Origin of the sequence: Arthrobacter humicola (assembly GCF_022803015.1) — a bacterium.
In the GTDB taxonomy this organism is placed as follows: Bacteria; Actinomycetota; Actinomycetes; order Actinomycetales; family Micrococcaceae; genus Arthrobacter; species Arthrobacter humicola_A.
The window spans coordinates 1-57,033 of the sequence record NZ_JAFKON010000015.1; the positions used below are offsets into that span (position 1 = coordinate 1).

The window sequence follows — 57,033 nt, forward strand, 5'->3', positions numbered from 1 at the left end:
GGTGCAAGCACCGGATCATCGTTCGACTTGCATGTGTTAAGCACGCCGCCAGCGTTCATCCTGAGCCAGGATCAAACTCTCCGTTGAAGTAAAACAGACACAACATGCGCCCCCGGGAAAACGGGATACACACGCTGCACAAAATTTGAAACCAGCCAAAAACACCAGACCACACCACGGGGTGGCGGGCCCGGCAAATTCAACCAATTCAATACAATAAATTGGTATCAACAAACTTGGCACACTATTGAGTTCTCAAACAACAGACACACCCGGCACCACCACAACCAACCAAACAGTCAAGGATCGCTCCGGAGCAACTTTTCAAACTTACCCGATCTTGGAAGTCTTTGCAAATTCGCATTTCTGCGATTTACATTCATCCAAGAAGGTCCCCGCCGTTATTTAGCACGCAAATTCGCGAACCATTTTCAGGCTGTTTAGAAGGGGGTCGGTCGCTTTCTTTCCGCATCAGCGGCGGCGACTCGAATTACTTTACACGCCCGGAGGACCCTGCACAAATCGGCCCCCTGAGGTGTCCCCTGGCGTCACATTCCCCGGATCCGCGCGGATTTCGGCAGCTCCCGCCGTCCCCAAGGGCCAGCCGGCCGCCGTCGGGCTTCTATGGAGTGGGTCACACGCCGCAGGTTCCGCCTGACAGAGAGGAGCCGTGCAACCTCCCAGCGAGCAGCCGCCTCCAGGCGACTGCCCGCCCTACCTAGCCGCCAGGTCCGTTGCGCCGGAACCGCCGCACTGGCTAGGGTTGATTGTAAGCATGCTTAGCATGTGCGTGGAGTGCACATTGTCCGCGCTGAGACCCCAACATCCGGAGGAGCATCATGACTGATCAGTACACCTTCAAAAACCCGGTAACAGCGTACGAACACATCTCACCCCCGAAGCAGAGCCAGCCAGAACCCGGCCTGGATGCCAAGCTGACCCCGAAGGCGGACCTGGGCGAGGACACGTACCGCGGCACCGGCCGGCTCGAGGGCCGCAAGGCGCTCGTGACCGGAGGGGACTCCGGCATCGGCGCCGCCACGGCCATCGCGTTCGCACGCGAGGGCGCCGACGTCGTCCTCTCCTACCTGCCCGAAGAGGAGGAGGACGCCACCCGCATCGCGAACCTGATCGAGAAAGCCGGGCGCAAAGCGATCAAGGTTCCCGGTGACCTCAAGGACTCGGCGACGTGCCGCGAGCTGGTGGACACTGCGGTGCGCGAACTGGGCGGTTTGGACATCCTCGTGAATAACGCCGGCAAGCAAGTGGCGCAGGAGGACATCGGTGAGATCACCGACGAGCAGTTCGACCACACGCTGAAGACCAACGTCTACGCCATGTTCTGGCTGACCAAGGCCGCCGTGCCGCACCTGCCGCCCGGGTCCGCCATTATCAACACCACCTCCATCCAGGCCTACAACCCCTCGCCGACGCTGGTTGATTACGCCACGACCAAGGCCAGCATCAACAACTTCACCAAGGGTCTGGCCCAGCAGCTCGCCCCGAAGGGCATCCGGGTCAATGCGGTCGCGCCCGGGCCCATCTGGACGCCGCTCCAGCCCAGCAGCGGGCAACCGACGGAGGCCCTGCCTGAGTTCGGCAAGGACACTCCCCTGGGCCGTGCCGGCCAACCGGCAGAGCTGGCCCCGGCCTACGTGTTCCTGGCATCCGCGGAGTCCAGCTATGTCGTGGGCGAGACGCTCAACGTCAACGGCGGCAGCCCCACGCCGTAGTCCATCGCCGTATTCCGGCGCGAACGCCGGCGTAAACCGGGCGGTCCTTCCCCACAGCGTCAGGCTGCTCGGGGAAGGGCCGCTGTTCATGGAGGTGACCCTAGGCGGTATGCGGGGCAGGGGTCTGGATGAAGCTTCGCCCCGGGCCCATATTTTGCTTAACGGCAATAGCGCGGTCGCACCAAACGGGCGCGGCGTGTTCAGGAGGAGACCATGACCCCGACACCTAAACAGCCTTTGACTGACGACAGCATCAAAGTCCGTCAGGTCAGCCATTACCAGTTCAGCTGGGTGGCGGGCGAGTCCGGAAAGCCCGGCACCTGGACGCTTCAGCTGGTCCTTGATCAAGGGGCATGGGAAGAGCTCCTGACATTGGACGGGCAGGATGCCGAGAACCTGCAGGCGCTCCTTTCCGCGTCGGCGACCGTCTTTTACGATGTGCCGCGACGGACCCTGATGTTCGGGACCACAGCCTCGGGGCAGCACTAGTCGCTTCCGCCGCGCTATTCACTCCCTGCTATGGCACTGCCACCCTGACAGGATGGAACGATCTCTGGGCAGGCCGACACTCACCGCGCCGACCTTTGGACCGTGCCACACTAAGAGCGTGACGACGTCGTACACGTTCCGAGCCGAGCTGTGGCACTACCCCGAGCAGGCCGGCTGGCACTTCATCACCTTGCCGCCGGACCTGGCGGAGCAGCTCAAGGACCAGGCCGCTCCGTTCCGGAAGGGCTTCGGTTCGGTGAAGGTGAAGGCCTGCATCGCCGGGCAGCGGTGGCGGACGTCGCTCTTCCCGGACAGCAGGACCAACTCGTATCTCCTCCCCGTCAAGAATGCGATTAGAACCGCGGCCGGCATCCGCGCCGGCGACGAGGTGGAGGTGGAAGTCGATCTGATTCTTGACGGCTGACAACAGGGACTGGATTGCAGGGGTTGCCGCAGGGCGACCCGAGCGCTTCTGCTCTCTGCTGCGCCGCTGCTTGAAGGAACAGTTCACCCCGCCGGAGACGCCTCCACGAACGCCACCTGGGTGGCGTATTGCTGATACAGCTTGACGGCCTCGTCGATCTCGATGTGACCGAAGTTCAGTGCGACCTGCAGCCCCTCCAGCTGGGCGCTGGCGGTCTCGGCTGCGCTCACACGGTCCGCCACGGAACGGGACGTGGCAAAGTTCGTGGCCAGCGCCGCGGCAACGGAGCAGATCACCGCCAGCAGGCACAGCCCGCGCCACACAATCGAGTCGTCGGCCAGGTTGAAGATGTTCGCCACCGCTTCAGTGAACCCCGTGCCACCGGCGGCGGGGCCGACCGTGAACGCGGCGGCCAGCGCACTGCCCACGATGCTGATGCTGGCCAGCCGGGAGCGCCGTGGTCGTTCCCTGCCGAGGTAGGACTGAAGGTCCCGTTGCTTCTCGTCGATGCGGTTGGACAGCCTTTGCCGCGTATCGGATGTTTCGTCCATGATCTGGTCCCCGGTTCCCTCGCCGATCGTGTCCGCACGCCTGGAAGGTGGGACTGCCAACGGTCCACCGGTTCCCCAGCCAGGGCGGGATCTCCCTTCCCCGTGGCCGCTCTCCTCCCGAAACGCGCACACGTTTAGGATGCTCCCGCGCCACTGCGGGTGTCTAGACACTTGACCGACGACGCCGGTGTTCCGCGCCTGTCCGGGGCGGGGAACGGTGCCCCGAGGTTCTCCCGCCGCCGCTATTCGTTCGTCGGCGCCTTCACGTCAGCTCCCGCGTGCATGGCGGTCTCGGTGGGAGGCCGCCATATGCGGTGGTCTTCGAGAAAGAGGTCAGCCGGTGGAGCAGTCACATGGGCCGTGATCCCCTGGGCGCGGAGCTCAGTCTCAAGTATGAGCAGCATCCTCTCCGCCATGCCTCTAGAGAGTTCGCCTTTGGTGTCGGTCACAATCATGGGGCCCCGTTCGGTCAGATAGACGTCGGAGACGTAGTTTGGCGTGTACTGGGGGTAGTCGCCAGTCATTTCGGCGGGGCTCAGTTCCTTGCCGTTCTGGTCCACCGACATAAAGCGCCCTGCCGCGGCATACAATGCCGCGGCCGCCTTGTCCTGGTCGTCGGTCTCGACAAGGAACGCGGGTGACGTTTCCCATCCGTCACCCAGTCCTTCCTCGTACCTCTCGCCCTGCTGGTCGAAGATGTCAGGTGCCACGGTTACGCTCACCGCGCTGTTTCCCTTCACGTTGCCGTCGTGGGCGATGGACGGGCTCGGCTGAGGACTCGGGGTTGAGGGTGCCGCACGCATGGTGGGCGAAGTGAAGGCTTGACCGGGTTGTGTGGATCCAGAGCATCCGGCCAAGGCCAGCCCGAGAGCCACCACTACTGCCCCACAAGGATGTCGTCTTGACATGTGCCCTCCCCCGGCGCCCACCAGCCGAGGTCAGTGTAAGCCACCCCCGGCGCGCAGTATAGCTAGCTGGCGGGGTCGTACTGGAAAGCGCGGACCTCCTGCGCGCAACGGCAGGCGACCGCGATCTTCGCGGCCCACTCCAAGGCAGCTTCGTACGAGGGCAGCTCCAGCACCGAGTAGCCGCCTTCGAGCTGCGTCGTCTGCGGGTAAGTGCCCTCGCTCACGGTCCCATCGCCGTCGACCATGACGGGCGGGATGCCCTCATCGATGCCGCCGCCAAACACCCAGACGCCGGCATCCTTCGCCTCCTGGACGACCGCGTGCGACGCATCCGAAACAGCCTGCAGCTCTTCCTCAGGGAAGACCATGGCGGCACTGGGAAACGAGATCAGATACTTGGTCATTCGCGTCGACTCCTTCTTCGCAGCACGGTGAATCGCGTTCATCCTCGCCGATGCCATCGTGCCGCGCAAGGATCTAGGCGGTCCCGGGGCCGTGACGGCGAACCTGGGACGTCACGCAGCACCCGATCCGTACGGACGCGTGATCGCCTCAAGGAAATGCCCGTCGGGATCCGCGAAGTAGACGCCGCGTCCGCCGTCGTTGTGGTTGATCTGCTGTGGGCGGGACCGTCCCGGGTCCGCCCAGTAGGGGATGCCCTCGGCCTGGATCCTTGCAAAGATTCCGTCGAAGTCCTCCTCGCTGACCAGGAAGGCGTAGTGCTGCGGGGCGATGGGCCGGTCCGCCGTGGCGAAATCGAGGGCCACCCCGTGGTCAAGGGGAACGGTCATGAAGGACCACATGGCTTGGGGTTCCGGCAGTCCGAGCACGTTGGCCAGGAACTTCGCCGACCGCCGCTTATCCGTTGCGTAGACGATGGTGTGGTTGAAAGCGACCGTCATGGCGACCTCCTCCGGTGTGGTTGTCTGAGACCATCTGACATCCGGCACTCTTCAGATTTCAAGAGCGCCGGCTACGTCCCTGGAACGTTCATGGCGCCAGTCTCAGCAGGGAAACATAGGCTGAGATCACGACGGCGGCCCGTGGCCCAGTCTTCGAGTGGGAGCCCTTGACGGGCACTGTCATACTGACGCCATGGCAATCCGAATGACACGGCGTGGAACGGTACTGCTGCGGTACGGTGCCGCGGCTGTCCTGCTTGTCGCTGCCCAGCTGGCGGGTTTTTGGTTCCACTCAGCCGGCATTTACCAAGGCACCGCGAACGTTCCGCTCGCCGAATTTCCGGAGGACGTGGACGTTTTCTACGTTCTGACCTTCGCACCCTCCATCATCGGACTCAAATACCTGGCCTACGACTTCGCGGTTAGGGCATTTACGAAGACCTACACGACTCCTGCGCTGCTCGTCTGCTTCTTCGTCGGCTACGCGGCCGCGTTGGCCATCGACGCTGCATGCCTATTTTCGGCGTCGAAGCCAATAGCCGATGCAGGGTTCGCCATCATTGGCGCGGTTTTCCAAACACCGCTGGTCCTCTTCGCAATTGGGACCGCAATCGCCGCGACGGTCCTTTTGAAAGACCGGCCTCCTCAGACCGGGGCTACGCAGGCCCCGTGAACGTATGCGGCGGTCGAAGCGCTGAACTCCGCAAAAGCACCGCACGACGTCGGGCCTGATCCCCGCCTCCCATGCTGGAAGCCGGGGTCAGGCCCGAGCGGTTACCTGCGTGTGGTTACCGGATTCAGTCAGCCCTGCAGCGACCGCAGGGATGCGTAAGGTTCGCTGGGCAGGTTGCCTGCCATCCAGGGCCGGGTGGACCGGATGGGAGGGGTGTGGCCCCGGCCGTCGCGGACGACCGCGACGATGGTGGCGACGGCTGCGAAGACCAGGAGTCCGGTGAGCAGGATGGCGGCAAATTCCATGTGAAGAGCACCTCGGGCGAGTGATGGAGCTGGTTGTTGGGGCTGATGATGGATCAGGTTGTTGGGCCGGAATCCCGGGCGATCGGTGCGGGTTTAGCTTGCGGCTGGGGTTCAGGTTTCCGGTCCTTTTGTGGGGACATGTCCAGTTTCCGCACCCACCGTGTGAGCCACCGTGTGAGCATTTTCCGCTGTGCTTTTCCGCCCGCTTCCGGCTCCCTTCGGCTCCGATCATGCGCCGGTCAGGCGCAGTCGCTCTCCCGCCGCACGCTCGCCGTCTGCCCCTCCCGCTCCCCCATCAGCGGCGTAGCATGACTGATATGGCCGAGACTTGGATTCGGCTCCTCGGTCCGCCCCGGATCGAGTCCGCTGGCACCGCACCCCGGCAGCCCCGGGGCCGCAAGGCGTGGGCTGTGCTGGCCTACCTCGCGCTGCAACCGGGCGGCACCGGCCGGGCCCGGACGGCGGCTCTCCTGTTCCCCGACGCCGAGGACCCCCTCGGTGCCCTGCGCTGGAACCTTTCCGAGTTGCGGCGGACCATCGGCGCTGAATCGGTCGGTGGTGACCCCCTGCGGCTGGTGTTGCCGGCCGGGTGGAACTGCGACGTGATGGCGGCCCTGGCCCCCAGCAAAGACGCCGACCCCCGCACCTTCGACGGCGAACTCCTGGAGGGCCTCGCCTTCGCGGACTGCCCAGTGTTCGAATCCTGGTTGGAGGACCAGCGCCACCGGCTCGAAAACGCCGTCCTGACGCTGCTGTATGAGGCGTCGCTCGCGGCGCTGGCGGCCGGAAGGGCGGACGACGCCGTCGACCTCGCCACCCGCGCGCTGCACCTGGACCCCTTCAACGCCGACTGCCACGCCGTGCTGATCAAGGCCCTGGTGTCCCTGGGCGAGTACCGGCGGGCGCGGGAGCAGGCCGATAAATGCCGCGAGCTGTACCGCCGGGAGCTCGGACTCGGCGTGCCCGCGGAGGTGCGCCGGGCACTGTCCGACGCGGCGCCCCCGGCCGAGCCCGGGCTGCCCGCCAGCTCGGCCGCCGTGCGGTCCTACCTCGACGCCGCCGAGGCGTCGCTCTCGGCAGGTTCGGTGGACCGCGGGCTGGAGCAGTTACGCCTCGCGGCCGAGCTCGCGCAGCGGACCGGCGACCACCACCTGCTCGCCGAATCCCTGGTCACGCTGTCCGGGGCGCTGATCCATCAGGCCGGCGGCCGCGGCGCCGAGGTGGCCGATCTCCTGCACCGGGCATTGAAGTCCGAGGGATTGGACCCGGAGTCGCTGCGGGAGGCGCACAACCCCGGGCGGCCGGCCTCGCGGGTGGCGGCGGCCGCCTACCGGGAACTGGGGTACCTGTCCGTGCAGCGCGGCATTCCGGACCGTGCGGCCGGCTGGCTGGAGCAGGCCGCCCGGGCAGCGGACGGGTTCGACGACGAACGGTCCAGGATCCTGGCCATCCAGGGCATGGCGGCCTCGGATACCGCGCATTACGGCGAGGCGCTAGCGGCCCTGGCCGAATCCAGCCGGCTCGCCACCGCCGCGGGCGGCCGCCGTCTGCTGGCGTTCAGCCAGGCCCTGACCGGCCGGGTGCATCTGCTGCGCGGGGATTTGGAGCCGGCGGCCGAATGCCTGGACCGGGCCCAGGAACTGATCGCGGCCGAGCACTGGACGGCGTTCGAACCCTTTGTCGCCGGGCTCCGCGGCGAGACGTTTCTCGCCGCCGGCCGGCTGGAGGACGCCGCTCCCCTGATCGACCGCTCGTGGGTGATGGCCGACGTCGCCGGCGACCACTGCTACCTGACCCTGGCCGCCGGGGCCAAGGCGAGGCTCAGCATGGCGCTGAATGATCAGGCCGCGGCCGAATCCTGGCTGAAGCGCGGGCTCGACACCACCCCCTGGTACCTCTGGTACCGGGCGCGGCTGCTGGACACGGCTACCGAGGTCGCGATCGACGCCGGCTCCCCCGCCGCCGGGGACTACGCCGACCGGCTGGGCACCATGGCCAGCCGCGGCGCACTGCGCGAACTCGTGGTCCGGGCCCACTCGCACCGGGCGGTCCTGGGCGACACCGCTGCCGCGGAGACCATCCCGTGGCTGGCCAAGGACATCGACAACCCGGCGCTGAATGAGTACCTGGCGCGGCGCGGCCAGCTGTGACGCCGGGCTGCGGCGTGCTGTGGCACTGGGCGGCAGGGGCGAAAGACACTGCTGACTGGACGGGCGCCTGGTGCTACGGTAGCGAAATGTCAGCAATCTTGGTTCGACCCAGACGCGGCAAAATCTTCGCAGGCGTGTGCGCTGCCTTGGCCGACCGTTTCGAAGTCCCCCGGGCATTTGTCCGGCTCGGGTTTATGTTCTTCGGCCTGTTCGGCGTGGGCGAGTTCGTCTACGTCGCGTTGTGGATCCTCATCCCCCGGGACGACTAGCCCCAGGGCAGGACCGCCGCACCGAGCGCAGCTTTCATCGCTGGAATTGAGTAACCCCCTCCGTCGCGCTGCCCCGTGCCCTAGGATCGCGGTATGGGGCCAACCGATGACTTGTTCGAAGGGCAACCGTCCGGGATGCCGGAGCCAATGCCTCGGGGCAGGGCCCTCTATCAACCTGCGGAGGGCGAACCGGCCAAGGTCAGGCACGTGGGCGGCTATGCCCCGTTCATCGAATTTTGCATCGGCCGCGGAGTCCGGTCCGAAGAACTGGCCTCCGATCCTGAGCGGCTCATTTCGTTCCTGCGCACGTTCGGCTCTCACTTTGAAAACGACAACACGCTCAGTGCCGCGGCGGCCGTCTTCGCCGGGAACGCCATCGCCCGCCTGAGACCGGACGCGCACTGGGCCGCCTACGAAGGTGCACCTTCCATGGTGGGAAACCGCCAGCGGCAGTTTGACGTCGACCGTCTGCTGGTGGCTGTGCGCAGCGCGGACGAAGAATCAGTGCGCGGGTTCGTTTCCGCGCTTTTGGACTGGGCCAGGGAGGAAGTGGATGAGTCTCCGGCAATGCGGCCCGTTCCGGTACCACCGGCGGCAGGACAGTCCCGCTATGTCCGGCCGGACGTGCCGACGACCACCTACTACGCCCCCGATGGAGGACCCATTGCCTACGGCCGGCAGTGGGGCGTTGAGGGGCCCGATCCTGATTCCTACAGCGTGGACAGCCACCCCGAGCGTTTCGCCGGACTCCACAACGTGGCGCGTGCCCTGATCGGCTATCTGGCTACAGCGTATGACGTCGAGGTCCATGAGGATCCGGTCCATGCCAGGGACCTGCTGATCGAGGTCCGGGACGTGCTGAATGCAGTTCTGGTCACCCCGCGGCGTTCCGGAGCGGCGCCATTGACGTTTGTGCTGACCGGCTACCCGGGCGTCGTGGTCCACGCCGGCGTGCTGCACGACTTCCCTTTTCCCGTGTGCGGCTGCGACGCGTGCGACGAGACGGCTGAGACAACAGCGGACCGGATGGAGCGGGCGGTGCTCTCGGTCGTGGCTGGCGGATACGCCGAACGCTACCCGGTTGGCAGCCGGCGGTGGAGCGAATACGCACTCAGCGCGTTCGACGGCTCGGGCTCGGAAAGCGGCAGTGGCGAACCCGGCCCCGTCGCCCCCGCCCGACTCCACGAGGCAGAGATCCGGCTGCGGGAGGTAGACGGCCCGTGGCGTCCGTGGCCGGTGCGCGGGAGCTGAACTCCGACGGCGGTGCCGCGCCGCCGTCGTCGTCCGTTCTTTGGAGGCACAAGTGGGTTAAACAAAAGCAGGGCCCGTCCGAAGACGGGCCCTGCTCGAAACCTAACGGTCCCGGGTATCTAAAAGGAAATTAGATAGCCTGGATGTTGGTGGCCTGGGGACCCTTGGGGCCCTGCTCGGTTTCGAAGGAGACCTTCTGGTTCTCTTCGAGGGAGCGGAAGCCGGAGGAGTTGATCGCAGAGTAGTGTGCGAAAACGTCCTGTGAGGAGTCATCGGGGGAAATGAAGCCGAAGCCCTTTTCAGCGTTAAACCATTTGACGGTACCAGTAGCCATTATTTTTGTCCTTCGTGAAGGTGGAGGAACTGTCCCGACTTTCGGGTCCTCCTGTTTGGGGTGCTCAAAACCGCTGCTTCAGAAGAACATGGACTTTCGACCATGCGTACTGCCTGAACTACGAACTGCATAAACACAACAACAGGATCAACCATACAGGAGATTTGTGCGGTGAATTACCACAGCCCCATCGAGCCGCCGTCCGCGGCAGCCCACCCCGCATCGCGCCGGCTGTCTGCGGCGCCTTGCCTGTGCCGTGCCCGGCCGCGGGCATATCCTGCAGGAAGACCAGCCCGCGACCGTCCTTACCGGAGGAAGACCCATGGAAATGCCGAAAGCGTCCGACGCCGACAAGGAACACTTCCGCTCGGTGCTCCCGGACCACCCCGAGGTGGTCATCAAGCCGATGATCGGAAACCTCGGGGCGTTCGTGCACGGCAACATGTTCGCCGGCCTGTTCGGCCCCACCATCGGCGTGAAGCTGGCCGAGGCGGACAAGGAGCTTCTGGAAGGCACCGAGCGGACCGTTCCGTTCGGGCCGGCCGAGCGTCCGATGGGCGGCTACACCGGGTTGCCGGAGATCTGGAACGCCGAGGGCGACGGCGATGAGGCGCGGGCGAAGGCCTGGGTGGAGAAAGCATTCGAGCACGTGTCCGGACTGCCGCCCAAGGAGCCGAAGGCTTCTAAGCCCCGGCCCAAAAAGTAGAAGGACTAGGGCAGGACAACATTCACGAGTTCGGACCGGCTGCCGGTTTCCAAGTCCTCGGTCAGGGCCAGCGCACCGATCTGGGGGCAGTGATACTTATACTCCCGGGAGTTCTTTTCAAGCGGCGTCCAGTCGTAGACCTTGACGCAGTCGGTGTACGTGCCTGCTTTGGTGGAGACGGTCTCGCCGGTAGCTACGGTGTCCCGAATGTCTTCCGCGTGACCAACGTAAGATTCCTGCCTGTAGGAGTCGCCAGGGCGCTGCTCGGCTTTCATCCAGATGCCGGCTTTTGCGCCGTCTTTTCCATGCAGAAAGCTGCCGGAGTGGTTCACCGAGATTCCATTCGAGTAGTTGTCCACGTCCTCGCCGAAGTACCAGACGTCGCCGTTTTTGTGTTGCGCGAGATAATCCCGGGTTTCCTCTACCAGCTGCCCGTTCTTGTACTCCTTATCCAGATAGACCACCGTCTCCACGCCCTCTATGGTCTTCGTTTCCGGCAGGATTTCGATCTCGATCCTCTCGGTGACTCTTCCTTGCTCGGTGGTCTCGTAAGTCACTTTCTTGCCGACAGGGAGGGCGAAGTATTTATTTGTGATTTCAGTGGTGAAATCGGCGGGGTTGACCTGCGGGTTGTACTCCGCGGCCATACTCCTTTTTGTGCTGTCGAGGACAAATAATGTCGCCCCACCAACAACCAGCAACAGGACGATCACACCAAAGACGATTTTGGTTCGTCGATTCATGACCTTTCCCACTCCTTCTGAGTAGAAATTCCTGTAGGTGGTCAGAGCACCGTTGCTTGCCCATGGCCATAGGAAAAAGACTTGCCCAAGGCCATAGGAAAAGATAGGGCAGTCGGCCCTGAACCAGAACACCCTCGGCAATACACCACACTTGGGGTCCCAAGCCGGCGCCGGGCACCTGTACGGAGTGACGCTGCGGGCATATCCTGCCAACAAAGCCAGCCCTGCACCTTGGCCCCGGGAGAAGAACCATGGAGACCCCGACGGCGACCGACATGCCGTCCCCCGAAACTGCCGCCGGGCATGCGGCTCCGCAAAGCGTCAACACCCTTATCATCGGGGCCGGGCAGGCCGGCCTGGCCACGAGCTACTGGCTAAGCCGGGCCGGCGTCGAACATCAGTTGCTGGAACGGCGCGAAACGCTTGGCGGGGCGTGGCAGGACCGGTGGGACGCGTTTTGCCTGAACACACCGAACTTTTCGCTCGCGCTGCCCGGCATGCCGTATGACGGCCCCGCCCCGGAAGCATTCATGCTGCGAGATGACCTCATCGGCTATTTCCGGCACTATGCGGAGCGCATCGCCGCTCCCGTCCGGACGGGTGCGGATGTCACCCGTATCGCGCCCGCGGACGGCGGCGGCTTCAACGTGGCCACAACCCAGTGCAGATGGCGGGCCCGGCACGTGGTGCTCGCCACCGGCGGCTACCAGAAGCCGAAAATCCCCGCAGTGTCGGCGCAACTGCCCAGCCACATCCTGCAACTTCACACCGACAGCTACCGCAACCCGGGCCAGCTGCCCGACGGTGCCGTGCTCATCGTTGGCACCGGCCAGTCCGGCGGCCAGATCGCCGAGGAACTGCTCGCCGTCGGCCGTGAAATCCACCTGGCGGTGTCCACGTGCCCGGAAGCACCGCGCCGGTACCGCGGCCAGGACCTCCTCTATTGGATGATGCAGCTTGCACAGTTCGGCCCCGACTACGGACTGAACGGCCTCACCGTCGGGCAGCTGCCCTCCCCCGCAGCCAGGTTCGCCTGCAACCCGCTCGTGTCCGGCGCCGACGGCGGCCACGACATCCACCTGCGGGACCTCGGCCGGCGCGGCGTCCGGCTGCACGGCCATTTGGAAGCGGCCGACGACGGCGACCTCGTCTTCAGTGATGACCTTCCGGACCGCCTGGCCTTGGTGGAGTCGGCGTTCTACCAGCGGATGAAGCCGATGTTCGACAGCTATATTGCCGCCACCGGCATGTCGGCACCGGAGCCGGAGCCGCCGCGCAAGGACGATTGGCTTCCGTCGGAGCCGACGCGGCTGAACCTCGCAGCCGCCAACGTCACGTCGGTCCTGTGGGCCACGGGCTACCGGCTGGACTTCAGCATCCTGGACATCCCGGTGCTGGACGAATGGAACTACCCCCGGCACCACCGCGGCGTCACCGAGCACCCGGGCCTGTACGCCGTCGGGTTGCCGTGGCTGACCGGGCACGGCTCGTCGATCGTGGCGGGCGTGGGTCGCGATGCCGAGTATATTGCGCAGCACATCGCCGGGAACATCGCCGCCCGGTGAGGGCGACGGTCCAGAGGGGTGACTACCCCGCGCAAGGCCCGTCGAAGTCCACGGGTGCGGCGAGGCCAGCCGAGCTGAACCATTCCCTGGCCCATGCCTGGACCGAGGGCATCGCGAGTTGCTCGGCAACAAGCTCCGGCGGCCCGCCGAACACGGACTTCCCCTCCTCCAGGAGGTCCCCGGTGCCGCTGGCGGCGAGGAGCCCGAAGAGGGCAGGCTGGTCGAGGAAGGGAAGCTTCCCGCCGTCGCCGTCGGTCAGCACGCCCCAGCGCGAGGTGAACAGCGAAAACTCCTCCGGACGTTCCCCGTGGTCCACCACGAGCGGGCAGGCTTCGCCGTCGAGCCGGATCCGCCGGTAGTTGGGCTCCGTTTCGTCGAGGGCCATCAGTTGGACATCGTCCAGCCACGAAAGCCAGACCGCTGTGCGCTCTCCCAGCAGCGGATACGGGGCGGCGGCGATGTAGCCGGCCTTGCTCACGTGGGCGGAGTGGCCCACGGCGATGTTGTGGAGCTGCCCCCGGACCAGCGGCAGGACCGCACTGACAGGCTGGCGGTAGCTGGCGAATTTCCGCCGCATCACGTCGGCGCTTGAATTCGAGCCTATGGAGACCACCAGGGAACAGGCCTCCAGCGGTGCCGCGCCGGCCTGGGCGAGGGCTTCATCCAGGCCGGCTGAAAGCTCAAGGGGCCGGAAGTCATTGCCGTCCATGACACCCGAGGCCACGGGCGCGTCCCACGGATACAGCAGCGGATCGAGATGGCCGGCCCCGCCGGCGCCGCTCATTCCCATGGAGTCAGCCGGGCGAAGCCGTCGGCATCTTGCTGGAGACTAATCAAGGTGGCCCGCTTTCGTGGTCGGGACTTCCAGTGTCCCGCACTTTTGGGGGAAGCGGACCTTCGGCGCATAAGGAGCCCCGGAACCCGCTTCCGGAGATCGACGACGGCTCCATGGCCGGGTGCGACGGCTACGCTGCGTCGCGCCGCCGCATCACGCAGGGTTGGGTGGACGCGAACGTACGCAACGCCGGCGTGCTCACCGGGGACCCGCACCGCACCTGGGCCAACGACGTCAAGGGCGGACTACAAGGACCGAGCCTCCCCTGTGGTCGGCTCGGAACTGGTCTGCACTCCAACACCTCCACCGGGAATGGCTCAGACTCAGCTGTGGTCCGGTCAGGCCCTAAACCCGCATCTGAAGTTCTACAAAAGCTGTCAATTTCGCCGAGAGCGCCGTTGCGAACAAGTTGTTCGAAGTCCGGAGAAACCCAGGCATCCTGTCAGCGCTTAGTTCATTTGAGGAAGCTTCTATGAGATTACGCAGGGAGCGGATCCGGGCCTGAAGTTGGAAGGCTGCGCACAGTGAGCCAGAGCTTCGTGGGTCCGCTGGCAGAGGCATCCTTGGAACGGATGAGCTTTGACCGCCGCGCCTCTCTGGGCGCCGATACCGTGACGGCCAAGGACGGGATCTGCGAGGCAGACCATGCCCAGACGCGGCTCAAGGAACACATGGCCCGCCACTGGGATGTTGAGACGTGGGGCCCGCAACGTATAGGTCGCCCCCCCGTGTACGGACGATACATTAAACCCATGACGGACGAAGACCCGTGGTATGCGCAGTTGCGCAGTCAGTGGAAACCCAGCCGCGTGAAGTTGCTTATGATCGCGGAGAGTGCGCCGGCCGACGGCGGGGATGTCTCGGCCCGCAGGTTCTTCTATGCAGACCGGCTTGGTCCCGACAAACCTGTTCCGTGGCGTGGTTGAAGCGATGTACGGCGCCTCTAAAATGGACCTACAACGAACCGGGAAGCGTCCCTGGTTGGAACGCCTCCGCGATGACGGTTTCTTCCTCATCGATCTCGCCCCATACCCAGTCAATGCCCTCAGCGCTGCCGAGCGTCGGCGAGTCCTGCACGAAGCCGTTCCGAGTTGTGTGGCGCGCGCATCGGCTCTTGATCCCGTGGGCGTCGTCGTGGTGAAAGCGGATCTCTACGGGATACTTAATCAGCCCCTCGCCTCCGCCGGCCTTCCGCTCCTACATGACCGTCCGATCGCGTTTCCCCTCGGCAATACGCGAGCCAATTTCGTCGTTGGGTTCAACCAAGCCCGGCAGCGGCTCCCCTCGTAGTGCAGTCCGATCGCTGAACGGTCACTGCGGTGGCGGCAGGCACGGGATTGCCGCTACCGAGACAGCGAGAGACGTCCCCAGGCTCGTCCTCCTCGTAGCCGGCAAATCTGGGCAGATTCATACTCGCGAATGTGATGAGGAGCGAAAATTACAGGGCCCCACTGCCGCCACTCGAGCCGTCTGGAGCACTCGTTCATTCGGCATCAATACCACCGCGTGCCGTTCGGCCTGTCCCCGACGTCCTACATGAGGCTGACGTTCTTGTGGTAGTCGAAGTGGCTCTTAACACTGGTTGACACGTCGATGTTCTTGAGTCCGCTTGTGCTCGGCGTGAACCCTTTGAGGCCGGCCGCTGCCTGTCCTCCCTGGGCGAGGTTGAAGGCGATTTTCAGGACGCCGTCGTTGGTCGAGTGGTAGTTGTAGACCGCGTCGTCGACCCGTCGAGTCAGGGTGTGCCAGTCGCTCTTGGCACCGATGGCGGCGCCAAGTAGGTGGACTGCTTGGATCCGCGGACCGTCGGGCTTGGTTCCCAAGGTCTGGGCTGCGACTGCCATCGCCCGCGCGCCGAGGCTGTGGCCCACCAGAATGTAAGACTCCGTGTTGGTCCGGGCTAGCAGGTCGGCCAGAATGACACCGGTCTTTTCGGCGCGGTTCTTAGCGACGTGCCAAGGGTTCTTCGCCAGGTCTGCTGCGAACAGAGCCGGGGCGAGCGGGCCAAGCTTCTTCGCCGCCATCTTCGCGGCTTTTGCCGAGGCCTCCTTCAGAGCAGCAACGGCCACGAGCCTTGCCGTCCCGCCGCCACCGAGGACTCCAAGGTCCTTGAGCTCCTTGGCGCCCCAGTGGACCCGGTAGACAGGTGAGTCCGGGTACCGAGTGGTGATGATGTCATGCCACTCGCCCCAACCTTTGCCGTTCTCGCTGAGGAAGCCGTTGCAGACAACCACCGGTACGCCTGGCCCTCCTTGAAGCATCTCGATATGAAATGACTTGTCTTCGCGGACATAGGCATTCATGACCGAGGCGCCCAGCGCGCAACCCAGGGAAGCACCAAGAGCTGTTATCACGAGGGTGCCGCCGGCCATGCCGAGCCCTCCGACCGCCAGCGCGCCGCCACCCAGGAGCGCCAGCCCATAACTTGTGGCCGCGGCGCCGGTGTAGCCTCCAACGAGCGCGCCGACAGCTCCTCCGATCGCAGGTGCTGCGAGGTAGGCAAAAGGGGTCGCGGCAGCGATGCCCGCACCTGCGAAGCCTGCGACTCTGATATCGCGGGCGAGGTTGCGCTTGTCGTATTTGAGGAACTCCTCATAGTTGTTGAGTTCGCCCATCTTGCGGTCGGCCTTGGCGAAGCCGGGGATCTCGTGGCGGTGCTCGGCGCAGTACCGCTGAACGCCGATGGTTCCTTGCCCGCGCACGGCCATATTTTTGCAGACGGGGCCTGCGGCGCAGGGCAAAGTCGGCGCTCCGCAGTCACTACACAGGTAGGCGGGCACGTGCCCCATCGGCAGGTTGGCCTTCCGGTGTGAGTGCTCTCCGAAGCAGGCAGAACACCACCCGCGCTTCTCGTCGCTTGCGAGGTCGTGAGCCAGATCAGCGATCCACTCGGCGACCTTCTGGTGCCCTTCAGCTCGCTTCACAGCGTTCTTCTGCTGTTCCGGATCTGGCATGGTGACGGCTTCGTACCTGGCTAATGCGAAGGCCCACGCGTTTGTCACGAGGGCGCGGTTGTCACCGAGCCCACCATTCTCGAACTCGGGTACTTCGTCCGTGCTGCTGCCGGATAGTGTGAGCCTCTGACCCTCAGGCGGGACGACCTGACACTGAATGCGATTCCCGTCAAGGACGCGGAAGACAACCTGTGATTTCGACATACCAAAGATCCTCTCAGATTCGGATTGCCGCGGCCCTCAACAGTGAGGACGTGTTCAGCTCGCGCATAGAGACAGTCTCAGTCCTGCCTTGCAGGCCCATGACTGTGGCTTATCTCGGCCGCGCCCCCTGTGCCGCACCCAGCGGCGGGCTTGTCCTGCAGAAAGACCCATTCGATGGCACCAATTCCCGGAGGTACACCATGGAAGTGCCCGAAGCGTCCGACGCCGACAAGGCCCGCTTGCGGGCTGTGGTACCGGAGACTCCCGAGGTGGCCATCAAGCCGGTGTTCGGGAACCTCGGGGCGTTCGTAAACGGCAACGTGTTCGCCGGCCCGTTCGGCCCCACCATCGGCGTGAAGCTCTCCGCCGCGGACAAGGAGACGCTCGAGTGTTCCGAGCGCACCGTACCTTTCGGACCGGTCGAGCGCCCCATGGGCGGCTACACCGGACCACCGGATATCTGGAACGGCGAGGCGAAGGCGATGAGGTGCGCGCCAAGGCATGGGTTGCACGTGGCCAGCCTCCCGCCCAAGGCTCCCAAGAAGTAGCCATGCCCTCCCCCGGCGCAGGACCAGTCCGCGAGGTCGACACCCTGGTGATCGGTGCGGGGCAGGCCAGCCTGGCGACCAGCTACTGGCTGAGCCGGCACGGCGTCGGACATTAACTGCTGGAACGGCGGCCGGAACTGGGCGGCGCCTGGCAGGACCGCTGGGATTCGTTTTACCTGAACACCCCGAACTTTGCGTTCCTGCTGCCGGAGCTGAGCTACGACGGTCCCGAGCCAGACGCCTTCCTCCCCTGGGACGAGGTGATCGGGCTCTTCCGTGACTAAGCGGGACGGATCAATGCGCCGGTCCAGCTCGGCACGGAAGAGTCCCGGGCCGGAGTCAGCAATGGCCGCTTCACGGTCGAGACCAACCAGGGCCGCTGGCACGCGCGGAACGTGGACCTCGCGAACGGCGCATTCCAGCGTCCGCGGATTCCGGCGTCGGCCGCCAACCTCCCACTGCACATCCGCCAGTTGCACAGCCACGACTACCGCAACGCGCAGCAGCTTCCCGCCGGCGCTGTGCTGGTGGTGGGCACCGGCGGGCAGATCACCGAGGAGCTGCTCGACGCCAGCCGGGAGGTCCACCTTTCCGTCTCGACGTGCCCCGAGGCTCCGCGCCGGTACCGCGGCCAGGACGTTTTCTACTGGATCCTGGAGGTCAACCTCCACGGCCCCGAGTTCGGCATCAACGGCCTCCAGGCGGACCGGCTGCCCTCACCGGCCGCGCGTTTTATGTGCAACCCGCTGATCTCGGGCAACGGCGGCGGCCACAGCATCCACCTCCGCGACCTCGGCCGCCGCGGTGTCCGGCTGCACGGCCGGTTTGAGGGGACGGACGACGGCGGCCTCGTCTTCAGCGACGACCTCCCCGCACGCCTCGCCCTGGTGGAGGCGGGGTTCCGTGAGCGGCTGGGGCGGATGGCGGATGCCTACATCGCCGCGGCAGGCATCGACGCCCCACCCGCAGACCCCACACCCACGGACGACTGGCTGCCCGCAGAATCGGGGGCGCGCTTGGACATGGCCGCCGAGGGCGTCACCTCGGTCATCTGGTCCACCGGCTACGGCCTGGACTTCAGCTTCCTCGACCTGCCGGTGCTCGACGAGTGGAACTACCCTCAGCACAGCCGCGGCGTCACCGAGGTCCCGGGTCTCTACGCTGTGGGGCTGCCGTGGCTGACCAAACATCTGTCCGCGACGCTGTCCGTGGTGGGCGACGATGCGGAGTTCGTGGCCGGGCACATCGCAGGGCGGTGATCGGGCCGCCGTCGCTGCCGTTACAAGTAGTCTCCGGCCCGTTCGCGGGCGATTTCGAGCAGCGTGGAATGGAAGGCGACCTCTGCCGGGGCGTAAACCTTGTCCTGGCGCTGGGCCAGGAGCACCCGCCGCAGGGGCGCGGCGGAGCCGAGGCTGATGACCCGGACGTCCGGGTGCTGCAGGGCCACGGCCGTCTTCGGCACCATGGCCACACCCATCCCCACGCTCACCATCGCCTGCGCTTCCTGGTAGTCGTTGGCCAGGAAGCCGATGGTCGGCTCGAACCCGGCCTCGTGGGCCGAGCGCTGCAGCACTTCGACGACGGGGTGGGCCTCGGCCCGCACAATCCACGACTCCTTGCGGAGCTCTTCCATCCGGATCTCGTCGCGGTCGCCCAGCGGATGCGCGCGGGACACCAGCAGCACAGTGCTTTCCTGGAACACCTCCGTGATCCGGATGGAATCGTCCTGGAACCGGTTCCACGGGTATTCCCGCAACAGGCATAGCCCGGTCACCCCGGACTGCAGGTCGCTCACCAGGTCATCGAAGCGCGCGCTGCGCAGGGACAGGCCAATGGCCGGGTACCTCTTCTTGAACGCGCGGATGACCAGCGGCAGGAAGGACCCGGCGAGTGTGGGAAACGTGCCGACGGTGAGGGAGCCGCGCTTGAGGCCCGCCTTTAGCTGTGTATTGAAACTGTGCGGCCTGCTTTGCTTTCACTCGAGGGCGTGCCCGCTCCCACTGACGTAGCATCTCGCAAGAGTGGGGTCCAGCAACGCATTCACGAAACATCCTGCTCGACGCCGGCTCCACCGTGGGTGCCCGGCACACAGGAGCTGCGTGGGTTCGAGAAGCTGTCCGTGCAGCGGTGGGAACGCGCACAGCCCGCTCATAGATTTCGCGCGCAATTATTCTCCCACCATAAAAGTAGATACGATGCCACTTACTGTAAAGGCTTGATTCCAAGTCGGTTGCTTTTCCTCGAATAGGCGCCTATTGGTCAAAACGAAAAGTCCGCGCGTAACCAGCTCGACTAGCCTCGTCAACAGTGAGGCAGTGTCGCATCCGGCATCCGGCGCAGGCTTTTTTGTGCCTCCGGACAGCGGGAAGGAGCTGTCGTAATCACTTCCGCGACACGTTGGGGGCTGTTCTCATGTAGCAGAAGCTGCCCCTCCCGATGACGGACAGCCTAAACAGCCTGCCGTACGCCTAGACTAGACGAGCGGACTGCGTCAATTTGGCGATAGATGAGCTAGCTAGCCGCCGGATCAAGGTTTTACCCGAACAAAATAGATGAGACACGGACTGATGACATCGCTTGAACAATGTGAAATTGCCCTAGATGCGCACGCAGAACAACAGGAACTCCCCACCACACGAGGCTCGGTGGAGAGAATACCGCGCGACCAGAAGTCGATACTTGCTGGACTTGATAGTGAGTACAATCTCTTCGAAGACAGCTCGTTCGCGAACCTCGTTCATTCATCGCTAGACAGCGGCGAAAAGTTTCAGAGATGGTTTCGATACAGGGAGGGCTTTTCGCCCGAGTTGATCAATGGCGCGATCAAAAGTTTGGGTATAGAGACCACGTCGATCCTCGACCCCTTTTCAGGAGCAGGCTCAACTCTCGTTGCAGCACGCCAGGCAGACATCCCTTCCGTAGGCTTTGATGTCAATCCGATCGTGGCAATCATCGCGCGCGCGAAAACACACAATTACTCTGCGAAAGATGTCGCCGATATCCGAGCCACCCTCGATCGGTTCCAGTCGGCGAACGAACGGATGGATAAGGCTCCGCGACCGGGTTTGACCATCTTGGACAAGATCTTTAGGGAAGACGTACTTGATGCTCTGCTTACTGTTCGGCACATGATCGATGCTTACCCAAGCGGCAATGTGGCGGACTTTCTGATGGCCGGATGGCTCTCGGTTCTAGAGGGAGTATCTAACGTGTTCAAGGAAGGCAATGGTGTTAAGTACCGGAACCGAAAACGGACAAAACAGGGATACGTCACCATTCCATGGGCACAGGTCGCGGGGTTCGAAGATGACGGCTGGAAGCTGGTAAAGAAACGGTTGGCCGCTCAGTATGGGATGATGTTGGATGATATAGAAACCGACGTCGTCTTGGCATCCCCAGTCATTCGTGAAGAGTCATCAGTCTTGGGGATTGCAAGCGTTCCGGACAGCTCTATATCCCTAGCGATCTTCTCGCCCCCGTATTGCAACAATTTCAACTACATGAAGATCTTCAAAGTGGAACTATGGATGTCGGGCCTGATCGAGACATACGGCGATATCAGAAGAATTGGTGAACGCGCTTTACGTTCTCATGTTGAAATGCCAATCGATGTACCTGATTCGAGAACTCTGCCCTCGGAGTTGTATGAACTCATTGACTGCATCGATTTGTCCTTGCTCTGGAATAACAAAATCCCAAAAACAATCGTCGCCTACTTCCTCGACATGAAGATGCTATTGGAGGGCGTCTACCGGACGTTGACGCCTGGCGGCGAGTGCCATATCATCGTCGGGAATTCCGCGTACGGAGGAGTCATCATCCCTACCGATGTCATGCTCGCAAAGATCGCAGTGGAGTTGGGTTTCCAAGTTGATCGAGTCGCAGTGGCACGCCATTTGACAACAAGCTCACAACAGCGGCGGGCGATGGAGCCCCTTGTGCAGTATCTGCGTGAATCGATTGTCGTTTTGAGGAGGCCGTTAAATGTCTGATGCGGTAATCGACATCGACATGGTGGCGCCTGAGTCATCTACTTCTGACGGTTTCTATTGGCACCAATCGCGAGACAGCTCAATATCTAAAGTTGCTGTGCAGCTTTTCCAGATTGCCGCGAATCATGACGGCGAAGATTTTGATACCGCAAAGACGGCGATTGACAGCGAGTATGAAGTGCTGCGCGGGAGAGTTTCCGAACGGCACGGAGGTAAGTTCCAGACTGCGATTCAAGCCTACAGAGAAACTGGTTGGATCTCCGTAGATGATGGCAAGCTGCGTATTACACCTGCGGGGAAGCAGGCGTTGCTTCTCCTGGGGCAAACTCCGGACTTCCTGAAGGCTGTCCCTCAATTCCTGGTCGAGCTTTTGGCGCGATTTCAACTCAACAATCCCGCGCGTCCGCCAACTCGGGGTGCCGGCGGTGACCTCCGCACATCCAGCGATATTTTTCCCTATTGGACCATTTGGAAGATCATGCGCGAATGCGATGATCGAATCACTATCGAGGAACTGCAGCGTTTCGTTTTCCGCATCCACCGGCATGAGCAGATTGCGGAGAGCATCCGTTCGATTAAAGCATTCAGAATTGACTTGGCTGCCGGGAAAACCCCTGCCGAATTGGATAGCACATACTCGCCCCGACTTGAAGGGGCAAACGGCGAGCCCAAGTATTGGATGGCACGCGCGGGCATGCAAATTGGCAAAAATCCGGGACTCATCGAGAAGCCCACCAATAGTCACACCTATGAGTTCAACAAGTACTACCTGCCACTAATAGACGCTGTTCTGGCGAATGAGCCGGTCTTCCGAGATAACCTGTCAGCTCAGACATGGATGGCATACCTCGGCCAAAGCGTCGATCTTGACCCATCGTCCGGTGACGAGGGCGCCGAAGGTGGCGCTGAAGACGTAAAACCTCTCGACGTTCAAATTGGCGCCGATGACGTTCTTGCGCTCGAAGTAGAGCGTCTCGTAGCCTCGGGCTCGCGATCATTTTTGCTTACAGGTCCTCCCGGTACGAGCAAATCTTGGTATGCGCGTCAACTGGCAGCTCGGATCGTGAAGGGCGACTCGAATCGAGTACGCCTCGTTCAGTTCCACGCCTCATATGGATATGAAGACTTCATCGAAGGCTTCGTGCCAGAGGTCGTCGAGGGACAACAGCTTCCGTCGTTCGTGAGGAAATGGAAGGTCTTCGCGGAGGTATGTGACCTCGCGCGCGACGGGCATCTTGCCGTAATTATCATCGACGAATTTAGTCGCGGTGATGCCGGTCGTATTTTCGGCGAAGCGCTTACATACATGGAAACCGACTACCGGGATCAATCGTTTCGTCTCGCTTCCGGACGTGACTTTGTCGTGCCGGCAAACGTCATCATCATCGCGACGATGAATCCAAACGACCGCTCGGTCTCTGCCGTGGACGTAGCAATGCAGCGCCGGTTTGAGGTGATTCGCATGTTGCCTAACGACACCATTCTTGAGAGTCTACTCCAGCAAAATGATATGGCACCGGAACTGATTCAACGAGTGCTGGCGTTTTTCACCGTGTGCCAGGAAGTCATGCCGCATGGCGGATTGGGGCACGCGTACTTCGTTGGGGCGAAAGACAAACTCACGCTTAAGAGACTGTGGACATACAAATTAGAGCCGCTCTTTGCGCAGGAGCTTCAATTTGTCCCCGATGACCTTGCCAGAATCATTTCTGCTTACGGGATACTGATGGCGGAATGATGGTGGACGGCCGCGCCAACTTTCTAGACGTTGTAGAACGAGGAGAGGTGCTCGTCGAAAGCGATGAGCATATCCGGATTCTAATGGCCCTTGGATCAGAATTCGAAGAACGGCAGTTCTTTACTATCCGAGTTAAGCGCGGAAAGTACTTCCTTACTGCTGGCAAATACGTCGGTGTAATCCCCATCAGTCGGGGGCTAATACTGCGAGTTGCTCCGAAAGTGTCGACGTCACAGCTCATTCACATTTTGCGACTCGCTAAAGAGTCTCCGCTGTTGATTAACCTTTTGGAACGGTCGTATGCGCAGGGAGATGACTTATCACTCCTAGATCTACTAATTCACGCCTTGCATCGAGAGCTTGGCGTTCTTTTCCAGCTGGGGCCCATTCGAGAATATCGGAGCAGGACAGACACCTCCGAAAGTGTTCGAGGGCGTCCTCTATTCGAGCAAACAATTTCTAAACTTTGGCCGAAAGCAAGTTTCGATAGAGTAACCTTCGATGTGCATGAGTTCACACCTCAGAATTATCTAAATCAGGCCCTGGAGTACACCATCTGGCTAGTGAGGCGGACCTACCCGAGCATTGCCCCTAACCCCAGCCCCCATATTATGCGTGATTTTGCTGACGCTCATCAAATGTTCACGCCAGTCGCACCGGACAGAAGGCGCGCGTTCTTGCCGGCTCTCCGAAGTCATCTTCGCGAGCAGATCACGTTTGAGCCTTTTGCTTCTCTTCGTCCATTGCTCACTCTTTGTCGAATGATCCTGGACGGAATTGGCGTTGATTTGGAGAGCGATCCAACGGATGTTGTGAATCTCGTTCCTATGGTTGTCAACATGGAAGAGGTTTTTCAGAACCTGCTATTCCAGACCCTTTCAGACCGCGCGCCGTCATTTGCTGGCTTGCAGTGCTGGGACACTGCAAACCAGCACCAGCGGCCACTCCTGAAGCCTGGAACAAAAGTTCCCCCCGCCATGTTTCTGCCGAAGCCTTCAAGCCAACCAGCCAAGCCAGACCTCACGTTTGCGTTGAATTCAATTCCAGCGCTGATTGGCGACGCCAAATACAAGTCCGGCCAAGACATTCACGACGTCTACCAGGCAGTTTCCCACGCTGGAGCCTACGGCGCGCGTGATGTGCTACTTATTTATCCGTCGACAGGAGTCTCCGAGCCTATAAAGTTCGCCAGCCTTGGTCGGGTTGGCGAAATTGGAGTGTTTACTTGCAGTTTCCCACTTGATGCGGACGACTTAGGGAAAGAAGCCGACACGCTAGTACTTGCGATACTTGAGTTGATCGAGCAACGGACCGCGATGCCTACCGTTCAGTAGAAGCCACAAATAGTCTGCGAGGCTCATGCTCGCATTATTCAATCCAATTTTGCCTAATCGACTGCCCGCCGTGCCATAGTCCGAAACGGGCGAATAGCTAGTTCAGAGGTTTCCGGAATACGGCAACATCCTCGAACTGCCCCAGAAGAACTACACGGTCCGTGCCCACGGATTTGTTTACGGCCATCCGCTGCCAGTGCGATGTTCTATGTGTCACCTTACCGTTAGCTTCGTCAATCTTGCAGAGAATGGCCACCACGTGCTGATGAAGAAGGAAGCCCGTATCTTTGCATGCGGCAACGGTATCGCCATAGATATCGGTCAGTTCCCCAGATTTGCGGTCGCGCTGGTCCTTCGTCACAACTGCGAGGTAGCCTCCCGGTTTCAGCGCGTCGAACGCGCGCGCGTAGATGTTACGCATTGATGCCCGGAACGTGTTGCCCTTTTGATGCCCAATATTCGTTGTGTTTGCCGAATAGCCGTTGGATCTGGTCCCTGCGGCCGCCTGCTCCGTGGCATGATTCCAATTTGAGTATCGTCGGATTAGTTCGTCGGAAGCCGATCCACTTGCGATCTTCCTCCCGATACGTGCAAGTTCATCGCCTTGGTTGTGTATAGCGTCCTGATATGGAGGCGAGAAGGTGATGAGGTCTGCGCCTGAAATCCCAAAGTCATCCTGGGCATCGCCGGCGTGGATCGACCATTCACCAGTTGCACCCTGCGACTCCGCAAGTTCAAGGTTAGTTTGCTGAATGTTGAAGTAAGCGGATTCGATCTCCACGCCGACGTATCTCCGGCCCAGCCAGACAGCTTCAACTCCCGTAGTGCCGATTCCGCTCATCAGGTCGACGACTAAAGCGCTTTCCTTCGAATATGTTTGGATTATTCGCCGAGCGAGTTCGGGAAGCATCTTCGCGGGATGCCCGAAAGACTCAGGCGCGTAGCGGCCGCGACGCTGAGTAGGGCTAACTTGCTGCCCGACGAGCCAAACGTTCATATCCGGTACGACCCGAGCGTTTGCGGTCAAGGATACTTCCGCTTGGCCGATGCCAACCTCGGTTTTTGCCGAGAGTTCTTTTGTTTCTGGTGCCATTGAGGTGGACGTCCATCCAGGTGTTGTTGATTTGCGATTCTCAGGAAGATTCTTGGTAGACACGCTACGTTGTGAAACGACATGTCGCGCTGGGAAACCCGATTGTATTCGCCCCCAAATTTCAGGTTCCACCGCGACCCGGCCTACGATCCTGACTACGTAGTCTACCCGTTCAAGCTACGGTCAAGCCCAAAGGGGTCGATTGCGGGAGTGCCGCAGTGTCCTCTCGTGAACGCCCGCCGCGGAACCGCCTTACGGTGCCAATCAGGCGGAATTCGCATGCTCTGCGGTGGAACCAGCTGACGAACGAACTTTCGGTTCGGTCACTCCCCTCACCTCCATGGCAACCAGCCCGGTTCCGTCGATGTCGCCGGGACGAACGCGAATCGCGGAGCAGGGGTGGGCCTCGATCACCCACCGGCGGTTCCACCCCTTACCAGTTCCGCCGCGAGCAGCAAATGGCGGGCTCAACCGATGCCGCCGTCCTGCATACGGATCCGCTCAACTGTGGCATGTCACGGTATCCTCGTCGATGTGAATGACGCACTTTTCAATCTTGGCTCAGACGACGCACCGACTGTAAGTTCTGCTTCAGCAGAACTTCGCATTCGAGACGACCAGATACTCGCCATTCGGGAGGCATTCACAGCTGCCGGAATCGGCAGCCAAGAACGGCGCAAGGAAATCGCCCAAAGCTGCGTAGTCCGGCCGCTGACTTCGCTTCGCGAGTTAACCGCCGCCGAAGCTCATCGAGTGCTGAAGCGCATCCAGGAACAATTTGCAGCGAAACCGCGATCCAAAGGAGCGTCAGCCTGGGACCTCCGAGAGGAAGACACCTGGATTGACAAGCTCTAGCTCAAATCCAGGAATCCCCGAGGAGCAACAGATGCCCCTGTGAAATTCGCCGTTCTGCACCTCAGTGGGTACGGCCGGCCGCGAGACTCTAGCTATTCGATACTACTGGGTGATGAGATCATCCTTGAAGCTGACTCTCACGTGACTTTCACTTCGGTCCGCGGCGGGTTGCATGGCAGCGACTGCCCATCGACAGATATGTTTTGGGAAGAGATCTCTACCGCATGCGATCCCCCTCCACTAGGAGCCTTGTGCCTGGACAACCGGAAAACAGGTTCGACGTCGACGAAGCCGCCGAAGCCGCAGAGCGCGTCTTCCATCATGAACCCGGAAAACCTTTTCTCGATCCGAAAGAACCGAAAAACGAGACGGCTGCGGCTGCCGCCGTCGCCAGGCTCGGTCAGCTATTCGCGGACTTACCTGCCTCGATTCGCCAAGCACTGCGTGGCGCAGAAACCAATGCGGGTCATTTGAGCGATGACCGGCTGCAAGGGCTTGCTGAGCTAATCCAAAATGCTGACGACGTCGGCGCAACGCGGGTCACGTTCGCGGTTGAGTCAGGACCTACTGGGACCGCCATCCTGTGCAGTCACAATGGCAGTTCCTTGCGCCTTATGGATGTGATGGGACTCGCCACCCCCTGGTTGAGCCTGAAGTCCACTGATTCGAAGAGTCTTGGCCGTTTCGGGATCGGACTCATGACCTTGAGGTCACTTTCGGATTCCTTGGAGGTTTACTGCGGCCATTTCCATCTCTCCCTTGCGTCGCAACGACTGACGCCCTTGGACTCGCGGGGCTTCCCGGAAGGCACCGGCGGCGAGGGAACGACCGTATTCCGCATACCAATCAGGGGCGATGCCGTAAAGGAGGAGGAGATTGCCTCTTGGCTCGATTCCTGGGGCGACGCTGGGCTTATCTTCCTCAGCAGCGTGCGAACTGTGGAAGTTCTCGACCGCGATGGCGACCCCGTTTCAAGAGCGGCCGTTTCGCGAGAAGAACCAACGCAGCTCAACGTTCCCGGCGGAAGTATGTTGTCGCGCGTAGTGAGTGCCAGCGACGGGCGCCGATGGCTCGTCTTCTCACAGGACGCGCAGACACCGTTGCATCTGAGCCGTTCCCTGAAAGCTCAGGATGCTACGACACTGGTCTCGATTGCGTTCCCTGCCGGCCATCATGATCCGGGTCATATCCACGTCGGGCTCCCCGTGCGCCCAGTTGGACTTCCATTCCGTGTCTCAGCACAGTTTGATCCGCTCGCCAGTCGACGCGATGTGGCCGACAACGATTGGAACATCGGATTAATCTCGGCCGTCAGCCGGTTGTGGCTTGATGCCAGCCTGGACGTGTTTGAACACTTCCCTCAGTTGGGGTGGGCGACCATACCGCTCGTGGACGAGCTAGACAAGGACGTCCGAACTCACGGCAGAATACGCGAGGCCATCGACGGCCAGCTGATGACGGATGCGCGGACGACTCTCGCTAAGACCCTGAGATTTCACGTACCCAACCATGGTCAGGTCGGCATGGATGATTTGGCATTCGAACACCCCGACCTCACTTCCATCCTTCAGCCCGAAGACACCGCAAAACTGGCTGGGCGGCCGGCAGCACTTCCATTGAATGCCCGGGATTCGGAAGAGCTGTGGCGGACCGTAGTGAAGGATTTGGCCCAAGCCGGCGCTACGACGCCCGAAGAAGTGGAAGTCGCGGAAGCCGTCTCCTTGCTAGAAGATCTGGAGCGATCAATCGGCTTCATCAGCGACTTGACGGCATTAGCTATCAATCATGACCTTGGCTGGGACATTTACGACACTCCCTGCCTCGTCGTGAACGACGGATCCCGTGTAGCCCCGGCCTCCGTCACCGGGACAATCTCGCTCGTAGACGAGAACGCTGCGCCCCTTTGGCAAACCCTCCGGATGGGCGTTCGGCTGCATCCTGACTACACGTCTCGCCACAGCTGGGGGCGAGTCGAAGAGTGGCTCCTCGAGGAGGACCTTCTCCTCCGTGGAGCAACAGCCGAACAAGCACTAGCTCGGCTCGCCAGTGCCGGCCGAAATGATGTGGAGCTTACTGAGCCGCTAAGTGACCAACAGGCGGAAGGAATCCGTGCCGCGCTCGAAGCCGCAAGCGAGTCGGACCGCGCAACTTGGGGCCCTGGAATCGGTCAAGCTGTTCGATTTGAAGCCACCCAGTACGGCGCCTCGGGCCAGCGCATTTCAGTTTACGCCCGCCCATGCGATGCCTACATCGTCGAACGCGAAGCCGGAACATGGCACTCAGCGGCCGGCAAGACGCCGGGACTGACCTGGCTTCATCGCCGGTACGCCGCAGACCTGCGCGCTGAAACGGGCAGGTCTGGCATCGGAGCTCAGCGTCTGTTCCGCCTACTTGGGGCAGAGAGCGCTCCGCGGCTAGCGCCTCACCCGAAAGCATGGAAACGATTTAAGCACGCGAAGCCTGGCGTCTCGCGCGATCTCGCCGGCTTGCCGAATCGCGCGGAGTACCTCCGGCAGAAGGGCGCCACCTTCACCACTGACGATTATGTCTCAGCCGACTTGGACGCGGTTCTCCGAAGTATCACAGGAGAGAAGAGCCGGGCCGAGCGCAACCGCCGTGCCAACGCGGTCCTATCAACCTTGGCCAAGGCTTGGGACAGACTTGGCCCGTACGCTGAAGTTCCCGCTGTCCTGGACTACAGCACCTGGCAGGAACGTGGCCAGGTTTCCGCTTGCTGGCTGTTCAGTGCGGCCGCGATAGCCTGGCTTTCCGACGCTAACGGTTCGGCCGCGCCACCTCTTTCCCTAAAACGCCGCAGCCCCGGAAACCTGGCTCTACACGGGTCAGACCCGGCCAATTACCTCCACTCGTCACATGATGATTCCGCGTGGCATCGCGTCCTTGAATCCCTCGGGATCCACGGGGACCCAAGATCAAGCGAACTGACACGCGGGCTGGAAGATGTGCGTGCAGTGCACTCCAATGATCCCGCCGCCGCGCAAGACGCCGCGGCTCCCCTGTACCAGGCCCTGGCCCAGCAGATCCCAGCCGCGACACTCACAGACAGGTTTATGGGTGACCTTTCGCGCAGTGAAGCAATAGCCTCGTTTGGTAGGGACCAGGGTCTGATCGCCACGAATCACGGTTGGCTCCGTCCCAGCTCCGTCCTCAGCGGACCACCTATATTCGGGGACTATCGAGCCTTTGTGCCAGCAGTGTCCGGCACGGACCGCCTCTGGCGTCTCTTAGGCGTCAGGGCACCTTCGTTCGACGATACGCGCGACGTCATCCGCGAACTCGCGAAGGACGAGACGCTCGATTCCGCACAACATTTGGTCATGCTCGAGTCGCTGAGACTCATGTCCAAAAGCGTAGAGAGCGGGTCCAGCCTCCGGAGGAAAAATCTGAGCCGGACTCCGGTCTGGACGGGTCATGAATGGACCACGCGACGGCCGGTTTTTGCCGTAGCAAACCGCCAGCTCGCGGAAGCCATGGAAATGACCGCCACGATCTGGAAACCAGGCGGCGATATAAGGCAATTTGATGCATTGGTGGAGCCTCTCGCTCTGACGAGGCTTGATGAGAACAACGTGCGCATTGTGGGAGGGGGGCAAGCCGTTCCCAATGACTGGGCAGCCGAAGTCTTTGCACGAGCAGTGCGTAACCTCCAAGCTGATCTCTCCATGAACGACCCCGGTGCGGAGCGGGCCCTCGCCCTACCTTGGGATGAACTCGTCAGTTACGAGGTCCGGGTGCTCCCGGGGCTCCGCCTCGAGGTGACCCATCCCCAACTCGACGGGCGACCATCCATCCACGTGGGCGCCTGGATCGACCAATCAGAAAAGGCTTTGTATTTGGAAGACACCTCGGAGGCTGGTCGAGCTTCCACGGGGGGCAATGCCATTGCGTCGCTGTTTCGTATTGAGGCCCGTCGGGTCGCTCAAGCATGGATGGCGGCTTGGTCCGATGGAGAAGCCGGATACCGGGCCGAGGTCGTCACCCTCGCTTCCCGACGCGCTGCCGACGAGGCCTCTAAACGCGACGCTGCGAATGAGAATCGGCTACATGACCTAAGGCTTCAGGCAAACGCAAAACGAGGACGTAGTCAGGGCGCCGCACCCAAAGCCCAAAAACCTGGCATGACGCTAAGTGAGGTTCCTGCCGCGCCTCCACGGCTTGCCCGAACCCTAGTGGACCCCAGCACTCTAACGATCCGCAACCCGAACGGGACAATGCAAGACCGCCAACAATTGCTCGAAACGAACACTGTCCAACAGGCAGGGGGCGTCTCGGCGTTGCGAATACCCGATAGGAGCAACCCGAAGAAGTTGTCGGCCGGTCGCGGTCCGGTTAACTACACCCCTGAAGAACGAGAATCGGTGGGTCTAGCGCTGGTCCGACATGTGCTCGGTGGCGAGGAAGCCGGAATTGTAGATATTAGGAACCAACACAATGTTGGCGCCGATGCGATCGATGATCTGCAGCGGTTTTTCGAGTTGAAGGTTTACCAAGGCGCGATACCCAACGTCGTCCGGCTTACGAACTCCGAAGTTCAGCGGGCCTTGAATACCGAGGACTTCTTCTTGGTGCTGGTAGGACATGTGGAGCAAGGAACGGATAAACCTGAAGTGCGCATCCTGACGGACCCCCTGACTCAACTTTCCGTCGAACCGACGGGAACCATTCATCTCAGCGGCGTCTACAACGCGCCGGCCTTGGTTTACTCGTTTGGCACACAGGAGCCGCCCACTGGCGAAGAGCGAGCCCCCGACCCGGGGGCCGTCAGCTGAGGAGTGCCGCTTGACTGCCCTGCGAGTCCTGGCGGCTTAGACAGCTTGCCCGCAGTCTGGAAGAACGACACCAAACTGCCCACGCGAGTTGTGGCAGCTGGTGAATACACCAGCAACTCTGTAATGCTTCGGACGCCGCCGGCACTGATCGGGTTGGAGGCTCTGAGTCCCGACTTTGCCTTTGCCTCGCACACGTGAATAGGATGCTTCAGGCGTCTGACGGTCCGCCGGGGGTCGGAGGACGGCATCGGAGATCTGGCCGTCAACTCCTCCGCTAACTGTCTCTACCGCGCCCTGGGGCGTGTGGTGCCAGACGATTTTGACGGAGTTGGAGAAGGCTGCCCTGTTCGCGACAACCGGCCTTCCCACGCCGTTCAACGACCCGGCATACTAGCGCCGTTTGCCGGTACCTGGCGGTGAGGAAGGCGCCGCCCGAACGCTTGTCGTGCCGAACTCTGGCAATCCGTAGTTCGGCCGAAACGGGCGGCGGGTGCGGGCTCGCTCCGCCTCCCTACCTCCGCCGGAGCACGGTGGCCCTGCCTTCCACCTATGTGCTGGCACGAGCATTGACCCAGTAAGCAGCTGTTTTTCCTGCCCACAGGTCGGGCAACGACCCATCTTTTATCGGCGTGTCCGGTTCAGGTTCAACGACGACGGGATTCATTTGTGCCTCGACAGCGTCGAAGGACCGTCCGGATGCTGAACAGTAGCGGCCTCGTGGGCTGGTGTGATTGGGAATTCTGGCCTTTTCAAGCATGCCGAGATACTTTTCACACATCGGGCATTCTCGGGCCATCGAATTCATTGGGCCACCGCAGCCGCCGTAGCAAACACATCCGCCGGCATCGGCCGGTGCAGCTTCCAGGTGATCCCAATCGGTTTCTCCCCCGAGTGCTGCACGTAATCCACCTGTCCCAGGCATGTGTATGGAACAGTCAGGCCGGTCTCGTCTTCCGAAGTATCCCGAGTGAAGATCAGGATCTTCGAGCCGTACGACGCCCGGTCCAGGTAGCGCCTGCCCGTCGGACTTCCGGGCGAGGTCGCGTTCTGCGATTCCCAGTGGAAGAGCTCCGGGCTGATGGCGAAGTCCCGGTACATGGTCGTGGCCGAGTGCTTTTTGTCGTCCTTGTTGAGCGTGACAAAAAAGGCGTCCGTGGATGTCGCAGGGCACCAGGCCACGCCCTCCCGGTGTTGCACATTTTTGCCGAGCTCCAGCGACCCGTATTCCAAGGCAGCCAGGATTTCCTCGCGCCGATAGGTGGCGTGCGAGAGCAGTGGAATGTGCTGCAGCCCCGCACCCAATCCCTTAGCAGCGTGCTTGGACGCGGCCACGCCGAGCTTCACGATCTGGCGGATCTCGCGGCAGACAAACTGGTAGCCGCGCAGATAGTTGAGTCCGGCGTCGTACGACTGGAACCCGCCACCGTCGTCCCAGAGTGTGTAGAACAGCATGCGGGCGAAGGTCTGTTCCCGCATACCGAGGTCCGCGTAGCGGGGCGCGTCGGCGCTGACGAGCATCGAGTAGGCCTCGGCGCGTTCCGGATCGTCGACGTGGATCAGCGCAGCCATGCGGCCGAGGAGCTTCTTCTCGTCGGCGTCGGAGAGCTCCTCAATCCGTCCGCTGAGGAGCGCTTCCAGCCGCGAGAACCCGTCGATCAGCCCGGCCTGGCGCAAGTACCCGGTCCACGAATCCTTCGTGGACCGGTAAATCGACTTCAAGTCGTTCCCGGACCGCTCGAGATACGCCTGCAGCTCGGTCTCCGCGTACGAGGCGATGTCCCGGACCAGCTGCGCCCTGTTGAACCGCAGCTGCGCCTTGATGCTGTCCAGCACTACTTTCTGCGCCACCCGGTCCAGGACAATCTGCGAGCCCGACGGCAGGTAGGGGAACTCGTCTTCGACAGCCTTTTCTAGCTCCTTGCGCCCGTAGCCGGTGAGCGCCCGGTAGCGCAGATCGAAGCGGAACTCCCGGCGCTGCTGGCCGATGAAGTCCATGACGGTCAGCACCGCCTTGCCCTCTGCGCGGCGCAGCCCGCGCCCCAGCTGCTGGAGGAAGATCGTGGCGCTCTGCGTGGGCCGGAGCAGCAGGATGGTGTCTACCTGCGGCAGGTCCAGGCCTTCGTTGAAGAGGTCGACGGCGAAGATGCAGTTGATCTCCCGGGTGCGGAGCCGCTCCAGCGCTGCCACGCGGTCGGCGTCGTCGGTGCTCCCGTCGACGGCAACGGAGGCGATGCCGGCGCGGTTGAAGACCTCGGCCATGTAGTGCGCGTGCTGGACCGAGACGCAGAAGCCGATGGCCCGCATCTGCTCGGTGCTGGTGACCTTGTCCCGGAGTTCGCGGATCACCTTGGCGGCGCGGGCGTCGTTGCCCGTGTAGAGGTTGCTCAGCTGCGCGGTGTCGTAGTTGCCGCGCTTCCACTCCAGCTGGCTCAGGTCAACATCGTCCGAGACGCCGAAGTAGTGGAACGGCACCAGCAGATCGGCGTCCAGGGCGTCCCAGAGGCGCAGTTCGCTGGCGGTGCGGCCGTCGAAGAACTGCTGGGCAACGTCGACGCCGTCGCCGCGTTCCGGCGTCGCGGTCAGCCCGAGGAGCTGTTGTGGCTGCAGGTGGTCCAGCAGTCGGCGGTAGGTGGGCGCCATGGCGTGGTGGAATTCATCGATGACGACGACGTCGAATAAGTCCGGTGCCAGCTTTTCAATGCCGAGGGACGACAGCGACTGGACGGAGGCGAAGATGTGCTTCCACTGCCCGGGTTTGTGTTCCCCGACGTAGAGTTCGCCGAATGCGCCGTCCTGCATTACATCACGGTACGTGCGCATGGCCTGTCTGAGGATTTCCTGGCGGTGGGCGACGAAGAGCAGCTTGAGATCACGGCCGGCCGCGTCGCACAGGCGTTTGTAGTCCAGGGCCGCGATGACGGTCTTCCCGGTACCTGTGGCTGCGACCACGAGGTTGTGGTCGAAACCCTTGAGCCGCTCGGACTCCAGGTCTTCGAGCATCTCTTCCTGGTGGAGGTACGGCTGGACTTCGAGTCCGGTGGCTGCCCCCGGGACCGCAGTGCGCCGGCCACCGTTGCGTTCCAGGGCGGCGTCCAGCTTTTCGCCGTCGCGTTTCGGATCGTAGCTCTGGAAGGCCCGCTGTTCCCAGTAGCTGTCGAAGGTGACTTCGAACTTTTGGAGCAGGGTGGGCGTGCCGACTGAGCTGAGCCGGACGTTCCATTCGAGGCCATCCAGCAGAGCGGCCTGGCTGAGGTTGGAGCTGCCGACGTAGGCGGTGTCGAATCCGGAATCCCGGCGGAACAGCCAGGCCTTGGCGTGCAGGCGCGTGGCCTGCGTTTCGTAGCTGATCTTCACCTCGGCGCCGTACCGGGTCACGAACTCGTCGATGGCGCGGCGTTCTGTGGCGCCCATGTAGGTGGTGGTGATGACCCGGAGTTTGGCGCCGCGCTCCTTGAGCTCCTCAAGCGCCGGATGGAGCAGGCGGAGGCCTGTCCAGCGGACAAACGCGCAGAGCAAGTCCACGGTGTTGGCGGACTCGATCTCGGTCCGGAGCTCCGCGGCGAGGTTCGGATCGTCCTTGCTGTTGGTGAGCAGGGCGGAGCCGCTCAGCTTGGTCGTGGGGCGGCGCAGTTTGCGGCGTTTTAGCGCGTCCGGACGGTGCAGCGATTGGAGCTGGGTGGGACCCGGTGCGATGCGGTCTCCGGCGTTCAGTTCCTGGAGGAGCTTGTTCGCGAGGGCCACGCGGTCGGCGGGTTTGGCCGCGGCCAAGGCCCGCCGGACTGCGTCTGCTACGTGGCGAGAGAGGATGTCCGGGGAGTCCTCGTCCTCAATGTCCGCGAAGACTGGCTGGAGTTCATGTTTCTGGCTCAGATGGTCACCGAGTACATCCGTGTTGAGGAGTTCGTACAAGCCCTCAGGCAGCTGGTCCGCTGCCCCTCCCCCAATGAAGTTAGTCACCGCGCCAGGCTATTGCCTTCCAGCGCGAGAAACATGGCAACCCGCCAGCAGGGTCAATAAATGGCGACTCCCCTAACCGCTTCTGATCACTGTTCGGGCACGGGCGTGGCAGGATGGGTCCCATTATGGACAGGCGGTCGCGGGGCGCCCCGGACGCTGAATGGGTGCTGATGTACCGGCTCGGACTGAGCCGGAAACGCATCGCTGAGCTCGTGCGCGCCGAACCGGCCGCCGTCGGCTACCACTTGGTGATCGCCCGCCGCCAGGACCCGGGACTCGAAGCCGAACACCGGGCCGCCGCCAGCGCCGCTCCCGTCCCTCACCCCTCCCCCGCGGACCTTGCCCGCATGGCGGAGGTCATCGCCTGGGTCCTGACCTGAAGCCGGCTCCCGGAAGTCCTGAACCTCACCGGCAGCAGCTACCGCCTTCGGAACAAGACCAGAACCCAACTTCAGGCACAATAGAACAGCAACCCGTGGCCCTGTTTTCAGTTGGCGTTTCTGGCCCCATTTTCGGTTGGTGAGGTTCTGGCCCTCCTCCAGAAGCGCGTAGAGGTTTACCCGTGCTTCTTCATAGGTGTCGCCTTCGGCCTCGATGTAGTTGTAGCTGCCGTCCGGGTTAGTGATGGTGCCGGTGGGTATCACCGCATGAGTCTATTTGGCTGCAGGCTCGGCGGGCTGGATAAGCTCCGGCCCGTTGTTCCGCACGCTGTTGACCCGAGCGCTGACAATCCGAGGTGTCAGGGTCGGTTCCGGCAAGGAGTCCAGCAAGCGCTGGATATCGTCCTTATCGGTCAGGTCCGGATCGAGCCATTCCGCAAAGCGGTCCCGCGGAATGATCACCGGGGACCTGTCGTGTACGTGCCCCAGGGCGTCCTGGGTGATAGTGGTCAGCACCGTGCAACTAAGCGGCCACCTTTCCGGATCATCCTCCGGCAGCGACGGATCAGCCCACCACTCATACAACCCGGCGAAGCCCAGCAACGGTTCCTTCTCCGAGTAGAGATAGTTCGGGATCTTCTTGCCATCCTCGGTCTTCTGCCACTCGCAATAGCCCTCGGCGGGGATGATCGCCCGCCGCTTCACCGCGGCTTTCCGGAAGGACGGCTTCTCCAGGATGATCTCGCTGCGGGCGTTGATTAGCTTGGAGCCGATCTTGATGTCCTTTGCCCAGGGACGGGACCAGGCCCCAGCGGGCGATCAGCAGGTGCCGGTCAATCGTGCCCTCATCCATGCGTTCGGCAATGCTAGGCACAGCCTGGGTGGGTGCCACGTTCCAACTCGGCGGCGGCGGAGTGCCCTCCACCTCCTTCGCCTCGAAATGACTCAGGAGATCACCGGTGGCCTTGGACATCACGTATCTGCCGCACATGAGCCCATTGTGACTGATATCGCCCTACGGCGTGACGGGCAAGCGTTACTCTTGGACCAGCGCGGATGGGGGCAACAGAAATGTACGGACGGTCTGACGAGGACTGCGACGAACTAGTCAGGGTGGGACACGATTTCCTGATTGATGTGGCGCGAAGGCGCAGGTAAACCACTTACACCGAACTCGATGCGGTCCTGCGGCGCCGCACTGGTCTCAGAGGCTTTGACTTCAACCAAGTAGAAGAGCGGGCGGCCGTGGGATATTTGCTCGGCAGGGTTGTCGATGAGGATCGCAAGTTGAACCCCTCACTGATGATCTCTTCCCTGGTGATTTACTTAAAAGCTAACGATGCGGGCAGCGGCTTCTATGTGAAGGCTCGTGAGGTCGGCCTGTTCAAAGACGGCATGGACAAAGATGAGTTCTGGATTCGTCAGGTGAAGGCAGCCCACGAAAGATATGGCCGTACCCACGCCTAACCGTAGAGATGTGGCGCCACAGGAACTTTGCCAGATCCTCGATTGACCAACATCCATCGAATCCTGTCTCATCTTTGTTGAGAGGACTACGGAGGCAGTAGTGGCGGGCGCGAGGCGGCTAGCGTTGGCCCATATCCTCCTGCGCCCACCGTGTATCAGAAGTACCGTGCATCAGAAGTTAGGTGCAACCGGTCGTTTGTGCCACCCCTCCCCAGCAAGTAGTGGTCAGAGGTTGAGCAGGATTGCAACTGGGCGACGACTCGTCTCCTCCCTTGGGTTAGCCGGGCAGCGGCTGCTGTAGCATCGCGACATGGCTACTAAGACGACATGGAAGTCCGACGGTGATGAGTGGGTCTTTGAGGAGGGCGAACTCGCGAAGGTAACGCTGCGAGGCCAGAGTCGCCAGACATCTGCTGATTTCCGAGTACTGAAGGTGATCAACGGGGCGACGGTACTAACCGACCTGAAGGGTCTTTCGAGGTACGACTGGCACGGACCCGTCGTGAGTTGGTCAGGAGATTTCAAGCTTGAGGTCGACGAGAGCGACGGAGACACGGCCAGCTCCGGCGAAGGCGAGGAACCCATCAGCAACGGTCGGGCGAAGCCTCATCCTGAGGCGTTCTAATTGCTTAGACGGTCCTTCCTGAACATAGGTCAAGGTCACGAGCAACCCTTGTCTAGACTCGCACCATGAACCTTGCAGATGCTTTGGCGACCTTCGATAAAGTGGCAATGAACCTCGAAAAACTGGAGGTGGTGTGGAATCGCGCTCAACCTCACATCCCCACCGAGCCTTCTTTTGGGACTGTTCCCGAGTATCTGACCTTGGCCGCCAATGGAAACCCGAGTGCGTGAAGATACTGATGATCGCAGAGAGTGCCCGTTCGACTGGCGCGTCCTACCGCCCCACCCGGATCGGACTGCGAGACTCGACGCATGAGCAAGCTTAGGTGGGTGCTGGCGGAAACGACCCTCGTCAATGGACGGTGGCAGCCCAACTACGACGATGATATCGGCTTCACTCCCTCCATGTGGTTAGAGCGCTCGAGGGGACGTACCGATCACCAATGGCGGTCGTACTCGCTCGACGGAGACGACGAGGTGGCGCGCATGCTGCTCACCCCCACGTACTCGAGTCACACTCATAGACGGGCAACCCGAGCCGTCTTACTCGACGCGATCGAGGTTCGTGCAGACCTGCAGCGCAGCGGAGCTCACATCGGCCGGATGGTCATTGAGGAACTCGTGGACGAGCACCGCAACTGGGAGATCTATGCTGGTCCCACTGCGTCATCGGCGCTTTTCTGGGACGAGAAGCTAGCCTGGCCCAGATGCGACTGCAACGACTGCTACGGCCGCGACTTCGTCGTCTGGCGGCCGTAGCGAGTACCCGCGTGAATGGAATGCGAACGGCGAGACTAAACGGACATGACTGGTCGGCTAGAGACGTTGATCTGGCCCTGTACTGGCATGGGCGCCCCTAGTTCGGTACCTCAGGAGGCCGAACTCGCTCAACAGTAAAACACAGCCCACCGCCCTCGGAGGGCGCGCCCGGCCAAAGCCGGACGCGCCCTTACGTGCACCGGACCCACCATGCGGATCCGCAGCACGTGATCTAGTCGATCAGCGCCGGTTCCTTGGCACGCTCCGCGGATTCTTCAACCGGCGCAACCTTCCGGTTCCGCTGGTTCACCCAGCACCCCACCGCCAGCAGCGCCACGAGGGTGAAGGTGCTCAGGAGCTGGGGACGGGAAGCCTCGCCGATAAAGCCCACCGTGAAGATTGCTGCCAGGATGAGCAGGCCAAAGCACGTGAGCCACGGGAAGCCGGGCATCCGCAGGGGAAGCGCCGTTCCCTCCCGGTCGGCGCGGAGGCGCAGCGCGAGCTGGGCGAGGAGCGCGGACGTCCACACCAACAGGCACGTCGAGCCCACAATGTTGAGCAGCACGGGAAGGACCTTCTCGGGGAAGGCCAGCTCCAGCACAACCGTGACAACACCGAAAGCGACGCTGGCCAGGACTGCGACAACCGGCACACGCGCCTTGGACACCGAAGCGAGCAGGCGGGGCGCTTCACCGCGCTCCGCGAGGGAGTACGCCATCCGCGAGGCGCCGTAGAGGTTGGCATTGAGGGCGGAGAGCAGCGCTGCGACGGCTACCAGCGTGATGGCGGTGGCTGCGCCGGGCATGCCGGCTGCGTCCAGCACGGCGGCGAACGGACTCCTCAGTCCCGCCGAACCCACGGGAACCACCGCCGCGATCACGAAGATCGCACCGATGTAGAAGACCAGGATGCGCCACAGCACCGTGCGGACTGCCTTCTTCACACTGCGGGCCGGCTCCGCGGTTTCAGCTGCCGCCACGGAGACGATCTCGGTGCCGCCGAACGCGAATGCCACCACAAACAGGGCTGTGGCAATCCCGGCAAAACCGCTGGGTGCGAAGCCGGCACCCGTGAAGTTGGACAGGCCCGGTGACTGGACGCCCGGCAGCCAGCCGAAGAGCAGGGCGGCGCCCACCAGGAGGAACCCGACGATTGCCGCCACCTTGAGCAGGGCGAACCAGAACTCGAACTCGCCGAAGTTCTTCACGCTGGTGAGGTTCACGGCGGTGAGCACCACGATGAACACGAAGGCCATCAGCCACACCGGCAGGGCCGGGAAAATGGTGGCCAACAGGCCTGCCGCGCCGAGTGCTTCGGCCGCGATGACCACCACGAGCTGCAGCCACCAGAGCCAGCCCACCGTGGCACCGGCCACCGGCCCGTAGGCCTTGGCGGTGTAGACGGAGAAGGCCCCGCTGTCCGGGTTGGAGGCGGCCATCTCGCCGAGGGCCCACATCACCAGGATGATGAGGGTGCCTGCCACGAGGTAGGAGATCAGCACCGCCGGGCCGGCGGCCTGGATGCCGGCGCCGGAGCCGATGAACAGGCCCGCGCCGATGGCGCTTCCGAGCCCCATCATGGTGAGCTGTCGGGGTTTGAGCGCGGCGCCAAGTGGGCGGGCAGACGTCTTTGTTTGTTGTTCCATGGGGAGTCCTCTGGTTGTAGGCGGAACGGATTGGTGCGAAAGGTCAGTCGATGGCCGAGGCTGCGTGGGCTTCCAAAACCCGGAGCACGCGATCGTTGGAGGCGGGGCCGGCAACGGTGATCCGCACACCGTCCCCCTGGTAAGCCCGGACCAGGATGCCCTCGCGGTCAAACGCGGCCACCAGCCTCGCCTGGAGCAGCTCATCCGCACGGATCCACAGGAAGTTGCCCTGGCTCGCCTGCAGTTTCCAGCCTTGCGCTTCCAGGTGCGCGGCCATCCGGGCGCGCTCCTGCTTTACGGCGGTCACCCGCGCTTCCATCTCCTCCCCGGCGTCCAGCGACGCGATGGCAGCCTTCTGGGCCAGCGCGCTCACCGAAAAGGGAAGGGCGGTCCGGCGCAGTCCCTCAGCAATATCGGGCGCCGCCACGGCGTATCCCACGCGCAGGCCGGCGAGTCCGTACGCCTTCGAGAAGGTGCGCAGGATGCAGACGTTCGGGTACTGGCGGTAGAGCGCCAGGGAATCGGGGCCGCTGCCCGCTTCGGCGTATTCCACGTAGGCCTCGTCGATCACCACGAGGATGTCGGAGCGGACGGACCGCAGGAAGGCCTCGATACGTTCATGGCTGATCGGTACGCCGGTGGGATTGTTGGGGGTGCAGAGCAGGATGACCTTCGTGCGCGCAGTGACGGCCGCGGCCATGGCGTCAAGGTCGTGCCCCTCAGCGCCGTCCAGCGGGATGCGGACCGGCTGGGCGCCTGCCAGCTCCACCAGGATGGGGTAGGCCTCGAAGGAACGCCACGCGAAGATCACTTCATCCCCGGCGTCGCACAGGCCGGTGATGATCTGCTGGAGGACGCCAACGCTGCCGGGTCCCACCGCCACTTCTCCGGCCGTGACACCCACGTGCCCGGCGAGCCGTTCGCGGAGTTCGACGGCGGCACTGTCAGGGTAGCGATTCATGGTGCCGGCCGCTGCGGCCACCGCTGCGGCAGCAGCGGGCAGTGGCTCGTAGTGGCTTTCGTTGCTGGCGAGGGCTGCAATGTCCATGCCGGCGCTGCGCCGCCCCGGGACGTAGGGCGGGAGGCCGGCCACCGCGCCACGAAGGGTGGGGAGCGCGGTGTCCGGTGCGGTTAGGAGCTGATCACGGGTCATGAAGACCGATCATGATTGTGACCCCGCCCACAATGCAAGATACCCTCAACCCATTGGGACTTCTGCTCAACCTTAACAGTCTGTGGTGAAAATATGACCATCCCGAACCCCCGCGCCCTGGATTCCCTCGACGGCAGGATCATCCTGGCCCTCGACAAGGATCCGGAAGCCAGCGCCCTGGCACTCTCGCGGACGCTCGGCGTCGCACGGAACACGGTCCACGCCCGGCTGGCACGGCTCGAGCGCAGCGGCGCCCTCCGCTCCTTCAGCCGGAGGCTGGATCCCGCCGCACTTGGCTATGACCTCATGGCCTTCCTCTCGCTGTCCATCAGCCAGACGCGGACAGGTGCGGTGGAAGACGGGCTCGCGGCGATCCCGGAGGTCATCGAAGTGCACGCCACCACCGGAGATGCGGACCTCATGGCCAAGGTAGTGGCACGCAGTACGGCCGATCTCTACCGCATCACCAACGAGATCCTGGAAATCGAGGGGATCCAACGGACCAGCACGGCCATTTCCGTTCTGGAACTCACGCCGCCCCGCTACGACGGCCTCCTGAGCAGGCTCTCCGAGCAGGAATCCCGCCCTTCGATTAAATCCAAGTGACGCAGGCCACAAGTGGGCATATTTTCAGTTGCGTCCGCCAACTCCTGCCAAATATCCCAATCAAATCCGTTGCTCTTGCCTATCTGTGAACCAGCCCACATGATTCCTGCATGACTTCACTTAACGTCTCCGGCCGCGTGGCGCAGGTTCTCAGCAGCTACCTCAGCGATGTCTTCGGCGTGATGGGCAACGGAAACGTCTACTTCCTGGATGCCGCGGAAAAGCTGGGCCTCCGCTTCTCCGCCGTCCGCCATGAAGGCGCCGCCATCGCCGCGGCCGATGCCTACTACCGGACGTCAGGACGTCTCGCCGCGGGCACCACCACCTACGGGCCCGGCTACACCAATGCTCTTACCGCCCTCGCAGAGGCGGTCCAGGCGCAGATCCCCGTGGTGCTGGTCACCGGCGACGCTCCGAGCAGTGGCAACCGGCCCCAGGACGTGGACCAGGCGGCAATCGCCGCGGGCCTCGGCGCGGCGACCTTCACCGTCACCCGTGAAGCCGCAGGCTCCATCACGCAGCAGGCGGTGGAATACGCGCTCACCAAGCGGACCGCCGTCGTCATTGCCATTCCCTACGACCTCGCGGCGCTCGAGGCTGCTGAAGAGGAACTTCCCGCACCGCTGGCACCGGCGGTGAGTGAGGACGTCGACGGCGGCCTCGGGCAGGTAACCCGCCTGCTCGCCGGGGCGAAGCGGCCGCTGATCCTCGCCGGCCGCGGCGCACATCTCGCCGGCGCCGGCCCGGAGCTCCGCGAGCTCGCCGACCGCCTCGGCGCGCTGACCGCCGGAACCGCACTGGCGCTTAACCTCCTCCAGGGCGAGGGGTATCTCGGCGTCGCGGGCGGGTTCGGCACGGACACCGCGGCCGGGCTCATGGGTGAGGCCGATGTGGTCCTCGTGGCCGGGGCAAGCCTGAGCCCCTTCACCATGCGGTTCGGGCACTTGCTCGGCCCGGACAGCACCGTCATCCAGATCGACGCCGCCCTGCAGCCGACGCACCCCCGGGTGGACACGTTCGTCAGCGCGGATGTGAAGTCTGCTGCGGGACGCATCCTGAAGATGCTGGCTGGCCCGGCCTCGCCGGACGCCAGCCCCGCAGAAGCCTGGCGCGCGGAAGCCCGCAGACGCCTGGTCGAAGGACCGGCCCACCATCCAGGCTCAGCGGAGACGCCGGACGGCCGGCTGGACCCGCGCTCCCTTGCCACGGCATTGGATGCGGTGCTGCCGGAGCGCCGCACGGTGGTCCAGGATGGAGGGCACTTCGTCGGCTGGGCACCCATGTACTGGCGCATCCCGAGGCCCCAGGACCTGGTCATGGTGGGGACCGCCTACCAGGCCATCGGACTGGGCCTCGCCAGCGCCGTCGGGGCAGCCCGCGCAGTGGAGGACGGCCGCACCCTGGTGCTGGCCTCCGGCGACGGCGGTTTCCTGATGGGCCTGTCCGACCTCGAATCGCTGATTGGCGCGGCCAGCAGCGCCGTCGTGGTGATCTACAACGATGCCGCCTATGGAGCCGAAATCCACCAGTACGGCTCCCAGGGCCTGACCGAAAAGCCCATGCTGATCCCCGAAGTGGACTTCAGCGGCATCGCCCGCGCGCTCGGTGCCGAGTCGGCGATCATCCGCTCGCTGGCGGACCTTTCCGCGCTCCAGGAGTGGATCGACGCCGGCGCCAGGGGAACCTTCGTGGCCGACTGCCGGATCACGTCGAGCGTCCGGGCCCCGTGGCTGAGCGAGTGGATGGCGGCCAAGCAGGAGGCGAAGGCGGCGGTGGCGGGGTAACGGCCGCGCGCCCAACGGAGCTGAGGGTTCTGGAAAGCCAGACTTCCCCGTTCCGAGGAGGCACAGCCAGCACGCTTCCAACGAGTTCACGCATGAGGGACGCGGAGTTCGTCGCCGTGGCGTACCACTACTGCCCGTCCGCATCGGATGAGACAGCGCTCTACTACTCCGAGACCAAATGCGACGCGCTAGTCTCAGCTCCGCTTGGTTGGGGCAGCCTGAAGCAGACTCGTCCCATGTGGACCACATTTATCCCAGACCTTTTGGTGGCAGTTTTCGGGGCCGGCTTGACGGTTCTCATCGCATTCTTGACGTTTCGGCACCAGCTAAAGGTGACTGAACGCGTTGAATTGAACCGCCTGATTAGCGACCTAAACCTCCGCCGAGTCCTGCACGAGATCACCGATCCTCGTCTCGTCCATGGCGCAAAGGACATTGATGATTTCAAGCACGCGAACTTAAGCGTTCTGGACATACGGGAACACACTAAAGGTGTCGGTCATCACCGCCCAAATTCCCCAGCCCAAGAACCGGTGCCTGACTTGATCAAAGGCTGTAATCGGTACCTCGAAGCGGGATGTACGAGCCTGAAAAGTACCATTTTCATTTGCTTGAACTCCGAAGCGAAGTTCAAGCCTGCATCAACAAGATTGCAGCTGGTGACGACAGGATTAAGCCTCTCGATCCAGGAAGTTCAGCCTACTGAATTGCGGTCAAAGACAGCTCAAAGGAAATGCCGCGTCGAGTCACGGGCAGAAGCGCGTCCCGCGGGTAGGCTGCCTGAAGGGGAATGAGAGGAACAGACCGAATGACACAAGCAGCCGTCACGCATTATGAGGTGCTTGGAGTACAAACGACGGCCGACACAGCCGAAATCAAAAAGGCATACCAGCGAAGCCTCAGGACGTCGCATCCGGATGTGGGTGGCAGCACCGGCTTATTCCGACTCGTTCAGGAAGCCTACGAGGTCCTCTCCGATCCGGCTCGTAGAGCGGCCTACGACCGCACTCCTAAGGACAGAAGCTCCGGGCACGCAGGACGAACCAGCAGCCACGGGCCGCAACAGAAACAGTCACGGTCCAATTCGGACTCATCGCAGCAGAAGGCGGAAGCAGGCTTCGCTGAAATGGAGCAGCCGCCCACCCCAACTCCGTGGAACGGACCGGCGGTGGAATACCGGCCTCCACTTGTCCCGCCGTCGGGCGAAGCCCGCAAGATTCGTCGGCCCGCACCTCCCTGGACACGCACTTGGCGAACCGTCTTCTACGTCTTGGGCAGTGTGTGCACCGCCCCTCCCCTATTCAGTACGATCTGGTACTTCAGCACTACTCAGACAAACCCCAACTGGTTGGTAATGGGGCTAACCTGTCTTCTTATCACCGCCCTAACTGCCGGATTCTGGTTTGTCGCTGCCATGTTCCCGAAGTGGTGGACAAAAAGGAAACGCCCTGCACCTCCCGCCATCCTTGCCAGCGCTTATCTAGTTGAGGAGATTCTCAGCCGCACCGTCCATGGTGTGCCCGGTCGGGGTCTCTCGGTGGGACGCTTCGGGGACAGGGCGGAGATCGGCGCAGAGGGCGAACGGCGCACGGCCCGGCTCATCACCCACTCAGTCCTTCCGATAATCCCCTCTGCCCGACTCATCAACGGGCTCCGTTGGCCTGGGTCCGAACAAGCCGACCTCGATCATGCCGTTATTGCCGGAAACAGAATCGCTCTGATCGACTCAAAGATGTGGGCAGACGGCGCCTATTGGTGGGACAATAAGCAGCTTTTCCGCAACGGCCGAGAGCTCAAGGCCTTTGGGCTGGGAGCAGGTGTCGAGGCGATTCGTGCCGTCTATCCCGGATATATTGTTGAAGGCTGGGTAGTACTGCATTCACCAACGGGAAGACTCTCCCTACCGTCGGTTGAGCGTGCTGGCATGTTCCCGCTTCCCGGGCGGGCACCCATCCGGATGGTTACTCCACGAGAACTTGTATCCGAGGTCCATGCTTTCTTGGTACAGGGCGATGCTCCGCATGTGGTCCAGGTCCCAGCTTTGGCCGGACTCCTCCGCTCCATGTTGTAGACAAGGAACAAAGTTAGGCCTGCTGTCCCCAAACTCCTACTGTCCCGGCGCGCGGTAGGACGGCGTCTTTCTCGCAGCTTCGTCGATGTCGTCCACGGTCATGAGCGGCATTAGGCAGACGAAGTCGACGCCGTCGATCCCCTGCTGGTACTCGGCAGGCCCTTCCACCACGTTGACGCTGCCGCGGTGCCGAAGCGGTCCACGCCGTGGAGTCGGCCGCGTTGGCTGCAGACGCGTCTAGCAAGGAGGCCGCGGCGATGACGGCCAGGGCCAACGGCCTGGCGGGATAGAACTTGGACGGCGGCATGGGTGCCCGCCGCCGTCGGGCTCTTAAGCGGGAACGACTAACTCCCGAGGGCAGACAATCTCAGTGGGGTGCGCCAGAATTTAAGCAGCGGGGCCGCCCCGTCTGATACAAGTTCTGAGGGATCCATGGGAGAACCGGCACAGGTCACCGACAATTACGCCCAGTTCATCGCCCGGCTTGAAACCGCCACCAAGAATCTAAGTAACAGGCGTCAGTCACTGAGCAAGTCACTCGCGATCCTCACCCTGCTCAGGGATCAGAACCTCGCCGGCATGGAGTCGTGGGAGCAGCGGCGGGCCAAGACCAGCAAGCTACTGGCGGAGCACTCCCAGGGGCCGGAAGCCGAGTCCGTCAGGGAACTCCTGGAGGTCGCACTCAGGATGGAACCGATGTTCCGCAACCGCACCGAACGGATCGGGCAGCGGGTGGAGCTGCTCCGAAAACGGTCCGACGAACTCACAAAATCGCTTGTGGAGCTTGAGAAGAGCAAGGCCAAACTGGAGTCCTCCAGAATGCTTGCGCTGGAGCGGGATAATTTAAGCAGGGCTGTTGCGAAATTGGCGGGCACACCGGAAGGCCCGGTTGGGGGCCTATCCGACGCTGGCATCCTCGACGATCTCAAGAGGGCCCGTGAGGCAATCGCCTTCGCCGAGGCACTCCTGGAAGTGAAGGGAAAATGAGCAACTCTCTCCCCAAACCCGAGCAAAGGCTGCTCGTGACGTTCACCTCCCAGCAATGGAGCGGTCGGCCGGGTATGGATGCCTCTTATTTGTGTCTGGGGCTCGGATTCGTCGGGTTCGTCGTTTGCCTCGTGCTGATGATCTTCTTTGCCGGCCTTCGGGACCCCGGAGCCGCGGCACTCTTCATCGTCGGCTTTGCAGTCGCGTTGACAACTCTCATCGTCGTGGCGAAATCGTCTAGCGAGAAGAAATTCCTGATCGGCATCAACCAGAGTGTCAATGAAACCATCCTTGAGCTGACCGGCAATCCGGACGACCGACTGTCACTGCGCAGTTTCCGGAGGTTCATCGAGCATGAGCAGCGCATTCCGTTGCCTGTCCACGGCGTGCAGGGCCTTGAGCTGGTCGTCGTCAGGGAAGGCGAATCCGCCGTCGCAGGCCGAAAGCATGCAGCACAAAGCCGAACGGCACCGCCGAGTCCATCGTCAATCCACCCGCCGCTCGTTACAACGACCGAATTGATGATTGCCGTAACGCCGCCCGATTACGGAACGACCAGCTTCGACCGACTGCTGAAAGCTACCCTCGACACCGACTGAACGCATACGCGGGTTGTTTGGCGCAAGGCTCCCCTGCCGGCAACCACCCACCCGTTTGTAAGATTCTGGAGCCGGTAGCGGGCCGGGCGCGGAGCCGCCAAGGTACGTCAGACCCGGTCGCCCTACGAATTGGAAGGTGAGAACCATGGACCTTGACAAAGTCAGAGACCAGTTTCGTCACGCTGTAAATCAGTTTGCTAAAGGCGATCCGGAACCCGCCAAAGCCATTTTCTCCCATCTGGGGGACGTGTCCCTTGCTAATCCTTGGGGCCCTCCGGCTGTGGGCTGGGAGCGGGTCTCAGAGGCCCTCGATTCAGCTGCGGCACGATTCAAAGATGGACGCGTCACCGCTGTTGATACCCTCACCAAGCACATCACGTCCGATCTCGCCTGCTTCCTGGACATCGAACACTGGCAGGCCAAGGTCGGAGGAGGAGACGAAGAATCGCCGTTTGATCTGCGGGTAACAAGCATCTATCGCAGCGAGGGCGACACTTGGACACTCGTGCATCGCCACGCAGACCCGATCACCACACAGCGGGCACCGGACGCCACGCTCGGAAAATGACGCCCGGGAAAGTCCCCCGGTTCCACGGACATTCAGGCGCCGCCGGCGAGCAGATGCCCGCCGGCATGATCGTCACCGTACCGTTGATCATTATGGCGCTGACTTTCCAGTGCTGGATCTTCAAGGCCTCATGGCGGGTACTAGTAGGTGAGCGTTGCATCCTTGAGTTTCGAATCCTTGCCGCTACAGCACTCCCCCGTGCCGACTGAAACGCCGCGGTCCCCCGCCCCCGACTGGTGGCAGTCCGCCGTCATCTACGAGGTCTACCCGCGCTCCTTCGCCGACGGCGACGGCGACGGCGTGGGCGATCTCGCCGGGCTCATCGCCCGGCTGCCCTACATCGCCTCCCTCGGTGTCGAGGGCATCTGGATGACCCCGTTCCAGCCCTCCCCGCAGGTGGACCAGGGCTACGACGTCACCGACTACTGCGGCGTGGACCCGCTGTTCGGCACCATGGAACAGTTCGACTCGCTGCTTTCCAAGGCGCACTCGCTGGGCCTGCGCGTCCTGCTCGACGTTGTCCCCAACCACTGCTCCTCGGAGCATCCGCTGTTCCAGGCGGCCCTCGCGGCCGGCCCGGGCTCGCCGGAGCGGGACATGTTCCACTTCGTTGAAGGCTCCGGCGCCGGCGTTCCGCCGAACAACTGGCAGAGCGTCTTCGGCGGCCGGGCCTGGAGCCGCGCCAACCCGGACTCCGAGACGGACAAGGACTGGTACCTGCACCTGTTCTCGGCCGGGCAGCCGGACTGGAACTGGCGGAACCCCGCCGTCGGCGATTACTTCGACGGCGTGCTGCGCTTCTGGTTCGACAAGGGCGTGGACGGGCTGCGCATCGACGTCGCGCATGCGCTGTTCAAGGCAGACGGGCTGCCGGACTCGCCCTCCACAGGCGGGGTGGTGGACGGGCTGCGGTCCAACCCGCAGGTCTCGGACCAGGAGGACGTCCACGAGGTCTACCGCCGCTGGCGCACCCTGGCCGAGAAGTACGAGCCGCACCGCCTGCTGGTGGGAGAGGTCAATTTGGAACCGGCCCGCGCCGCCCGCTACACCCGGGCCGATGAGATGCAGCAGGCCTTCGCGTTTGCGTTCGTGAAGCTCGCCTGGGATCCGGAGTCGTGGGCCGCCGTCGGGAACGAGCTCGAAGCCGCCCGCCAGCTACACGGCGCCGCCCCCACGTGGGCGCTGGAAAACCACGACATCGTCCGCTCCGTCACCCGGTTCGGCGGCGGCGAGCTCGGCAGCGTCCGGGCTCGGGCAGCCGTTGTGGCTTTGCTGGGACTGCCCGGTGCCGCCTACCTCTACCAAGGCCAGGAACTCGGGCTGCCCGAGGTCGACGTCCCTGTAGAGTCCCGGGTGGATCCGATGTGGGCCCGCGGCGGCGTCTGCCGCGACGGCGCCCGCGTTCCGCTGCCGTGGACCGAAGACGTGGTGGCGAACCACGGCTTTTCGCTCGGTGCACCCGCGGCGGAACCGTGGCTCCCGGTCCCCGCTGGCTGGGGAACGAACGCAGTCAAGCGCCAGGAACAGGATCCGGAATCCGCCCTGAACCTGACCAAGGCGGCGCTGGAGCTGCGCCGGCAACTGTGGAAGAACGAGGTGTTCGCCCCGGACGACGGCGGCAAATGGCGGGTCGAGGCCGGAAACCTCCTCATCTGCGAACGCAACGAGCACTTCCTCGTCGCTGTCGCGATGGGAGCCGAACCGGTCAAACTCCCGGCCGGCACGGTGCTGCTCAGCGCCGAACCGCTGGCCGAAGACGGCTGGCTGCAGCCGAACAACGCCGTTTGGGTGCTTCGGGGCTAACCCTTTGCGCAGCAGCGGGGTCATCCACCTTCCGTTGGAATGTCCCGCTGTCGTGGGGCCTTAGGCTCCTAACGTCCGCCCGGCGAGCACGATGCCGCCCATAGCAAAGAATTGCACCAACACGAGTCGGGCTTAAGAACATTCTCGAAGGTCGACCTTGCACCAATCCGACTCGCTCAAGTAGAGGCGAAATGTAACCGGAATGGGAACCGGGACTTATTGTCTATTACTAAGGTTTGTCTATGAGTATGGCAGTTTACTGAAGATGGAGAATATAGATGGTTGCGCCCCCGAACAAGTGGCACCAGTACGGCTTCACACGCTCCCCATACTCCACCGAAGCGATCAAAGTATCCGAAGATGGTGCCAAGCTACTTGTTGGACGAGACAACGAATTAGACACCATTCTCAGTGACCTGAACAGCGGCGCTCAGGTCATTGCCCTGGAGGGGGACTATGGGGTGGGCAAGACAAGTCTCGCGGCAGTCGCAGCTTATGAAGCGTCGACGTGGCGGGCCGACGGAGGACCGTTGTTCTTGCCGGTCAAGGCCGAAGTCCCCTTGCGGCTCGGCACAACGGAAACACCGGAATCCTTTGAGAAGAAGGTGTACATGCGTATCGCAGGGACCCTTCTCCTCGCATCAGCATCGCTCAAGGCTGAAGGGCGGCATCTGGAAGGGCTGGAGAGGCTACGCCGTTGGCTTCAGTCGCCCGAAGGAGGAGGCTGGGCAGCGGGAATAGGCGCCTCCATACCAGCATTTTTTGGATTCAACCTCAATGGAAGCCGAACGAGAACACCGAATACGAGCGGTGGCTTCAGTGACACCGGCGTCATCACGCTTATAGACAGCTGGCTTGCAGAATTGTTCCCCACTCCAGAGTGTGGCGGTGTGATCTGCTTCATCGACAATCTTGAAGAGCTCGAAAACGTCGAGAACGCCGTCAAAGTATTTGAGCCCCTACGCGACACGCTCCTGCGACGACCGGGACTTAGATGGATCGTAAGCGGTGCGGAGGGAATGGTGCGTACGGCCTTTTCCACCCCCAAGATGTCTGGAGTTTTTCAGGAGCCCATTTCTGTTCTTCCCCTTCATCCGGACTTGGTTCCATCAGTCATTTCTGCACGAGCGGAGATCCTGAGACAAGACGATTCATCAGTGCTGCCTGTATCGGCCGACGCATTTGAGAAGGTCTACCTAGCAATCGGTAAGAATCTGCGTTTTGCCTTGGGACTCGCCGATAAGTACGCGATGAGAGCCAACCCCTCCCATTTGCGAACTACGACGGCTGCGAAACGGGACCAAGCGTTCGACACATATGTGCTGAACGAAAGCAACCAGGTGGTTGGGCAACTTGGCAAGAAAATAGGGACAGCGGATTGGAAGACCCTAGGGGTCTTGGTTCGTGAGAAAGCAGGCAGTTGTTCCCCCGGGGAATACCGAGACTTCGGATACACCGCGATGCCGCCTCTGCTGACGCGGGTCAAGTCCCTCCGAGAGGCCGGGCTGGTCCGCTACACCACTGATGAGTCAGATCTCCGCCGCCGAATCATTACGGCAGAGAATAATGGTCGTCTTGCATATTACAGTCGACTGAGGAGCGACGAGGAACTGCATGGCGTGGCTGCCGAAGTCTAGTCCGCAGGTTGGCCTGACCGTCACCTACGACCAGCTCCGCGAAGGCGCCAACGAACAGCTCTACGGCGGCTGGCCGATGATCCTCTCCGGCCTGAAGACCTGGCTGGAAACCGGCGAACCCCTCACCGCTCCCGGCTCCCTCATGTACGCCTGAGGCGGTCGGCGAGCGCCACCCGGCGCCGTCGTCGTGGTGAAATCCCCGGGCCTGTTGGCGCTTGGTCCCCGCACCTTGCCGCCCCTTAACCCCGGCGGTAGCCTGAAAAGCAGATGACGGGCCGCGCCGCCCACCACCGGTTCCGCGAGTGCCGGGCCGGGCAGCGCCCACAGGCTCAGACCCGCCGCCGGGAACGGGGAGGCGCGATGTCTACACTCGCACATGGGCGGGAAGCGTATGCCGAACGGCGCTGGCCGGACGCCGTCGGGCAGTACACCGCTGCCGACCACGACGCCGAACTCCCGGCCAGCGATCTGGAACAGCTGGCCACTTCCGTGATCCTCACTGGCCGGGGCGCCGAGGGAGTGGACATCCTGGCCCGGGCGCACCTGAAATACCTCGCCGACGGCGACTACTCCGCCGCCGCCCGCTGCGCCGTCTGGACCGGGATGAACCTCATCCTGCTGGGCGAACCGGCCCGCAGCGCCGGCTGGCTCGCCCGCGCCCACCGGATCGTCGAGGACCTGCCCGAGCCTTGCCCTTTCGAGGGCCTGCTGTCCGTCCCTGTCGGGCTGGGCGCCCTCTACCAAGGCGACGGCGCAGCCGCCGCGGAAGCCTTCACCCGGGCCGCCGACCTCGGACGGGCACGCGGCGACGCTGACTCGGCGGCCCTCGGTACGCTGGGCCTCGGGCAGGCAAAGATCTTGCTGGGCGAGTTCGACGGCGGCTTGGCCCTGCTTGACGAAGCCATGGTCGCCGTCACCGTCGGGGAAATCTCCCCCATTCCCGCCGGGATCATCTACTGCGCAATGATCGAAACCTGCCATCTGGCCTTTGACCTGCGCCGCGCCCACGAGTGGACGCGGGCGCTGGACAGGTGGTGCGACTCGCAACAGAACGTGGTGGCCTTCAGCGGCCAGTGCCAGATGCACCGGGCCGAGCTGTACCGGCTGCACGGCGCCTGGACCGAGGCGATCGACGCGGCCAAAGCCGCGCACGATCTCGCCTTCCACGGCGACCATATGGCCACCTACGGCGGCTTCTACGAACAGGGCGAAATCCACCGACTCCGGGGCGACTTCGACGCCGCCGAGGCCTCCTACCTGCACGCCCAGGAGACCGGTTTCCCGCCGCAGCCCGGGCTGGCACTCCTGCGCCTGGCTCAAGGCAGGCCCGATCAGGCCCAGTCCCTGCTCCGGCAGGCCATTGACGGTGCCGCCCCCGACTACCGGCGCGGGATGCTCGCCGCCCGGGTGGAGATCGAAGTGGCAGCAGGCGACGCTCTGACAGCACGGACCGCCATGGAGGAGCTGGCCTCGCTGTGCGCCTCGATCGACAGGCCCATGCTGCACGCCCTCGCCGAGCAGTCGGAGGCCTCTGTCCTGTTCCACGAAGGCGACCCCGCGGCTGCCTTGATCCTGGTCCGCCGCGCGTGGTCGCGCTGGCTCAGCCTCGATGCACCGTTCGAAGCGGCGCGCTGCCGCGCCCTCATGGCCACGCTGTACGTCGCGCTCGGCGATGAGGAATCCGCCCAGCTGGAGCGAGAGGCAGCCCGGGCAGTATTCTCCGAGCTGGGAGCCGCGCCGGCGCTATCGGAGCTTGAGCAATCGGCGCCCCTTGCGCCGGACGCCTGGACAACCCCGGTGCCAGCCTCCGAGAACGACGTCGGTCACGCCGCCGGCGCCGGGCCGCTCACCGCCCGCGAAACCGAGGTGGTCCGGCTCGTCTCCGCCGGACTAAGCAACCGAAACATCGCTGCCGAGCTGTTCATCAGCGAAAAAACGGTGGCCCGGCACCTGAGCAATATATTCACCAAGTTGGGCCTGACCTCCCGGGCCGCGGTCACGGCATACGCCTACCAGCACGGACTCGCCCTGACCTCCCGCCCTGCATGAAATTACCCATTCACGGCAGACGGGAAATGGGTGATTCGCCCGATTCGCCGCGACGCGACGAAAAATAGCGTTAATGGCATGAACGTTTCAGTGCTCGCAGGAATGGTTTCCACCGGTATCTTCGCGGTGAGCTACTTGCCCGTGCTGCTCAAGGCCGTGCTGGTACCTGCGCTTCCGGAGCGTTCATAACCCACCCGCACGTGCAGCACCAAGGAGGCACCACCATGAACACCACCCCAGCAACTGACACCCACGGCGCCGTCGGTACTGCCGCCGTCGACACCGTCATCATCGGTGCCGGACAGTCCGGCCTGGCGCTGGGCTTCTACTTGGCGCAGCAGCACCGGAACTTTGTCATTCTCGACGCCGGCACACGGGTTGGCGACGCGTGGCGGAGCCGCTGGGACTCGCTGCGCCTGTTCACCCCCGCAAAGTACAACGGTCTGCCCGGCCGGCCCTTCCCCGGCGACCGCCTCGCCTTCCCCACCAAGGACGAGCAGGCGGACTATCTGGAGGACTATGCCTCCCGGTTCCACCTGCCGGTCCGGCCCAACACGGCCGTCACCCGGCTGAGCCACGACGGGCAGCGGTTCCATGTCACGGCCGGGACGCAGCACTGGACGGCGGCGAACGTTGTCCTCGCCACCGGCGCCTGTCAGCTGCCCAAGACGCCGGGCTTTGCGGCGGAACTGTCGTCCGACGTCGTGCAGCTCCACTCCCACAGCTACAAGAACCTTGCACAGCTCAAGCCCGGTCCCGTCCTGGTGGTGGGGGTGGGGAACTCCGGGGCGGAGATTGCCCTGGAGACCAGCCGCACGCATGAAACCTGGCTGGCCGGCAGGCCGAGTGCCGAGATTCCGTTCCGGCACGGCCGGACCGCGGCCCGCTTCTTTCTCCCGGTGGTCCGCTTCGCCGGGATGCACGTGCTGAACACCAACACGCCGGTCGGGCGCAAGGTGCTGCCCAAGCTTGCTGGCAAGGCGTCACCGTTGATCCGCACCAAGCTCGCGGATCTGGGCGCCGCCGGCGTCCACCTGGTGCCACGGGTCACCGGAGTCCAGGACGGCGAAGTAATACTCGACGGCGGGAAGCGCCTTCCTGTGGCAAACGTCATCTGGTGCACAGGCTTCACCGAGGCCTACCCATGGCTGGACATCCCGGCACTGCCCGCGGACTGGCGGGAGCAGCAGCAGCGCGGGATCGTGGATGCCCTTCCGGGCCTGTACCTGCTGGGGAAGGATCTCATCTTCGCCGCAGCGTCTGAAACCCTCCCGGGCGTGTGCCGGGACGCCAAATACCTGGCGAAGCGGCTTGCCGCCACCCGGGCTCCGCAGCATGCAGCGGAGGTCCGGAGCGGGCTGGCGGCATAACGCAGTTGTCGGGATGTCGTTGTCGGATTCAAGGTCGGGGACAATCTCGCCATTGTCAGGTAGTGAGTGGCGGCCCGACGATCTCGATGTTGTGGCGTGCAGCGATCGCGGTTAGTCCCTCGCCGTCGATAGGTTCAGGTTCCGGTAGTTCCCTGCGCGCTGCCGGCGCTCCTACCTCGGCGGCGAAGGTTTCAAAGCCGGCCGGCACGGTGATCACGAGGCTGCGGAAGGGCTCTTCCGGTCCGGCAAGAAATGTATGGGTGGAACCTTGGGGAAGAAAGACGAAATCTCCCTTTTGCACGGTGAAGCGCTCCCCGTCGCTCTCGAACAGAGCCGTGCCCGAAATAACGTAGAAGGATTCATCCTCAACCAGATGCCGGTGCATCGGTGGCGCGTAGCCAGCCGGATGCAGAATCTCCACGATGGTCAGCCGCTGCTTCGTCTCCGGGCCGCCTGCCTTGACCAAGACCAATGCATTCGTGAACCACAGGGCGGTCCCCTCGTCGGCTGCAAGTTTGTACGCCCTGCCCTGCTCGAGGGTGGCCGGCGCGGTCGTTTCGTCGAACCTGTCCATGACGCTCCTCAGCTTGGAAGTGCCTGCAATGCTACTCAGGATCCCGATCCGATCAATGCCGTGCAGCTTACTGGCGTCCACACCCACCACAGGCTGGAACCGACATAACACCGGCGGGACCAAACCTCCCGATGGGTCCCGGTCTCCCAGATGGGCTGCCAGCCAGGCACCAGGCCAGCCAGGCACCAGCCCAGCCACCACCCATACGCGAGACAAAGCGGCACCTTGCCGCCTCCTAACCCCCGCGCCAGCGGGTGGACCGCTCCCGCATAGAAATGACACTGCCACGCCGAGCTGACCCCGGCCACTACCCGTGGGTGACAGCAGCGCCCACCAGGCCGAACAGCGTCCCGGCCGCCAACGCAATGAGGGAACGCTTCCTGGTGGGATACAGCCAGCGCACTGCGAACACGGCCACTGCCATGATGACCCCGTTGACGACGCTCAGGATCACCGCGACCCATTCGGTGCCGGTGGCCACGCCGAAACCTCCCCCACTGCAGCCGCTGATCCCGCACCAGGAAAAACTCGCCACCATCCACTGCGGAAGACTCAGCAAAACTGCCAGCGGCACGGTCCACCAGAGCTTTCTGGCGTCCGGGGTTACCCCGCGAAGTTTCACGTGCGGGTAATGAGGCGAGGCGCCAGGCATGCCGGCGGCCGGCACCGGTGCGCGCTTCCGGGTGCTGAGGACAATCCTTCGGAAGACACCCGCGTTGACCACCGCAAGGAGGACGTATCCCAGATAGTAGAGGACAGTAATCAGGCTCAATTCACCCCCGGAGCCGAAAGTGCCGATGATGAAATAGCCAACCGAAACCGGCAGTGTCAGAACCACCATGACGAGCAGCAGGCCCTCCTTGAACCTGGCATCCAGGGCCAGTTCGAAGCCTGCGGTAAGCAGCGCGGCGACAACAACGGCAACCACCGCCGACAAATAGGCGACGACGGCGGTTCTGGCCCAGCGCGGCAGCGAACTTTCCTTCGGCCGAGATCCCCTCATCACAACGCTCCCCCTTGACGTCGTTCCGGCCCACTCTGCGCGCGAGAACCGATACAGCCGGCACACCCACGGGCTGCGGCACTTTGATGGTCGCACGCTAGGCACCCAAAGTGCTCGCCATCTGCCTCGGGAAGGTCTGCGAGCAACTGGGGCACCCGCCCGTCAGGAGCAATCCTGCGGGCCCGTTGCCCCGACCGTATGGCTGCTCCCCAAATAATGCCGCCTCTAAGATGAGGCATGGACTTCGAGGACACGCTCTGGACGGTTCTGGGGGCCGGGCTGGTTCTGCTGATGCTCGTTGACGTCTTTCGTACGCTGCTTTATCCGCACGGCTCCGGTCCCCTGGGCCGGGCGATCATGCGCGGATTCTGGCTTGTATCGAGAAAACTGCGGGGCCGGGGCTCCTTCATCGCAGCCCCCTTGGCGATGGCCGCTGTCATTGGTGCCTGGGCAGGCTTGGCGGCCATCGGCTGGGCTCTGCTATACCTGCCCCATCTGACGGACGGCTTTGTTTACGGAGCCGGAGTTCCCCTGCGGGCCGACTTCGCCGAAGCCCTCTACATCTCCCTGGTCACTCTTTCCACCGTGGGATTTGGCGATATCGTGGCAACGCAACCACTGCTCCGGCTGGTTGTCGCCCTCGAGGCCGTC

At 62.9% G+C, this 57,033-nt stretch carries 50 protein-coding genes, 1 rRNA gene and 5 pseudogenes (1 of these 56 only partly in view); 35 read left to right on the forward strand and 21 right to left on the reverse strand.

The genetic code is table 11. From position 1 onward, the window contains the following. Positions 1-87, reverse strand: a 16S ribosomal RNA gene (locus ARTB_RS19685); the annotation flags it as partial. A 752-nt stretch (positions 88-839) separates the two neighbouring features. Here ARTB_RS19685 and ARTB_RS19690 point away from each other — a divergent pair. The 3 genes from ARTB_RS19690 (at position 840) to ARTB_RS19700 (ending at position 2,646) form a co-directional block, all read left to right on the forward strand. After that, positions 840-1,733: an SDR family oxidoreductase gene (locus ARTB_RS19690; protein ID WP_243182010.1), complete on the forward strand. Its 894-nt coding sequence runs from the start codon at positions 840-842 to the stop codon at positions 1,731-1,733. Between the two features lie 213 nt (positions 1,734-1,946). Continuing rightward, the gene (locus tag ARTB_RS19695) at positions 1,947-2,222 is read left to right on the forward strand and encodes a hypothetical protein (protein WP_243182011.1); all 276 of its coding nucleotides are present in this window, start codon (positions 1,947-1,949) and stop codon (positions 2,220-2,222) included. Positions 2,223-2,340: 118 nt separating this feature from the next. Next, positions 2,341-2,646 (forward strand): DUF1905 domain-containing protein, encoded by a 306-nt coding sequence (locus tag ARTB_RS19700; RefSeq protein ID WP_243182012.1) that lies wholly within the window; start codon positions 2,341-2,343, stop codon positions 2,644-2,646. Positions 2,647-2,729: 83 nt separating this feature from the next. On the opposite strand, the gene ARTB_RS19705 is transcribed toward ARTB_RS19700, so the two are convergent. From ARTB_RS19705 to ARTB_RS19720, 4 genes are all read right to left on the reverse strand, one after another. Then, on the reverse strand, positions 2,730-3,197 hold the full coding sequence (locus ARTB_RS19705) for a hypothetical protein (RefSeq protein WP_028275259.1): 468 nt from the start codon (positions 3,195-3,197) through the stop codon (positions 2,730-2,732). A gap of 242 nt (positions 3,198-3,439) precedes the next feature. Continuing rightward, positions 3,440-3,919, reverse strand: a complete 480-nt coding sequence (locus ARTB_RS19710; protein ID WP_243182013.1) for a hypothetical protein — start codon at positions 3,917-3,919, stop codon at positions 3,440-3,442. A gap of 248 nt (positions 3,920-4,167) precedes the next feature. Next, positions 4,168-4,509: a YciI family protein gene (locus ARTB_RS19715; RefSeq protein ID WP_243182014.1), complete on the reverse strand. Its 342-nt coding sequence runs from the start codon at positions 4,507-4,509 to the stop codon at positions 4,168-4,170. Positions 4,510-4,620: 111 nt separating this feature from the next. Next, on the reverse strand, positions 4,621-5,007 hold the full coding sequence (locus tag ARTB_RS19720; RefSeq protein WP_243182015.1) for a VOC family protein: 387 nt from the start codon (positions 5,005-5,007) through the stop codon (positions 4,621-4,623). Positions 5,008-5,200: 193 nt separating this feature from the next. On the opposite strand from ARTB_RS19720, the gene ARTB_RS19725 reads away from it, so the two are divergent. Further along, entirely contained in the window at positions 5,201-5,680 is a 480-nt protein-coding gene (locus ARTB_RS19725) for a hypothetical protein (protein WP_243182016.1), read from the forward strand. Positions 5,681-5,808: 128 nt separating this feature from the next. Here ARTB_RS19725 and ARTB_RS19730 read toward each other — a convergent pair whose 3' ends face one another. Continuing rightward, positions 5,809-5,985: a hypothetical protein gene (locus tag ARTB_RS19730; RefSeq protein WP_243182017.1), complete on the reverse strand. Its 177-nt coding sequence runs from the start codon at positions 5,983-5,985 to the stop codon at positions 5,809-5,811. A 317-nt stretch (positions 5,986-6,302) separates the two neighbouring features. Here ARTB_RS19730 and ARTB_RS19735 point away from each other — a divergent pair, with 317 nt between their 5' ends. The 3 genes from ARTB_RS19735 to ARTB_RS19745 all read left to right on the forward strand — a co-directional run bounded on the left by ARTB_RS19735 (position 6,303) and on the right by ARTB_RS19745 (position 9,655). After that, on the forward strand, positions 6,303-8,135 hold the full coding sequence (locus ARTB_RS19735) for a BTAD domain-containing putative transcriptional regulator (RefSeq protein ID WP_243182018.1): 1,833 nt from the start codon (positions 6,303-6,305) through the stop codon (positions 8,133-8,135). An 86-nt stretch (positions 8,136-8,221) separates the two neighbouring features. Next, positions 8,222-8,404, forward strand: a complete 183-nt coding sequence (locus tag ARTB_RS19740) for a PspC domain-containing protein (protein WP_243182019.1) — start codon at positions 8,222-8,224, stop codon at positions 8,402-8,404. A 93-nt stretch (positions 8,405-8,497) separates the two neighbouring features. Continuing rightward, positions 8,498-9,655 (forward strand): DUF6226 family protein, encoded by a 1,158-nt coding sequence (locus ARTB_RS19745; RefSeq protein WP_243182020.1) that lies wholly within the window; start codon positions 8,498-8,500, stop codon positions 9,653-9,655. Positions 9,656-9,785: 130 nt separating this feature from the next. Here the strand turns inward: ARTB_RS19745 and ARTB_RS19750 are convergent, their stop codons facing one another. Next, the gene (locus ARTB_RS19750) at positions 9,786-9,989 is read right to left on the reverse strand and encodes a cold-shock protein (protein ID WP_011690916.1); all 204 of its coding nucleotides are present in this window, start codon (positions 9,987-9,989) and stop codon (positions 9,786-9,788) included. Between the two features lie 322 nt (positions 9,990-10,311). Here ARTB_RS19750 and ARTB_RS19755 point away from each other — a divergent pair, with 322 nt between their 5' ends. After that, positions 10,312-10,695: a TfoX/Sxy family protein gene (locus tag ARTB_RS19755; RefSeq protein WP_243182021.1), complete on the forward strand. Its 384-nt coding sequence runs from the start codon at positions 10,312-10,314 to the stop codon at positions 10,693-10,695. A gap of 5 nt (positions 10,696-10,700) precedes the next feature. Here the strand turns inward: ARTB_RS19755 and ARTB_RS19760 are convergent, their stop codons facing one another. Further along, entirely contained in the window at positions 10,701-11,438 is a 738-nt protein-coding gene (locus tag ARTB_RS19760) for a hypothetical protein (protein ID WP_243182022.1), read from the reverse strand. Between the two features lie 275 nt (positions 11,439-11,713). On the opposite strand from ARTB_RS19760, the gene ARTB_RS19765 reads away from it, so the two are divergent. Next, positions 11,714-13,003, forward strand: a complete 1,290-nt coding sequence (locus tag ARTB_RS19765) for a flavin-containing monooxygenase (protein WP_243182058.1) — start codon at positions 11,714-11,716, stop codon at positions 13,001-13,003. Positions 13,004-13,025: 22 nt separating this feature from the next. On the opposite strand, the gene ARTB_RS19770 is transcribed toward ARTB_RS19765, so the two are convergent. Next, positions 13,026-13,793 carry a hypothetical protein gene (locus tag ARTB_RS19770; RefSeq protein WP_243182023.1) on the reverse strand — a complete coding sequence of 256 codons (768 nt, stop codon included), beginning with the start codon at positions 13,791-13,793 and terminating at the stop codon, positions 13,026-13,028. 125 nt (positions 13,794-13,918) lie between these two features. On the opposite strand from ARTB_RS19770, the pseudogene ARTB_RS19775 reads away from it, so the two are divergent. Beyond that, positions 13,919-14,207 (forward strand): annotated as a pseudogene (locus tag ARTB_RS19775) (alkaline phosphatase D family protein); the annotation flags it as partial. A 140-nt stretch (positions 14,208-14,347) separates the two neighbouring features. Further along, a pseudogene (locus ARTB_RS19780) lies at positions 14,348-14,518 on the forward strand (DeoR/GlpR family DNA-binding transcription regulator); the annotation flags it as partial. Positions 14,519-14,792: 274 nt separating this feature from the next. Here the strand turns inward: ARTB_RS19780 and ARTB_RS21665 are convergent. Continuing rightward, positions 14,793-14,915, reverse strand: coding sequence for a hypothetical protein (locus tag ARTB_RS21665; RefSeq protein WP_279294467.1), 123 nt, complete (start codon positions 14,913-14,915; stop codon positions 14,793-14,795). A 455-nt stretch (positions 14,916-15,370) separates the two neighbouring features. Next, positions 15,371-16,540 (reverse strand): DUF726 domain-containing protein, encoded by a 1,170-nt coding sequence (locus ARTB_RS19785; protein WP_243182024.1) that lies wholly within the window; start codon positions 16,538-16,540, stop codon positions 15,371-15,373. 656 nt (positions 16,541-17,196) lie between these two features. Between ARTB_RS19785 and ARTB_RS19790 the strand changes: the two genes are divergently transcribed. Both ARTB_RS19790 and ARTB_RS19795 read left to right on the forward strand, forming a co-directional pair. Beyond that, positions 17,197-17,544 carry a hypothetical protein gene (locus tag ARTB_RS19790; RefSeq protein WP_243182025.1) on the forward strand — a complete coding sequence of 116 codons (348 nt, stop codon included), beginning with the start codon at positions 17,197-17,199 and terminating at the stop codon, positions 17,542-17,544. 395 nt (positions 17,545-17,939) lie between these two features. Beyond that, positions 17,940-18,803, forward strand: coding sequence for a hypothetical protein (locus ARTB_RS19795; protein WP_308197259.1), 864 nt, complete (start codon positions 17,940-17,942; stop codon positions 18,801-18,803). Positions 18,804-18,823: 20 nt separating this feature from the next. Here ARTB_RS19795 and ARTB_RS19800 read toward each other — a convergent pair. After that, positions 18,824-19,480: pseudogene (locus tag ARTB_RS19800) on the reverse strand (LysR substrate-binding domain-containing protein); the annotation flags it as partial. Between the two features lie 631 nt (positions 19,481-20,111). On the opposite strand from ARTB_RS19800, the gene ARTB_RS19805 reads away from it, so the two are divergent. From ARTB_RS19805 to ARTB_RS19815, 3 genes are read left to right on the forward strand one after another with little or no spacing between them, the layout of a single operon-like run. After that, positions 20,112-21,536: a site-specific DNA-methyltransferase gene (locus ARTB_RS19805; RefSeq protein WP_243182026.1), complete on the forward strand. Its 1,425-nt coding sequence runs from the start codon at positions 20,112-20,114 to the stop codon at positions 21,534-21,536. Continuing rightward, entirely contained in the window at positions 21,529-23,274 is a 1,746-nt protein-coding gene (locus ARTB_RS19810) for an McrB family protein (RefSeq protein ID WP_243182027.1), read from the forward strand. The genes ARTB_RS19805 and ARTB_RS19810 overlap by 8 nt, the downstream gene beginning before the upstream one ends. After that, entirely contained in the window at positions 23,271-24,608 is a 1,338-nt protein-coding gene (locus ARTB_RS19815; protein WP_243182028.1) for an McrC family protein, read from the forward strand. Before ARTB_RS19810 ends, ARTB_RS19815 begins: the two co-directional genes overlap by 4 nt. A gap of 97 nt (positions 24,609-24,705) precedes the next feature. Here ARTB_RS19815 and ARTB_RS19820 read toward each other — a convergent pair whose 3' ends face one another. Next, complete coding sequence (locus ARTB_RS19820; RefSeq protein ID WP_243182029.1) at positions 24,706-25,764, reverse strand: class I SAM-dependent methyltransferase; 1,059 nt, start codon at positions 25,762-25,764, stop codon at positions 24,706-24,708. A 471-nt stretch (positions 25,765-26,235) separates the two neighbouring features. On the opposite strand from ARTB_RS19820, the gene ARTB_RS19825 reads away from it, so the two are divergent. Continuing rightward, on the forward strand, positions 26,236-26,556 hold the full coding sequence (locus ARTB_RS19825; RefSeq protein ID WP_243182030.1) for a hypothetical protein: 321 nt from the start codon (positions 26,236-26,238) through the stop codon (positions 26,554-26,556). A gap of 203 nt (positions 26,557-26,759) precedes the next feature. Continuing rightward, positions 26,760-31,346 (forward strand): ATP-binding protein, encoded by a 4,587-nt coding sequence (locus ARTB_RS19830; RefSeq protein ID WP_243182031.1) that lies wholly within the window; start codon positions 26,760-26,762, stop codon positions 31,344-31,346. A 547-nt stretch (positions 31,347-31,893) separates the two neighbouring features. Here the strand turns inward: ARTB_RS19830 and ARTB_RS19835 are convergent. Then, positions 31,894-32,103, reverse strand: a complete 210-nt coding sequence (locus ARTB_RS19835; protein ID WP_243182032.1) for a hypothetical protein — start codon at positions 32,101-32,103, stop codon at positions 31,894-31,896. A 44-nt stretch (positions 32,104-32,147) separates the two neighbouring features. Beyond that, on the reverse strand, positions 32,148-35,303 hold the full coding sequence (locus ARTB_RS19840; protein WP_243182033.1) for a DUF3427 domain-containing protein: 3,156 nt from the start codon (positions 35,301-35,303) through the stop codon (positions 32,148-32,150). Positions 35,304-35,428: 125 nt separating this feature from the next. Between ARTB_RS19840 and ARTB_RS19845 the strand changes: the two genes are divergently transcribed. Further along, positions 35,429-35,683 (forward strand): hypothetical protein, encoded by a 255-nt coding sequence (locus ARTB_RS19845; RefSeq protein WP_243182034.1) that lies wholly within the window; start codon positions 35,429-35,431, stop codon positions 35,681-35,683. Positions 35,684-35,956: 273 nt separating this feature from the next. On the opposite strand, the pseudogene ARTB_RS19850 reads toward ARTB_RS19845, so the two are convergent. Beyond that, positions 35,957-36,656, reverse strand: a pseudogene (locus ARTB_RS19850) (SOS response-associated peptidase). Between the two features lie 272 nt (positions 36,657-36,928). Here ARTB_RS19850 and ARTB_RS19855 point away from each other — a divergent pair. From ARTB_RS19855 to ARTB_RS19870, 4 genes are all read left to right on the forward strand, one after another. Continuing rightward, the gene (locus tag ARTB_RS19855; protein ID WP_243182035.1) at positions 36,929-37,150 is read left to right on the forward strand and encodes a hypothetical protein; all 222 of its coding nucleotides are present in this window, start codon (positions 36,929-36,931) and stop codon (positions 37,148-37,150) included. Positions 37,151-37,460: 310 nt separating this feature from the next. Beyond that, complete coding sequence (locus ARTB_RS19860; RefSeq protein ID WP_243182036.1) at positions 37,461-37,775, forward strand: hypothetical protein; 315 nt, start codon at positions 37,461-37,463, stop codon at positions 37,773-37,775. Positions 37,776-37,840: 65 nt separating this feature from the next. Next, positions 37,841-38,005, forward strand: a complete 165-nt coding sequence (locus ARTB_RS19865) for a hypothetical protein (RefSeq protein WP_243182037.1) — start codon at positions 37,841-37,843, stop codon at positions 38,003-38,005. A gap of 81 nt (positions 38,006-38,086) precedes the next feature. Then, on the forward strand, positions 38,087-38,533 hold the full coding sequence (locus tag ARTB_RS19870) for a hypothetical protein (protein ID WP_243182038.1): 447 nt from the start codon (positions 38,087-38,089) through the stop codon (positions 38,531-38,533). Positions 38,534-38,765: 232 nt separating this feature from the next. On the opposite strand, the gene ARTB_RS19875 is transcribed toward ARTB_RS19870, so the two are convergent. Both ARTB_RS19875 and hisC read right to left on the reverse strand, forming a co-directional pair. After that, positions 38,766-40,178, reverse strand: a complete 1,413-nt coding sequence (locus tag ARTB_RS19875) for an amino acid permease (RefSeq protein WP_243182039.1) — start codon at positions 40,176-40,178, stop codon at positions 38,766-38,768. 43 nt (positions 40,179-40,221) lie between these two features. Next, on the reverse strand, positions 40,222-41,331 hold the full coding sequence (gene hisC / locus ARTB_RS19880) for a histidinol-phosphate transaminase (RefSeq protein WP_243182040.1): 1,110 nt from the start codon (positions 41,329-41,331) through the stop codon (positions 40,222-40,224). 93 nt (positions 41,332-41,424) lie between these two features. Here hisC and ARTB_RS19885 point away from each other — a divergent pair, with 93 nt between their 5' ends. The 3 genes from ARTB_RS19885 (at position 41,425) to ARTB_RS21880 (ending at position 45,792) form a co-directional block, all read left to right on the forward strand. Continuing rightward, entirely contained in the window at positions 41,425-41,937 is a 513-nt protein-coding gene (locus ARTB_RS19885; RefSeq protein ID WP_243182041.1) for an Lrp/AsnC family transcriptional regulator, read from the forward strand. A gap of 110 nt (positions 41,938-42,047) precedes the next feature. Then, positions 42,048-43,721 (forward strand): thiamine pyrophosphate-binding protein, encoded by a 1,674-nt coding sequence (locus ARTB_RS19890; RefSeq protein ID WP_243182042.1) that lies wholly within the window; start codon positions 42,048-42,050, stop codon positions 43,719-43,721. A gap of 808 nt (positions 43,722-44,529) precedes the next feature. Next, on the forward strand, positions 44,530-45,792 hold the full coding sequence (locus ARTB_RS21880; protein WP_368859400.1) for a DnaJ domain-containing protein: 1,263 nt from the start codon (positions 44,530-44,532) through the stop codon (positions 45,790-45,792). Positions 45,793-45,828: 36 nt separating this feature from the next. Here the strand turns inward: ARTB_RS21880 and ARTB_RS21670 are convergent, their stop codons facing one another. After that, a complete protein-coding gene (locus tag ARTB_RS21670; protein WP_279294468.1) occupies positions 45,829-45,960 on the reverse strand; it encodes a hypothetical protein in 132 nt (43 codons plus the stop codon). A 264-nt stretch (positions 45,961-46,224) separates the two neighbouring features. Between ARTB_RS21670 and ARTB_RS19895 the strand changes: the two genes are divergently transcribed. The 8 genes and pseudogenes from ARTB_RS19895 to ARTB_RS19930 all read left to right on the forward strand — a co-directional run bounded on the left by ARTB_RS19895 (position 46,225) and on the right by ARTB_RS19930 (position 54,805). Continuing rightward, positions 46,225-46,779: a hypothetical protein gene (locus tag ARTB_RS19895; protein WP_243182043.1), complete on the forward strand. Its 555-nt coding sequence runs from the start codon at positions 46,225-46,227 to the stop codon at positions 46,777-46,779. Beyond that, on the forward strand, positions 46,776-47,378 hold the full coding sequence (locus ARTB_RS19900; RefSeq protein ID WP_243182044.1) for a hypothetical protein: 603 nt from the start codon (positions 46,776-46,778) through the stop codon (positions 47,376-47,378). Before ARTB_RS19895 ends, ARTB_RS19900 begins: the two co-directional genes overlap by 4 nt. 145 nt (positions 47,379-47,523) lie before the next feature. Next, positions 47,524-47,946 (forward strand): YybH family protein, encoded by a 423-nt coding sequence (locus ARTB_RS19905; protein ID WP_243182045.1) that lies wholly within the window; start codon positions 47,524-47,526, stop codon positions 47,944-47,946. Positions 47,947-48,144: 198 nt separating this feature from the next. Further along, entirely contained in the window at positions 48,145-49,749 is a 1,605-nt protein-coding gene (locus ARTB_RS19910; protein ID WP_243182046.1) for an alpha-amylase family glycosyl hydrolase, read from the forward strand. Between the two features lie 278 nt (positions 49,750-50,027). After that, positions 50,028-51,386, forward strand: coding sequence for an ATP-binding protein (locus ARTB_RS19915; protein ID WP_243182047.1), 1,359 nt, complete (start codon positions 50,028-50,030; stop codon positions 51,384-51,386). Positions 51,387-51,399: 13 nt separating this feature from the next. Then, a pseudogene (locus tag ARTB_RS19920) lies at positions 51,400-51,540 on the forward strand (ArsR family transcriptional regulator); the annotation flags it as partial. A gap of 206 nt (positions 51,541-51,746) precedes the next feature. Continuing rightward, positions 51,747-53,435, forward strand: coding sequence for a LuxR C-terminal-related transcriptional regulator (locus tag ARTB_RS19925; protein ID WP_243182048.1), 1,689 nt, complete (start codon positions 51,747-51,749; stop codon positions 53,433-53,435). 224 nt (positions 53,436-53,659) lie between these two features. Further along, positions 53,660-54,805, forward strand: coding sequence for a flavin-containing monooxygenase (locus tag ARTB_RS19930; RefSeq protein WP_243182049.1), 1,146 nt, complete (start codon positions 53,660-53,662; stop codon positions 54,803-54,805). 55 nt (positions 54,806-54,860) lie between these two features. On the opposite strand, the gene ARTB_RS19935 is transcribed toward ARTB_RS19930, so the two are convergent. Beyond that, positions 54,861-55,379 carry a cupin domain-containing protein gene (locus ARTB_RS19935; protein WP_243182050.1) on the reverse strand — a complete coding sequence of 173 codons (519 nt, stop codon included), beginning with the start codon at positions 55,377-55,379 and terminating at the stop codon, positions 54,861-54,863. Between the two features lie 307 nt (positions 55,380-55,686). Then, positions 55,687-56,385: a hypothetical protein gene (locus ARTB_RS19940; RefSeq protein ID WP_243182051.1), complete on the reverse strand. Its 699-nt coding sequence runs from the start codon at positions 56,383-56,385 to the stop codon at positions 55,687-55,689. Between the two features lie 234 nt (positions 56,386-56,619). On the opposite strand from ARTB_RS19940, the gene ARTB_RS19945 reads away from it, so the two are divergent. Beyond that, on the forward strand, positions 56,620-57,033 hold the 5' end (the start) of the coding sequence (locus tag ARTB_RS19945; protein ID WP_243182052.1) for a potassium channel family protein. The gene runs 480 nt beyond the window's last position; the window shows 414 of its 894 coding nt (coding positions 1-414); it begins with the start codon at positions 56,620-56,622; the stop codon falls past the right edge of the window.

Excerpts from the sequence above, each read along its gene's own strand:
- ARTB_RS19690 (WP_243182010.1), top strand. The coding sequence starts at position 840 with ATGACTGATCAGTACACCTTCAAAAACCCGGTAACAGCGTACGAACAC.
- ARTB_RS19695 (WP_243182011.1), top strand. The coding sequence starts at position 1,947 with ATGACCCCGACACCTAAACAGCCTTTGACTGACGACAGCATCAAAGTC.
- ARTB_RS19705 (WP_028275259.1), bottom strand. The coding sequence starts at position 3,197 with ATGGACGAAACATCCGATACGCGGCAAAGGCTGTCCAACCGCATCGAC.
- ARTB_RS19715 (WP_243182014.1), bottom strand. The coding sequence starts at position 4,509 with ATGACCAAGTATCTGATCTCGTTTCCCAGTGCCGCCATGGTCTTCCCT.
- ARTB_RS19720 (WP_243182015.1), bottom strand. The coding sequence starts at position 5,007 with ATGACGGTCGCTTTCAACCACACCATCGTCTACGCAACGGATAAGCGG.
- ARTB_RS19725 (WP_243182016.1), top strand. The coding sequence starts at position 5,201 with ATGGCAATCCGAATGACACGGCGTGGAACGGTACTGCTGCGGTACGGT.
- ARTB_RS19730 (WP_243182017.1), bottom strand. The coding sequence starts at position 5,985 with ATGGAATTTGCCGCCATCCTGCTCACCGGACTCCTGGTCTTCGCAGCC.
- ARTB_RS19735 (WP_243182018.1), top strand. The coding sequence starts at position 6,303 with ATGGCCGAGACTTGGATTCGGCTCCTCGGTCCGCCCCGGATCGAGTCC.
- ARTB_RS19740 (WP_243182019.1), top strand. The coding sequence starts at position 8,222 with ATGTCAGCAATCTTGGTTCGACCCAGACGCGGCAAAATCTTCGCAGGC.
- ARTB_RS19745 (WP_243182020.1), top strand. The coding sequence starts at position 8,498 with ATGGGGCCAACCGATGACTTGTTCGAAGGGCAACCGTCCGGGATGCCG.
- ARTB_RS19750 (WP_011690916.1), bottom strand. The coding sequence starts at position 9,989 with ATGGCTACTGGTACCGTCAAATGGTTTAACGCTGAAAAGGGCTTCGGC.
- ARTB_RS19755 (WP_243182021.1), top strand. The coding sequence starts at position 10,312 with ATGGAAATGCCGAAAGCGTCCGACGCCGACAAGGAACACTTCCGCTCG.
- ARTB_RS19760 (WP_243182022.1), bottom strand. The coding sequence starts at position 11,438 with ATGAATCGACGAACCAAAATCGTCTTTGGTGTGATCGTCCTGTTGCTG.
- ARTB_RS19765 (WP_243182058.1), top strand. The coding sequence starts at position 11,714 with ATGCCGTCCCCCGAAACTGCCGCCGGGCATGCGGCTCCGCAAAGCGTC.
- ARTB_RS19770 (WP_243182023.1), bottom strand. The coding sequence starts at position 13,793 with ATGGGAATGAGCGGCGCCGGCGGGGCCGGCCATCTCGATCCGCTGCTG.
- ARTB_RS19790 (WP_243182025.1), top strand. The coding sequence starts at position 17,197 with ATGGAAGTGCCCGAAGCGTCCGACGCCGACAAGGCCCGCTTGCGGGCT.
- ARTB_RS19805 (WP_243182026.1), top strand. The coding sequence starts at position 20,112 with ATGACATCGCTTGAACAATGTGAAATTGCCCTAGATGCGCACGCAGAA.
- ARTB_RS19810 (WP_243182027.1), top strand. The coding sequence starts at position 21,529 with ATGTCTGATGCGGTAATCGACATCGACATGGTGGCGCCTGAGTCATCT.
- ARTB_RS19815 (WP_243182028.1), top strand. The coding sequence starts at position 23,271 with ATGATGGTGGACGGCCGCGCCAACTTTCTAGACGTTGTAGAACGAGGA.
- ARTB_RS19835 (WP_243182032.1), bottom strand. The coding sequence starts at position 32,103 with ATGCTTGAAAAGGCCAGAATTCCCAATCACACCAGCCCACGAGGCCGC.
- ARTB_RS19845 (WP_243182034.1), top strand. The coding sequence starts at position 35,429 with ATGGACAGGCGGTCGCGGGGCGCCCCGGACGCTGAATGGGTGCTGATG.
- ARTB_RS19860 (WP_243182036.1), top strand. The coding sequence starts at position 37,461 with ATGGCTACTAAGACGACATGGAAGTCCGACGGTGATGAGTGGGTCTTT.
- ARTB_RS19865 (WP_243182037.1), top strand. The coding sequence starts at position 37,841 with ATGAACCTTGCAGATGCTTTGGCGACCTTCGATAAAGTGGCAATGAAC.
- ARTB_RS19870 (WP_243182038.1), top strand. The coding sequence starts at position 38,087 with ATGAGCAAGCTTAGGTGGGTGCTGGCGGAAACGACCCTCGTCAATGGA.
- ARTB_RS19875 (WP_243182039.1), bottom strand. The coding sequence starts at position 40,178 with ATGGAACAACAAACAAAGACGTCTGCCCGCCCACTTGGCGCCGCGCTC.
- hisC (WP_243182040.1), bottom strand. The coding sequence starts at position 41,331 with ATGACCCGTGATCAGCTCCTAACCGCACCGGACACCGCGCTCCCCACC.
- ARTB_RS19885 (WP_243182041.1), top strand. The coding sequence starts at position 41,425 with ATGACCATCCCGAACCCCCGCGCCCTGGATTCCCTCGACGGCAGGATC.
- ARTB_RS19890 (WP_243182042.1), top strand. The coding sequence starts at position 42,048 with ATGACTTCACTTAACGTCTCCGGCCGCGTGGCGCAGGTTCTCAGCAGC.
- ARTB_RS21880 (WP_368859400.1), top strand. The coding sequence starts at position 44,530 with ATGACACAAGCAGCCGTCACGCATTATGAGGTGCTTGGAGTACAAACG.
- ARTB_RS19895 (WP_243182043.1), top strand. The coding sequence starts at position 46,225 with ATGGGAGAACCGGCACAGGTCACCGACAATTACGCCCAGTTCATCGCC.
- ARTB_RS19900 (WP_243182044.1), top strand. The coding sequence starts at position 46,776 with ATGAGCAACTCTCTCCCCAAACCCGAGCAAAGGCTGCTCGTGACGTTC.
- ARTB_RS19905 (WP_243182045.1), top strand. The coding sequence starts at position 47,524 with ATGGACCTTGACAAAGTCAGAGACCAGTTTCGTCACGCTGTAAATCAG.
- ARTB_RS19915 (WP_243182047.1), top strand. The coding sequence starts at position 50,028 with ATGGTTGCGCCCCCGAACAAGTGGCACCAGTACGGCTTCACACGCTCC.
- ARTB_RS19925 (WP_243182048.1), top strand. The coding sequence starts at position 51,747 with ATGTCTACACTCGCACATGGGCGGGAAGCGTATGCCGAACGGCGCTGG.
- ARTB_RS19930 (WP_243182049.1), top strand. The coding sequence starts at position 53,660 with ATGAACACCACCCCAGCAACTGACACCCACGGCGCCGTCGGTACTGCC.
- ARTB_RS19935 (WP_243182050.1), bottom strand. The coding sequence starts at position 55,379 with ATGGACAGGTTCGACGAAACGACCGCGCCGGCCACCCTCGAGCAGGGC.